Source organism: Bacillus sp. FAU20, from assembly GCF_056033865.1.
In genome coordinates this window covers 57,672-115,342 of record NZ_JBVYHY010000022.1, presented here as the reverse complement: position 1 = coordinate 115,342, position 57,671 = coordinate 57,672, and the positions used below count along the sequence as shown (strand labels likewise).

The 57,671-nt window shown below is 36.8% G+C and carries 52 protein-coding genes and 1 pseudogene (2 of these 53 cut by a window edge); 37 read left to right on the top strand and 16 right to left on the bottom strand.

Going from position 1 to position 57,671, the window contains the following annotated elements; genetic code table 11:
• A protein-coding gene (locus AC0OM3_RS18940) for a hypothetical protein (protein ID WP_001231670.1) crosses the window boundary here: on the top strand, window positions 1-361 show its final stretch. 725 nt of this gene lie to the left of the window's left edge; only the last 361 of its 1,086 coding nucleotides appear in the window; the start codon falls outside the window, past its left edge; it ends in the stop codon at window positions 359-361.
• Window positions 362-408: 47 nt separating this feature from the next.
• Here AC0OM3_RS18940 and AC0OM3_RS18935 read toward each other — a convergent pair whose 3' ends face one another.
• Window positions 409-1,293: a LysR family transcriptional regulator gene (locus tag AC0OM3_RS18935; protein ID WP_061884763.1), complete on the bottom strand. Its 885-nt coding sequence runs from the start codon at window positions 1,291-1,293 to the stop codon at window positions 409-411.
• Window positions 1,294-1,428: 135 nt separating this feature from the next.
• On the opposite strand from AC0OM3_RS18935, the gene AC0OM3_RS18930 reads away from it, so the two are divergent.
• The gene (locus AC0OM3_RS18930) at window positions 1,429-3,429 is read left to right on the top strand and encodes a YhgE/Pip family protein (RefSeq protein WP_474212661.1); all 2,001 of its coding nucleotides are present in this window, start codon (window positions 1,429-1,431) and stop codon (window positions 3,427-3,429) included.
• A 40-nt stretch (window positions 3,430-3,469) separates the two neighbouring features.
• On the opposite strand, the gene AC0OM3_RS18925 is transcribed toward AC0OM3_RS18930, so the two are convergent.
• From AC0OM3_RS18925 to AC0OM3_RS18915, 3 genes are all read right to left on the bottom strand, one after another.
• On the bottom strand, window positions 3,470-3,850 hold the full coding sequence (locus AC0OM3_RS18925) for a VOC family protein (protein WP_000610153.1): 381 nt from the start codon (window positions 3,848-3,850) through the stop codon (window positions 3,470-3,472).
• A 40-nt stretch (window positions 3,851-3,890) separates the two neighbouring features.
• Window positions 3,891-5,048 (bottom strand): acyltransferase, encoded by a 1,158-nt coding sequence (locus tag AC0OM3_RS18920; RefSeq protein WP_000194298.1) that lies wholly within the window; start codon window positions 5,046-5,048, stop codon window positions 3,891-3,893.
• Between the two features lie 248 nt (window positions 5,049-5,296).
• Window positions 5,297-6,514 (bottom strand): dicarboxylate/amino acid:cation symporter, encoded by a 1,218-nt coding sequence (locus AC0OM3_RS18915; RefSeq protein ID WP_000649376.1) that lies wholly within the window; start codon window positions 6,512-6,514, stop codon window positions 5,297-5,299.
• A gap of 224 nt (window positions 6,515-6,738) precedes the next feature.
• Here AC0OM3_RS18915 and AC0OM3_RS18910 point away from each other — a divergent pair, with 224 nt between their 5' ends.
• Genes AC0OM3_RS18910 through AC0OM3_RS18900 form a run of 3 tightly spaced genes read left to right on the top strand, consistent with a single transcriptional unit; the run spans window position 6,739 to window position 8,684 of the window.
• Entirely contained in the window at window positions 6,739-7,041 is a 303-nt protein-coding gene (locus tag AC0OM3_RS18910; protein WP_061884760.1) for a PTS sugar transporter subunit IIB, read from the top strand.
• A gap of 14 nt (window positions 7,042-7,055) precedes the next feature.
• Window positions 7,056-8,357 carry a PTS cellobiose transporter subunit IIC gene (gene celB / locus AC0OM3_RS18905; protein ID WP_000617768.1) on the top strand — a complete coding sequence of 434 codons (1,302 nt, stop codon included), beginning with the start codon at window positions 7,056-7,058 and terminating at the stop codon, window positions 8,355-8,357.
• A gap of 9 nt (window positions 8,358-8,366) precedes the next feature.
• Window positions 8,367-8,684 carry a PTS sugar transporter subunit IIA gene (locus AC0OM3_RS18900; RefSeq protein WP_000379647.1) on the top strand — a complete coding sequence of 106 codons (318 nt, stop codon included), beginning with the start codon at window positions 8,367-8,369 and terminating at the stop codon, window positions 8,682-8,684.
• 262 nt (window positions 8,685-8,946) lie between these two features.
• On the opposite strand, the gene speD is transcribed toward AC0OM3_RS18900, so the two are convergent.
• Window positions 8,947-9,318, bottom strand: a complete 372-nt coding sequence (gene speD, locus AC0OM3_RS18895) for an adenosylmethionine decarboxylase (RefSeq protein WP_089148627.1) — start codon at window positions 9,316-9,318, stop codon at window positions 8,947-8,949.
• A gap of 27 nt (window positions 9,319-9,345) precedes the next feature.
• A complete protein-coding gene (locus AC0OM3_RS18890) occupies window positions 9,346-10,428 on the bottom strand; it encodes a polyamine aminopropyltransferase (protein ID WP_074593727.1) in 1,083 nt (360 codons plus the stop codon).
• Between the two features lie 383 nt (window positions 10,429-10,811).
• Here AC0OM3_RS18890 and AC0OM3_RS18885 point away from each other — a divergent pair, with 383 nt between their 5' ends.
• From AC0OM3_RS18885 to chbG, 5 genes are all read left to right on the top strand, one after another.
• Window positions 10,812-11,114, top strand: a complete 303-nt coding sequence (locus AC0OM3_RS18885; RefSeq protein ID WP_001023563.1) for a PTS sugar transporter subunit IIB — start codon at window positions 10,812-10,814, stop codon at window positions 11,112-11,114.
• Window positions 11,115-11,130: 16 nt separating this feature from the next.
• Window positions 11,131-12,438, top strand: a complete 1,308-nt coding sequence (gene celB, locus AC0OM3_RS18880; protein ID WP_001168822.1) for a PTS cellobiose transporter subunit IIC — start codon at window positions 11,131-11,133, stop codon at window positions 12,436-12,438.
• 182 nt (window positions 12,439-12,620) lie between these two features.
• On the top strand, window positions 12,621-12,944 hold the full coding sequence (locus AC0OM3_RS18875) for a PTS lactose/cellobiose transporter subunit IIA (RefSeq protein WP_000989046.1): 324 nt from the start codon (window positions 12,621-12,623) through the stop codon (window positions 12,942-12,944).
• Between the two features lie 3 nt (window positions 12,945-12,947).
• The gene (celF, locus tag AC0OM3_RS18870) at window positions 12,948-14,273 is read left to right on the top strand and encodes a 6-phospho-beta-glucosidase (protein ID WP_000145747.1); all 1,326 of its coding nucleotides are present in this window, start codon (window positions 12,948-12,950) and stop codon (window positions 14,271-14,273) included.
• Between the two features lie 198 nt (window positions 14,274-14,471).
• On the top strand, window positions 14,472-15,176 hold the full coding sequence (gene chbG / locus AC0OM3_RS18865) for a chitin disaccharide deacetylase (RefSeq protein WP_046946620.1): 705 nt from the start codon (window positions 14,472-14,474) through the stop codon (window positions 15,174-15,176).
• Between the two features lie 41 nt (window positions 15,177-15,217).
• Here chbG and AC0OM3_RS18860 read toward each other — a convergent pair whose 3' ends face one another.
• Window positions 15,218-16,399 carry a chromate transporter gene (locus tag AC0OM3_RS18860; RefSeq protein WP_474212655.1) on the bottom strand — a complete coding sequence of 394 codons (1,182 nt, stop codon included), beginning with the start codon at window positions 16,397-16,399 and terminating at the stop codon, window positions 15,218-15,220.
• 187 nt (window positions 16,400-16,586) lie between these two features.
• Here AC0OM3_RS18860 and exsM point away from each other — a divergent pair, with 187 nt between their 5' ends.
• Window positions 16,587-17,000, top strand: a complete 414-nt coding sequence (gene exsM / locus AC0OM3_RS18855) for an exosporium regulatory protein ExsM (RefSeq protein ID WP_000207045.1) — start codon at window positions 16,587-16,589, stop codon at window positions 16,998-17,000.
• Between the two features lie 224 nt (window positions 17,001-17,224).
• Here the strand turns inward: exsM and AC0OM3_RS18850 are convergent, their stop codons facing one another.
• The 3 genes from AC0OM3_RS18850 to AC0OM3_RS18840 all read right to left on the bottom strand — a co-directional run bounded on the left by AC0OM3_RS18850 (window position 17,225) and on the right by AC0OM3_RS18840 (window position 22,015).
• A complete protein-coding gene (locus AC0OM3_RS18850) occupies window positions 17,225-19,900 on the bottom strand; it encodes a sigma-54-dependent transcriptional regulator (RefSeq protein ID WP_474212653.1) in 2,676 nt (891 codons plus the stop codon).
• Window positions 19,901-20,004: 104 nt separating this feature from the next.
• On the bottom strand, window positions 20,005-20,742 hold the full coding sequence (locus AC0OM3_RS18845; protein ID WP_000597185.1) for a polysaccharide deacetylase family protein: 738 nt from the start codon (window positions 20,740-20,742) through the stop codon (window positions 20,005-20,007).
• A gap of 199 nt (window positions 20,743-20,941) precedes the next feature.
• Window positions 20,942-22,015, bottom strand: a complete 1,074-nt coding sequence (locus tag AC0OM3_RS18840; RefSeq protein WP_000378319.1) for a glycosyltransferase family 4 protein — start codon at window positions 22,013-22,015, stop codon at window positions 20,942-20,944.
• Window positions 22,016-22,555: 540 nt separating this feature from the next.
• Between AC0OM3_RS18840 and AC0OM3_RS18835 the strand changes: the two genes are divergently transcribed.
• Entirely contained in the window at window positions 22,556-23,881 is a 1,326-nt protein-coding gene (locus tag AC0OM3_RS18835) for a UDP-glucose dehydrogenase family protein (RefSeq protein ID WP_000704924.1), read from the top strand.
• Window positions 23,882-23,955: 74 nt separating this feature from the next.
• The gene (gene wecB / locus AC0OM3_RS18830; protein WP_000140145.1) at window positions 23,956-25,071 is read left to right on the top strand and encodes a non-hydrolyzing UDP-N-acetylglucosamine 2-epimerase; all 1,116 of its coding nucleotides are present in this window, start codon (window positions 23,956-23,958) and stop codon (window positions 25,069-25,071) included.
• A 37-nt stretch (window positions 25,072-25,108) separates the two neighbouring features.
• Here the strand turns inward: wecB and AC0OM3_RS18825 are convergent, their stop codons facing one another.
• Window positions 25,109-26,239 (bottom strand): LCP family protein, encoded by a 1,131-nt coding sequence (locus AC0OM3_RS18825; RefSeq protein WP_000392790.1) that lies wholly within the window; start codon window positions 26,237-26,239, stop codon window positions 25,109-25,111.
• Between the two features lie 82 nt (window positions 26,240-26,321).
• The gene (locus AC0OM3_RS18820) at window positions 26,322-26,957 is read right to left on the bottom strand and encodes a YigZ family protein (RefSeq protein WP_000926663.1); all 636 of its coding nucleotides are present in this window, start codon (window positions 26,955-26,957) and stop codon (window positions 26,322-26,324) included.
• 236 nt (window positions 26,958-27,193) lie between these two features.
• Here AC0OM3_RS18820 and AC0OM3_RS18815 point away from each other — a divergent pair, with 236 nt between their 5' ends.
• The 16 genes from AC0OM3_RS18815 to AC0OM3_RS18740 all read left to right on the top strand — a co-directional run bounded on the left by AC0OM3_RS18815 (window position 27,194) and on the right by AC0OM3_RS18740 (window position 45,365).
• Complete coding sequence (locus tag AC0OM3_RS18815; RefSeq protein WP_000684725.1) at window positions 27,194-28,036, top strand: DegV family protein; 843 nt, start codon at window positions 27,194-27,196, stop codon at window positions 28,034-28,036.
• Window positions 28,037-28,208: 172 nt separating this feature from the next.
• A complete protein-coding gene (locus tag AC0OM3_RS18810; RefSeq protein ID WP_000400857.1) occupies window positions 28,209-28,523 on the top strand; it encodes a winged helix-turn-helix transcriptional regulator in 315 nt (104 codons plus the stop codon).
• A gap of 148 nt (window positions 28,524-28,671) precedes the next feature.
• On the top strand, window positions 28,672-30,102 hold the full coding sequence (locus tag AC0OM3_RS18805) for a C40 family peptidase (protein WP_139032805.1): 1,431 nt from the start codon (window positions 28,672-28,674) through the stop codon (window positions 30,100-30,102).
• 126 nt (window positions 30,103-30,228) lie between these two features.
• Window positions 30,229-31,578: an ATP-dependent helicase ComFA gene (comFA, locus tag AC0OM3_RS18800; protein WP_061884753.1), complete on the top strand. Its 1,350-nt coding sequence runs from the start codon at window positions 30,229-30,231 to the stop codon at window positions 31,576-31,578.
• The gene (locus tag AC0OM3_RS18795) at window positions 31,578-32,282 is read left to right on the top strand and encodes a phosphoribosyltransferase family protein (RefSeq protein WP_474212649.1); all 705 of its coding nucleotides are present in this window, start codon (window positions 31,578-31,580) and stop codon (window positions 32,280-32,282) included. The genes comFA and AC0OM3_RS18795 overlap by 1 nt, the downstream gene beginning before the upstream one ends.
• A 126-nt stretch (window positions 32,283-32,408) precedes the next feature.
• Window positions 32,409-32,606 (top strand): cold shock protein CspC, encoded by a 198-nt coding sequence (gene cspC, locus AC0OM3_RS18790; protein WP_003303412.1) that lies wholly within the window; start codon window positions 32,409-32,411, stop codon window positions 32,604-32,606.
• Window positions 32,607-32,928: 322 nt separating this feature from the next.
• Window positions 32,929-33,471 carry a ribosome hibernation-promoting factor, HPF/YfiA family gene (hpf, locus tag AC0OM3_RS18785; RefSeq protein WP_000671186.1) on the top strand — a complete coding sequence of 181 codons (543 nt, stop codon included), beginning with the start codon at window positions 32,929-32,931 and terminating at the stop codon, window positions 33,469-33,471.
• A gap of 272 nt (window positions 33,472-33,743) precedes the next feature.
• Complete coding sequence (gene secA / locus AC0OM3_RS18780) at window positions 33,744-36,251, top strand: preprotein translocase subunit SecA (RefSeq protein WP_000579370.1); 2,508 nt, start codon at window positions 33,744-33,746, stop codon at window positions 36,249-36,251.
• Between the two features lie 144 nt (window positions 36,252-36,395).
• A protein-coding gene (prfB, locus tag AC0OM3_RS18775; RefSeq protein ID WP_096001716.1) for a peptide chain release factor 2 occupies window positions 36,396-37,494 on the top strand; the annotation gives its coding sequence in 2 pieces (ribosomal slippage) (window positions 36,396-36,467 and window positions 36,469-37,494; 1,098 coding nt in all).
• Between the two features lie 440 nt (window positions 37,495-37,934).
• The gene (gene cccB, locus AC0OM3_RS18770) at window positions 37,935-38,258 is read left to right on the top strand and encodes a cytochrome c551 (RefSeq protein WP_000727971.1); all 324 of its coding nucleotides are present in this window, start codon (window positions 37,935-37,937) and stop codon (window positions 38,256-38,258) included.
• A gap of 284 nt (window positions 38,259-38,542) precedes the next feature.
• Complete coding sequence (gene ftsE / locus AC0OM3_RS18765) at window positions 38,543-39,229, top strand: cell division ATP-binding protein FtsE (protein WP_000594321.1); 687 nt, start codon at window positions 38,543-38,545, stop codon at window positions 39,227-39,229.
• Complete coding sequence (gene ftsX, locus AC0OM3_RS18760; protein ID WP_000645027.1) at window positions 39,219-40,112, top strand: permease-like cell division protein FtsX; 894 nt, start codon at window positions 39,219-39,221, stop codon at window positions 40,110-40,112. The genes ftsE and ftsX overlap by 11 nt, the downstream gene beginning before the upstream one ends.
• A gap of 118 nt (window positions 40,113-40,230) precedes the next feature.
• Window positions 40,231-41,667 carry a S41 family peptidase gene (locus AC0OM3_RS18755; protein WP_000830313.1) on the top strand — a complete coding sequence of 479 codons (1,437 nt, stop codon included), beginning with the start codon at window positions 40,231-40,233 and terminating at the stop codon, window positions 41,665-41,667.
• 109 nt (window positions 41,668-41,776) lie between these two features.
• Window positions 41,777-42,961, top strand: a complete 1,185-nt coding sequence (locus tag AC0OM3_RS18750; RefSeq protein WP_000388611.1) for a PDZ domain-containing protein — start codon at window positions 41,777-41,779, stop codon at window positions 42,959-42,961.
• A 311-nt stretch (window positions 42,962-43,272) separates the two neighbouring features.
• Complete coding sequence (locus AC0OM3_RS18745; protein WP_000944620.1) at window positions 43,273-44,988, top strand: ABC transporter ATP-binding protein; 1,716 nt, start codon at window positions 43,273-43,275, stop codon at window positions 44,986-44,988.
• 65 nt (window positions 44,989-45,053) lie between these two features.
• Window positions 45,054-45,365, top strand: coding sequence for a heavy metal-binding domain-containing protein (locus AC0OM3_RS18740; protein WP_000637523.1), 312 nt, complete (start codon window positions 45,054-45,056; stop codon window positions 45,363-45,365).
• Between the two features lie 101 nt (window positions 45,366-45,466).
• Here the strand turns inward: AC0OM3_RS18740 and abc-f are convergent, their stop codons facing one another.
• The 4 genes and pseudogenes from abc-f to AC0OM3_RS18720 form a co-directional block, all read right to left on the bottom strand.
• Entirely contained in the window at window positions 45,467-47,101 is a 1,635-nt protein-coding gene (abc-f, locus tag AC0OM3_RS18735) for a ribosomal protection-like ABC-F family protein (RefSeq protein ID WP_000153773.1), read from the bottom strand.
• Between the two features lie 265 nt (window positions 47,102-47,366).
• Window positions 47,367-47,912 (bottom strand): flavodoxin family protein, encoded by a 546-nt coding sequence (locus AC0OM3_RS18730; RefSeq protein ID WP_089148674.1) that lies wholly within the window; start codon window positions 47,910-47,912, stop codon window positions 47,367-47,369.
• Between the two features lie 4 nt (window positions 47,913-47,916).
• A pseudogene (locus AC0OM3_RS18725) lies at window positions 47,917-48,285 on the bottom strand (MerR family transcriptional regulator).
• Window positions 48,286-48,336: 51 nt separating this feature from the next.
• Window positions 48,337-49,230, bottom strand: coding sequence for a LysR family transcriptional regulator (locus AC0OM3_RS18720; protein ID WP_001099987.1), 894 nt, complete (start codon window positions 49,228-49,230; stop codon window positions 48,337-48,339).
• Window positions 49,231-49,381: 151 nt separating this feature from the next.
• Here AC0OM3_RS18720 and AC0OM3_RS18715 point away from each other — a divergent pair, with 151 nt between their 5' ends.
• The 8 genes from AC0OM3_RS18715 to uvrA form a co-directional block, all read left to right on the top strand.
• Window positions 49,382-50,404, top strand: coding sequence for a YeiH family protein (locus AC0OM3_RS18715; RefSeq protein WP_000438406.1), 1,023 nt, complete (start codon window positions 49,382-49,384; stop codon window positions 50,402-50,404).
• Window positions 50,405-50,699: 295 nt separating this feature from the next.
• Window positions 50,700-50,897: a helix-turn-helix transcriptional regulator gene (locus tag AC0OM3_RS18710; protein WP_000538364.1), complete on the top strand. Its 198-nt coding sequence runs from the start codon at window positions 50,700-50,702 to the stop codon at window positions 50,895-50,897.
• Between the two features lie 156 nt (window positions 50,898-51,053).
• Entirely contained in the window at window positions 51,054-51,281 is a 228-nt protein-coding gene (locus AC0OM3_RS18705) for a hypothetical protein (protein ID WP_474212643.1), read from the top strand.
• Window positions 51,282-51,380: 99 nt separating this feature from the next.
• A complete protein-coding gene (locus tag AC0OM3_RS18700; protein WP_046946627.1) occupies window positions 51,381-52,142 on the top strand; it encodes a MerR family transcriptional regulator in 762 nt (253 codons plus the stop codon).
• Window positions 52,139-52,759: a hypothetical protein gene (locus tag AC0OM3_RS18695; RefSeq protein ID WP_000025199.1), complete on the top strand. Its 621-nt coding sequence runs from the start codon at window positions 52,139-52,141 to the stop codon at window positions 52,757-52,759. The genes AC0OM3_RS18700 and AC0OM3_RS18695 overlap by 4 nt, the downstream gene beginning before the upstream one ends.
• A 44-nt stretch (window positions 52,760-52,803) precedes the next feature.
• Window positions 52,804-53,235 (top strand): DUF4362 domain-containing protein, encoded by a 432-nt coding sequence (locus tag AC0OM3_RS18690; RefSeq protein WP_033690032.1) that lies wholly within the window; start codon window positions 52,804-52,806, stop codon window positions 53,233-53,235.
• Between the two features lie 150 nt (window positions 53,236-53,385).
• Complete coding sequence (gene uvrB, locus AC0OM3_RS18685) at window positions 53,386-55,362, top strand: excinuclease ABC subunit B (protein WP_046946628.1); 1,977 nt, start codon at window positions 53,386-53,388, stop codon at window positions 55,360-55,362.
• A 5-nt stretch (window positions 55,363-55,367) separates the two neighbouring features.
• A protein-coding gene (gene uvrA, locus AC0OM3_RS18680; protein WP_000045585.1) for an excinuclease ABC subunit UvrA crosses the window boundary here: on the top strand, window positions 55,368-57,671 show its 5' portion. Its footprint extends 573 nt past the window's final position; only the first 2,304 of its 2,877 coding nucleotides appear in the window; its start codon is at window positions 55,368-55,370; the stop codon falls past the right edge of the window.

The following is a 57,671-nucleotide window of genomic DNA, read 5'->3' as shown; positions in this document are numbered from 1 at the left end:
ATCGTACGTTGCATATCATCGAAGTTTAGGTGGTCTTTCATCAGCTGCTTATTTAGAATTTATAAAGAAGAAATTCCAGGAGGATGGAAAGCTATACGGTCGTTACAATTTAGAAACGGGAAAACAAACTGTGAATTATGAATCGCCAGCCGCATACGGATTAACGATTTTGTACGTACTACAAACAGGTGATACAAAGTTTGCGAAAGAATTGTATGATCATATGGCCACATTCCGAAATGATAACGTATTTAGTAGATATTACGGTGGATATGTAACAGGTGAAAATAATAATACGCATATTTTTGATAATGTACTACCACTTTTAGCTGAAATGGAATTAAAAAAGAGTGAACAATAAAAGTTGCCACCATATGAGGGTGGCAACTTTTATTTGTTGATATAATCTTACGTCCTAATGTTGGAGAAGTAATCAATCACGAATTCACGAAATTGCTGAGCTGTTTTTGATAAGTAGCGTTTTTTCGACCAACTTAAACCGATAGTTCGCTGACAAGTGGGTTCAATAATACGCAATTTGCTTGATGCTAAAGCAGAGTTTTTTAATAAAGTTAAACTTGGAACAAAAGCGATGCCGAGACCTTGCTTAATGAGGTCGCTAATCACGGTCGGTTCATCTACTTCAAAAGCAATATGCGGAGTGAAACCAGCTTCTTTACAAAATGCATCCGTTAAGTGCCGAAATCCATAGCCAGTGTTCATACTAATAAATGGTTCGTCTTTTACTTCATGCAGGTGGATATTTTCTCGGCCTGATAAACGATGGTCTGAAGGGACGACTAAGAAAATTTCTTCTGTAATAAGTGGTTCCCAAACAATCTCCTCACCTTCAATTGGTACAGAGGAGATACAAAAGTCAATTTCTATATTATCTAGTTGTCGTTTCATAGAAGGAGTGGATGCAAGAAATTGTTGGAATCGAACGTTAGGATGTTCTAGTAAAAAAGAGCCAAGTAGTTCTGGTAATATTCTCGGAATAGAAACGGCCAGTGTAATAGAGCTTTGTTGTAATTCGGCTAAATCTTTAATTTCTCGTTCCCCTTCACTTAATTCATGAAAAATACGTTCTACCCGTTTTAAAAATACTTTTCCGAAAGAATTTAAAGTAATCTGTCGGCCTTGGCGATCAAATAAAGGGACGCCTAAATCCTTTTCGAGTCTAGCAATTGTTTTGCTGAGTGAAGGTTGCGCGATATGCAATTCTTCAGCTGCCTTTGTCATATGTTCTAGTCGTGCAACTGTCTGAAAGTATTTTAACTGGAGCAGTTCCATTTCGAATCTCCTTTCTATAGACCAAAAGGAATGAATTGATAATTAAAGATGTATTATACAGTATGGAAAGTGACGTGTATAGTAAATCTGTTAAACCATTCTAATGGTGTTAAATTAGGAGAAGGAGTATGTTTCATGAAAGGAATTCAACTTATATTTAAAGATTGGAAAGCGATGTGGCACCATAAACATGGACGTATCGCTTTAATTTTTTTATTAATCGTTCCGTTAATTTATTCAGGATTCTTCTTGGCTGGATATTGGGATCCGTATGGAAAATTAGATAAATTACCTGTTGCGGTTGTGAATTTAGATAAGGGTGCTGCGATGGATGAAAAAACAATTCATGCAGGAGACGATTTTGTTAAAAATTTAAAAGAGAATAAGGAATTGGCTTTTCATTTCGTATCAGAAAAAAATGCTGATGAAGGGTTAAAAGAAGATAAATATTATATGGTTGTTACGATTCCGGAAGATTTCTCTAAAAAGGTAAGTACACTTATGGATGAAAAACCAGAGCCGGCAACGTTGCAGTACAAAGTAAATCCAGGGAAAAACTTTGTAGCGGCTCAAATTGGAACGACAGCTGTTGAAAATATGAAAACAAAAATCTCAAACAGTATTACGAAATCTTATACAGAAGGCGTCTTTTCAAAGTTTCAAGATTTGGCACAAGGATTGAGTGATGCAAGTAATGGTGCTGAGAAGTTACATGAAGGAACGACCGATGCAAAAAATGGAGCGAATCAGCTTGCGGATGGTATTGATCGTTTAAGTAGTGGGACATCGAAATTGAAAGAAGGAAGTGAAAAACTTGCATCCAGTCAATCTGCCTTAACGGGGGGAGCAAATGAGCTGAGTCAAGGAGCGACATCACTTCATAGTGGTATGGAGTTATTAGCACAAGGTGAAAAAACGTTACAATCAGGAGTTAGTGAATTAAGTGCTGGTACAAATAAATGGGTGAGCGGAAGTGAGAAGCTTGCTGAAGGCCAAGTAAAAGCGGATGGTGCGGCTAATAGTATAAAACAACAATTAGAAGAGTACGTGAAAAATCATCCAGAAGTGCAGCAAGATCCCGCTTTTCAAAAAATTGTTGCTACGTCTAATGGACTAGCTAAAGCAACAAGTACTTTAAATAATAGCCAACAACAATTGACACAAGGTGCGAAGAAGCTTACTGACGGTCAACATAAGATTGAAGAAGGTATGAATACATTCGGAGTTAAGTTAAATGAAGCTACTGCTGGAACGAAAAAGATAGCAGATGGTGCATCGAATTTGGCTGATGGATTTACGAAGTGGGGAAATGGATTTACATCATTACAAGAAGGTGTCAATCAACTTGCGAGTGGCGGAACAGAGCTGAATCATGGTGCTAATCAGTTAACGAACGGACTTGTTAAACTTGACGATGGTGCGAAAGAACTTTCTACGAAATTAGGAGAGGGCGCAGAGAAGATAGCGGATGTTCGTAATGATGATGCACGCAATACGATGTTCTCAGAGCCAGTTCAGTTAGTGAAGTCAACAGTTTCTGACGTTCCTAACTACGGTTCAGGCATTGCACCATATTTCTTATCACTTGCATTTTATGTTGGCGGAATTATGGCATCGAATATTTTACCGCTTGGCCGCAGACAAAATATGAAGGTAAGTGGAACCGTACATTTTATTAATAAACTAGGATTGGTATATTTAATTGGACTTATTCAAGCGCTACTCGTAGATGTAGTTGTGCTAGGTGTTATGAAATTAGAAGTCGCAAGTGTGCCACTTTTTGTTTTATCAAGTATTGTGATTTCCTTTACGTTCATGACATTTATTCTTATGTTAGTCACAGTATTTGGTCTTGTTGGAAAGTTCTTAGCGGTAACGCTTCTTGTCCTGCAATTAGCGACGAGCGGAGGTACTTTCCCAGGAGAATTAAACATAGCTGTTCTTAGCAAAATTGGACAGTTTCTCCCAATGTCCCATTCTCTTAGAGGATTACAAGATGTTATCTCTTTAGGAGATTGGTCGCAATTACAAATGCAAATTTTAATATTGTTATGTTATCTCGTTGTTGCCGGTGGCATTGCTTGGGTCACGAGTCATATACAGCATAGAGAAACGAATGCAGAACAAGTTTCTTAAAATGAAAGAAGCTATCCGATTTTTTTGGATAGCTTCTTTTTTATTTACGTTCCATTACTGCAAAGTAATTATTTTCATTATCAGCAAAGTTAAATGCTCTGCCAGTAGGTAAATCTACAATCTGTCCAACTGTGACATTTTTCTCAGAAAGATCTTTATACAGTTGATCTAAGTTATTAGAGAAGAACATAAGTGAAGGAGTACCTAAGTTTAATTCAGGTTGCATCTTCGCAATTAACGCTTTATCGTGAAGGACGATGCTTGTTCCTGCTTCTTTCGCCGGCGCAATTTCAATCCAGCGGAATCCGTTTCCGTTATTTTCATCCGCAATGATTTGGAATCCTACTTTTTCTATCCAAAATTGTACTGTTTCGTCTTGGTCATTTACATATAGCATAATTTGTCCAACTTGATTAATCATAGGTGTCTCTCGCTTTCTTTTTTATATGCGTATTATTATATCAAATATATGGTTTGAATAGTTTTCTATGATTTTTTCGGAATACAACCTTCGTCCATTTCATCTTAGTTGTAGGAGAAGGACCTGTAATCCAAGTGTGAAATGGTATTGTACTACAAATGACCATTGTTGAAATAGAGGTAATGGCCGTTAATACAAATAGTAATAGGCTATATAATATAGTATTTTCTTGCAGCGTGAATAAGGAAAGAAGTTTTGTGCATAGTTGCAAGAAGAATAAATGAGCTAAATAAGCACCATACGTGTAATTTCCAATGAAACGTAACGTTTTATATAAGAAACCACGACGCTGTACTATCATAATAGATAACACATACAGTATGATAATTTCGCATACGATATATAAAAACATAGATGGTTTTAAATAGGTAGAAACAGTTAAATGAATAGAGTTTGCTCCGTAAAAACTAAACAACTCATAATTGATGAATAAAAATAAGATGAAAAATAATATTGTGATAAGCGGGATATGTTTCATGACGAATAGCCGCCACGTTTTTAGTGCTACAGCAGCGATTCCTCCCATGACGAAATAGAACGAGTAGAAGAAGAAGGAACGATCTGTATAATGTAAAATGGTTGAGCTAGTCAATTTCTCTCCATTAAAAATGTAGTGCGAAGAATACCACATTAAGAGGAAATATAGGCAAGCAAAGATGGTCATATATTTATATATGTCTTTTTTATTTTCTGTTCGTTTTTGAAACCAATAAAATAGTGTGCACAGCAAAGGGAACAATAAGTGAATTTGGAACATCATAATTACGTACCAAAGATGGGGTGCGGCTGTTCCGAGTAATACACTTTTTATTCCGCCTTGTAATGTGATCATATCGTTTGTTGTTAATAAGTAAAGAATAGACCAGAAGAAATAAGGAATGAGTAAATGTGCGGCTTTTTCAGAAATATATTCTTTGTATACTAATTGCTTTGTATAGTGACGAATTAAATGAAATCCAACGATAAATATGAATGCAGGTGCTGAGAATTTTGCAAGATTAAATAGCATGCCCATAATGAGAGATTGCTCAAGTAAGACATTTCCTTGATTCATTGTATATAATAACGAACTTTGCAAAACGACAGCAAGGAATGCAATGCTTTGCAAAACTTTAAATTCTGGTGCGCTTTGTGTCATTATGTCCAACTCCTTTTCCATACATGATTATAGTACGGAGAATGGATAATGAGTGTGGAATATTTGTGAAGGTTTTAACAAATTTGTGGCGGAATGGATTATATCGACGATTTTTTGGATATATCGTTCATAACTTCAAATATATCAACGATTTTTTCAATATATCGACGTTTCGACAAGGGATATCGACTTATCAACAAATAACGACAAAAAGAGGATACTCAAAATGAGCATCCTCTTTCTATCTATTAAGCAAATTTGTTTTTGATCCAATTCTTACCTTCTACAAGGCGAGCTGTCATTACGGCACAAGCGTTATCTGCTGTTACGTTTAACATCGTTGCAGGAGGATCAATAATTGTACTAATTGCTGCAATAATTGGCAATGCTTCTGGCGGGAAACCGTATAGAGATACGATTAACATTTCACCGATCATACCGCCGCCTGGAATAGCACCCATTACTGTTCCTACTAATAAAGAAACAACAAGTGCGATTGCTAATGTTTTCGGTCCTTCAAATTCCATGTTGAAAATACCGAATAAGAAAGCGATTTTTAATACGCCGCCTAAAACAGAGCCATCTTTATGAAGAGTAGAACCAAGAAGGACAACTGTTTCACGAACGTCTGAAGAAATACCCATTTTCTTTGTTGCTTCTAAGTTTGCTGGAATACTTGCGGCACTACTACAAGTTGCAAGTGATGTAACTGTAGGAGAGACCATGTTCTTCCAAAATACTTGTACACCTTGCTTGCGACCTGCAAGGTATGCATAGAATGTGAAGAATACAAAGAAATAAATTAGAGAAGCAGGATAGTATACCATTGCTGCTCGGAAGTAAGTTCCAAGAAGTTGTGGTCCGAATTCACCAACTAATGCTGCGAAGTAAGCAGCAAGTCCGATTGGAGCGTAATACATAATGAAAGATACAACTTTCATTGAAATTTCTGCACCAGCTTGTAGGAATGTAGCGAATGGCTTTCCTTTTTCGCCAACTGCTGAAGTTGCAATCCCCATTAAGATAGAGAAGAAAATAAGAGCTAACATATTTTCACGAGATAGTAACTTAGAGAAGTCAGATACTGTTAAAATACCGACGATTTGATCTGCAACACTAACAGCTTTGCCGGCTTTGTCAGGTTGTGTTAGTTCTAGTACAACACCTTGTGCTGGCGGGAATACTTTCACGACAATAATCATAAAAATAGCAGCTAAAATACTTGTAAATAAGAAAGTCCCAGCCATACTAGACATAATTTTACCGAAACGTTTTAATCCATCCATATTAGCAATAGACGATGCGATGCTAAAGAACACTAAAGGTACAACAATCGTAAACATTAAGTTTAAGAAAATATCACCAAGCGGCTTTAAAGCAACTGCATCGGCACCCATGAAATAACCAATGAAACCACCAATTAGGATAGAAGATAATAAAATAAGTGGAAAGCGATATGCCTTCATAAATATATCCTCCTATCAATTAAAAAAATTCATACTGAATCATTATAGCGAGTTAGAGTCCTCTTTACTAGGAGAATACGGATAAATGGAATAGCGTGAAAACCAAGAAATTTTTGTTTTTAAGCTCGGCATACAGCAGGAAATCTAGACATATATATTTGTAAACTAGTGGTGGCAAGGGATGCACCATAACTTAGGCTTAATAAAAGGGGGAGGGAAGCGGAATGAATATTTTGCTTTGCTGTGCAGCGGGAATGTCTTCCAGTTTGATTGTTACAAAGATGGAGAAAGCAGCAGAGGCAAGAGGAATAGAGGTAAAGATTTGGGCTGTATCAGGTTCTGAAGTAAATAGCCATATTGATAAAGCCGATGTACTTTTACTTGGACCACAAGTACGTTATTTATTACCGAAGATGCAAGAATTATGTAAGGATAAAGGGATACCTGTTGATGTCATTCAATCCGTTCATTACGGACTTTGTAATGGAGAAGCTATCTTGCAAGCAGCTTTGTCAATGAAACCATGAGGAGAGTGGGATAGATGATACGGTTTTTAGAGAAGTATGTGATGCCGATAGCGGGGAAGGTTGCAGAGCAGAGGCATTTACAAGCGATTCGAGATGGAATTATTTTAACGATGCCGTTCTTAATTATTGGATCATTTTTCCTTATTATTAGTGCGCTACCGATACCGGGATATAACGAGTTTATGGCAGGTTTGTTTGGGGAGAATTGGCAGAGAGCTTTAGGCTATCCAGTTAGTGCAACTTTTAATATAATGGCTTTAATAGCTGTTTTTGGAATCGCTTACAGGCTTGGAGAGTATTATAAAGTGGATGCTTTAGCATCCGGGGCATTGTCGCTTGTGACGTTTTTACTTGCGACTCCATTCCAAGTTGCATATATTATACCAAGTACAAAAGAGAGTGTACTTGTAGAAGGCGCTATCCCAGCTGTATTAATGGGAAGCCAAGGGTTATTTGTAGCAATGATTATTGCACTTATATCTACTGAACTTTATCGATTTATTGTACAAAAAAAGATAATTATAAAGATGCCAGAGACAGTTCCACCAGCTGTCACGCGTTCATTTGCGGCACTTGTTCCAGGATTTATTGTTGTAACAGTTATTTGGATTTTACGCTTAATTATAGAAAATACTTCTTTTGGCAGTATCCATAATATTGTAGGACAAATTTTACAGGAGCCACTTAGTGTACTTGGTGCTAGTCTTTGGGGCGCAATAATAGCAGTTATTCTCGTTCATGTTCTTTGGTCGTGTGGAATTCATGGTGCTACTATTGTTGGTGGTGTAATGAGCCCCGTTTGGTTATCGTTAATGGATCAAAACCGAGTGGCTTTTCAAGCTGGGCAAGATGTACCAAATACGATTACGGCACAGTTTTTTGATTTATGGATTTATATGGGCGGTTCTGGTGCAACGCTTGCTCTAGTTGTCGGAATGTTACTATTTGCACGAAGTCAACAATTAAAAAGTTTAGGGAGATTGTCAATTGCACCTGGTATATTTAATATTAATGAGATGGTAACTTTTGGTATGCCGATTGTAATGAACCCACTTTTACTAATTCCATTTATATTAGTTCCAGTTGTGTTAACAATTGTTTCTTACTTTGCAATGGAATGGGGATGGGTCGCACGTCCAAGTGGGGCCGCTGTACCTTGGACGACACCTATTCTTTTTAGTGGATATTTAGGATCGGGCGGGAAAATTTCAGGTGTTATTTTACAACTTGTTAACTTTGCGCTAGCATTCTTCATTTATTTACCGTTCTTAAAAATATGGGATAAACAAAAACTGGCGGAAGAAAAGGGGGAGTAAAGAACTACAATGGATACGATAGAGACGAAAGCTTTTCATTTAATCTTGCATGGGGGAAACGCGAGAAGTTGTTCAATGGAAGCAATTGATTGTGCGAAGCGTGGGGAGTTTACAGAAGCTGAAGCTAAATTACAAGAAGCACTAGAGGAATTAAAAGAGGCGCACCGTGTACAAACGGAGCTCATACAGAAAGAAGCTGGTGGTGAAAAGACGGAAGTTACCCTTCTGATGGTGCATGCGCAAGATCATTTAATGAATGCGATTACGGTGAAGGAATTAGCGAGTGAATTTGTAGAATTATATAGGAAGATGTCAGTGACTGAATGAACCTTGCGTATGCAAGGTTTTTTTATCCCGCATTAACGGGCAGTAAAACTCCCACCTCAAAATGTGGCTGGAGCAAGGAAGTTAGGAGGGAGCTTAACTGTCCGTAAAGGCCCGATTGGTTCAACTAATAATTAGTGGGAGATGAACAAAACCCCCACTAATTAAAGTTTCACTTTATGTATGTGTCTGTACCATCAGTGGAATGTTCGTTCCACTGATGGTATTTACACTCCTCCTTTTTACAAATGAATAAGAGCGGTATTTAATCAGTATTTACAATCTCTCCTATACCACGAATTAGTTTTTTTATATGCATCTCATTTGGTTTTAATATACTTACGATATAATCAATCGCTATTTGCGGTTCAACGGTCGTACCGCAAGTATAACAGTCGATGGCTGCAAAGTTTTTTTCTGGATAAGTGTGAATAGAAAGGTGGCTTTCTGATAGTAAAACTAAAATAGTAACACCATGCGGATCAAATTCTTTTGTACTTACGTTTAAAACGTGGGCACCAGATTGATCAGCAGCGTTAACTAAATGATGTTCTAAAAAGTACATATCATCTAATAGGGAAAAATCCACTCCCCACAAATCTACTATTATATGCTTACCGAAAGTAGAATATTTCATAAGGTAGCACTCCTTCCTGTGATATCGTCAAAACTCCATTTCCTTTTTGTAACATTGGTGTAAGATAAGATTTGATTCTGAATTTAAAAGAGCGAGGTTACGTTGTTCTAGATGTTCTTCTTTAAATTGAAATAAAGGAAAAAGAAGAGAAGGCAATGTTCGAGGAGTTGGTACTACGTATAATTGCTCAATTTGATCGAGTACATAGGCAGAATTAGTGGCAATATGAAATCCCCAGTCAGTTCCGAAAGAAGGAACGATTGTATGATAACTTTTCACAGTTAATCCCGCATGTTCAATTGTTTTACCAATACTCCAATATACTAGTGGTGCATCAGCGGGTGAATTAGATTGGCAGACGAACGCGCCGTCTTCTGTTAAGAATGTAGCTATACGAGCAAAAAGTTCGCTTGTATATAAAGTACTTAACAACTCTGTCGCTGGGTCTGGGAAATCAATAATGATTACATCGTATAAAGAGGAAGGAGAGCTTAAAAATTCTTTTGCATCACATACGTGTGTATTTACACGATTATCAAAAAATGCACTTTTGTTTAAAGAAACTAATTCAGGAACATTACGAGCCATATCAATCATCGATCCATCTAAGTCAACAAGGTCTACATGTAGTACAGTTTCATATTTTAAAACTTCTCGCAGGGCAAGACCATCGCCACCGCCTAATATGAGAACACGTTTTGGATCAATTACTTTTGACATAATTGGATGTACAAGTGCTTCATGATAAATTTGCTCATCGACGGAACTGAATTGTAGTTGCTTGTCCAAATATAAACGGATATCGCTAACTTGTAACAAATTAATATTTTGATAATTACTTTGTTCCACAAATAAATTTGTATGTTCACCAGCTTGTATTTCCTTTAGAGAAATTTCATCCCATATATCTAAGTTGTGTGAATCTGTGGGTACTATGACTACATTTTCCGATTGTACTTGATTATCTTGTTTGTCCTGCTTGTCCTGCTTATTTTCTACCTCCTGCTGTTCTAGTTTAAATTTGTTAGAGTCTAATTCAGAACGCTTGTCTTTTTTATAGCTTGTTATTCTATAAATCTTTATTTTGCTTTGTTTTCTATGTTTTGGCATAGGAATCCCCTTTCGAATTGTGTTATTTTATTCTATTCTATGTAATTTAGTAGAGTTTGCTTGGACAATAGATAGAGGAGTTTTTTTAATAGATTTTCACGCTGAAAAAATTTTTTTAGTGTTTTTTTGTTTTAAACACAACTAGACAACTAAACACTAATCTATTTTCATACAGTTATGTGTTAAAAGCGTGTTGTTTTATAACACACTGTGTGTTTTTTAGACGACACACTAATTGAAAGCGTTAACACACAAAGAAAATGCTCGAAAAAGCACTGATTTTAGTGCTTTTAAAAAGTTGGCACGCTAATTGCATTAATAAATAGCGTAAAGAAAAATAAATAAAACATAAATTTTTTATACTACACAAGGGGGATTTTCAAATGAATATTTTATTATGTTGCTCAGCAGGGATGTCTACAAGTTTACTAGTTACAAAAATGGAAGCGGCTGCAAAAGCTCGCGGTTTAGAAGGAAAGATTTGGGCTGTATCTGGGGATGCAGTAAAAAACAATATCGACCAAGCAGATGTGTTATTACTAGGACCACAAGTTCGTTACATGCTCTCTTCAATGAAAACGCTTGCCGACGAGAAAAATGTTGGAATCGACGTTATTAATCCAATGCACTACGGCATGATGAATGGAGAAGCAGTTTTAGATCACGCATTAACACTAAAAAAATAATTAGGGGGGAAGCGAAATGCAAAAGTTTATTGCATTCATGGAGAAATATATCGTTCCTGTCGCTGGTAAAATCGGATCGCAACGTCACTTAGCTGCGATCCGTGACGGATTTATTGCAGTTATGCCACTTATTTTAGTTGGTGCACTGGCATCACTAATTAATGGTTTTCCATCTGAAGCTTTCCAAGATTTCATGAAAGGTTTGTTTGGTGAAACGTGGAAACAAGTTGGCGGTGGAATGTGGACTGGTTCTTTCGCGATTCTAGCACTAATCATAGCATTTACAACAAGTTATAACTTAGCAAAATCTTACGGCGTTGATGGTTTGTCAGCAGGTATTATTTCATTTGGTGCGTTAATTATTCTTACGCCAACAACACCGAAAGAAGGCGGATTGAACTTAGCTTGGACAGGTGCACAAGGGCTATTCGTAGCAATTATTGTGGCACTCCTTGTTACTGAAGTATTCCGTTTCTTTGTACAAAGAAACATTACTTTTAAAATGCCTGATGGAGTACCACCAGCAGTTTTAAGATCTTTCGCAGCTATAGTTCCAGCATTTGTTATTTTAACAGTAGTTGCAGGTATTCAATTAGCAGTGAAATTAGCTGGTACAAGTGTTCATGAATTTATCTTTAATACGATTCAATCACCACTGCAAAGTTTAGCAGGGACATTACCAAGTGCAATTGTCATTGTACTCCTTGTTCATCTTCTTTGGTTCTTCGGTTTACACGGTCCAAATATCGTTGGTGGTATTATTGAGCCGTTATACTTACCGGCATTAGAGAAAAATATGAAGTTATTCCAAGGTGGCACATCTGCATTTGATGTTCCAAACATTGTTACAAAACCATTCTTTGATACTTTCGTATATCTTGGTGGTTCTGGTGCAACATTAGCGTTTTTAGTAGTTGTATTACTTGTAGCAAAAAGTGCACAATTACGCGGTGTATCTCGCTTATCAATTGGACCAGGTGCATTCAATATTAACGAACCGGTAATATTCGGTACACCAATTATTTTAAATCCAGTTTTATTCTTACCGTTTATCATAACACCAATTGTCTTGGTAATTACTTCTTATACAGCTATATCTATTGGCTGGGTACCAAAAACAGTTGCGATGATTCCATGGGCAACACCACCAATTATTAGTGGTTATCTTGTAACAGGTGGACATCTTTCAGGTGCAATTCTACAGTTATTCAACTTTGTAATTGCGATGGTAATCTATTATCCATTCGTTGTGTTATGTGACCGTTCAGTCGTTCGTACTGAAAAAGCAGCAGCACAAGGAAATAACAACTCTGTACCTATGTAACATAATAATTGTTCTCACAGACAACATGATCTGTGAGAACAATTACCTTTATATCATGTTCAAAAAGATGATACTCATCTACAAGAACACCAAACTATCATTCATAAAATAATAATTTAATAGAAATGTTCAAACTGAAGGGGTATTTCAATCGGTTGAACCTTATAGAGAGGACGGTAATTATGATGACTACAGCAGAACAAATTCCATTCCAATTGATTTTAAATAGTGGTAACGCACGCAGCTTTGCAATGGAGGCAATTCAATTTGCCAAACAGGGGAAAATGGCAGAGGCTGATGAAGCGATGGTAAAGGCGAAAGAAGCGATCAATGAAGCGCATCATTTCCAAACAGAGCTCATACAATCAGAAGCAAGAGGAGAAAAAACAGCGGTTAGTGTTCTCTTAATTCACGCACAAGATCATTTAATGAATGCGATTACAGTAAAAGAATTAGCGGCAGAGTTTATCGATCTTTATAAAAAGTTAGAAGCGAAAGGGGAATAAAGCATGACTGGAATTAAAATTGCTACAATCGGCGGTGGATCTAGTTATACACCAGAGTTAATTGAAGGATTTATTAAGCGTTATGATGAGCTTCCTGTTCGTGAAATTTGGTTAGTAGATATTGAGGCAGGAAAAGAAAAGTTAGAAATCGTTGGTAACTTAGCGAAACGTATGGTAAAAAAATCTGGTTTACCAATCGAGGTACATTTAACGCTTGATCGCCGCGAGGCATTAAAGGATGCTGATTTCGTAACGACGCAGCTTCGTGTTGGTTTATTAGAAGCACGTGCAAAAGATGAAGCAATCCCATTAAAATATGATGTAATCGGTCAGGAAACGAATGGTCCTGGTGGTTTATTCAAAGCGCTGAGAACGATTCCTGTTATTTTAGATATTTGTAAGGATATGGAGGAGCTTTGTCCGAATGCATGGTTAATTAACTTTGCAAACCCAGCTGGTATGGTAACAGAAGCTGTTCTTCGTTATACAAATATTCAAAGAGTAGTTGGTCTATGTAACGTTCCAATCGGAATCCGTATGGGTCTTGCAAAGTTACTTGAAGTAGATGCGAGTCGTGTTCACGTTGATTTCGCAGGTTTAAATCATATGGTATACGGACTAGATGTATACTTAGATGGCGTAAGTGTAATGGATCGTGTGTTAGAGCTTGTGACAGATCCAGAAAAGCAAATTACGATGGAAAATATCGCAGCGCTTAACTGGGAACCAGACTTTATTCGTGGCCTTCGTGCAATTCCATGTCCATACCATCGTTACTACTACAAAACACGTGAAATGTTAGAAGAAGAGAAAGAAGCTTCAATTGAAAAAGGTACACGTGCAGAAGTAGTAAAACAATTAGAAAATGATTTATTCGAGTTATATAAAGACCCGAACTTAGATATTAAACCACCACAATTAGAAAAACGTGGCGGAGCTTATTATAGTGATGCAGCATGTAGCTTAATTACGTCTATCTACAATAATAAAGGTGATATCCAGCCTGTTAATACACGAAACAACGGAACAATTGCAAGCTTACCACATGATTCAGCTGTTGAAGTGAACTGTATTATTACGAAAGAAGGCCCAAAACCAATTGCAGTTGGAGATCTTCCAGTACCAGTTCGCGGTTTAGTACAACAAATTAAATCATTCGAGCGCACAACAATTGAAGCTGCTGTTACAGGGGATTATCATAAGGCGCTGCTTGCTATGACAATTAATCCACTTGTACCATCAGATAAAGTTGCAAAACAAATTTTAGATGAAATGTTGGAAGCACATAAAGAATATCTTCCGCAATTCTTTAAAAAGGTAGAGAAATAAAGCGGCGCTATTTAGCCCGCTTTTTTTATTCTATCCCACTTTAATGGGCAGTAAGACCACTACCTCAAAATTCAGCGAAAACAAAGAAATTAGGTGGGGGATCAACTGCCCATAAAAGTCCGATTGGTTCAACTAATAATCAGTGGGGGGAGAAAACCCCCCACTGATTAAAGTTTCACTTTATTAGGAGGTATTATGATGATTAAGTTAATTGTAAATGCAGATGATTTCGGTCTTACAGAAGGTACAAATTATGGCATTATTGATGGACATATAAATGGACTTGTAAATTCAACGACGATGATGATGAATATGCCAGGAACAGAGCATGCGGTACGCTTAGCGAAAGAGTACAACCTACTCGGAGTAGGCGTACATCTCGTATTAACAGCAGGGGAACCACTGTTAAAGGATGTACCGTCACTCGTAGGGGCAAACGGGTCGTTTCATAAACAAAGTGTTGTAAGGGAAGGGAATATAAATCCAGAAGAAGTTGAGAGAGAATGGACTGCTCAAATTGAGAAGTTTTTATCTTACGGATTAACACCAACTCATTTAGATAGTCATCATCATGTACACGGATTACCGATCTTACACGATGTTCTTGAGAGATTAGCGGCTACATATAATGTTCCAATTCGTCGTTGTGAGGAAGATAGAGCGGTGCATCCATTTTCTGATGTGTTTTACAGTGACTTTTACGCAGATGGTGTGACGGAAGATTACTTTGTGAAGTTAAAAGAAAGAGTACAAGGTGAACAAACGGTAGAAATTATGGTTCATCCAGCTTATATTGATCCAGAGCTTGTGAAGCGTTCTTCTTACGTAATGGATCGTGTGAAGGAATTGCGTATTTTAACAGAGAGTGAGTTGCCAGAAGGAATAGAGCTTGTAAAGTTTTAATAGAAAAAACGACGGCATGGTATAGCCGTCGTTTTTTCTATTTATAAAATGGACAGAACATATCCGCCAAAGGCTCCAAGTATAACGATAACCCAAGGTGGTGTTTTCCAAAAAGCGAGCAAGCAAAATAGAAGAGACGCAAAAACAAAATCTACAGCGTTCATAATTGTGCTTGTCCAAATAGGGTTATAAAAAGCGGCAATTAAAATACCGACAACAGCGGCATTGACTCCAAGTAGTGCGCCTTGTATGAAAGATATTTTTCTTACACTGTTCCAAAATGGTAAAACACCAATAACGAGTAAGAAAGCAGGGAGGAAAATCGCAATTGTTGCGAGTATTGCCCCAAGCGTCCCGTTTAACACTGCTCCTATATAAGAGGCGAATGTAAATAGTGGTCCTGGTACTGCTTGTGTTAATCCGTATCCAGCTAGGAACTGTTCTTTCGTCATCATTCCGTTTTGTACGAACTCACCTTCAAGAAGGGGCAGCACGACGTGTCCTCCTCCAAATACAAGTGCGCCAGAGCGATAGAAACTGTCAAATAAAGCGATGTAATAAGAGAACGGTCTTAATATTGGTAGCAGTAGTAATAGTCCAAAGAATAAGACGAGACAAGAAACTGCTATTTTTTTTGAAATAGGTACTTTTATATTTTGAGATTGGCTAATTGGTTGGTTGCGATATAAAAACCAGCCGATAAAGCCACATATTATAATGAGGATGACTTGTGTCCAACTACTTGGCCATAATAAGGCGATTGCGGCAGTTACGATCGCAATTGTTGCACGGTTGCGATCTGGAGTTAACTTTTGCGCCATTCCCCATATGGCATGAGCGACAATAGCGACTGCTACAAGTTTTAGTCCATGAATCCAGCCAGCACTTCCAAGATCGAACTGATTAAGGAATGAGGCGAAGAAAACCAAAATAAGTACAGACGGTAAAGTGAATCCAATCCATGAAATAATAGCTCCTAAAAGCCCGCCCCTTAATAATCCAACGCCCATACCGACTTGACTGCTGGCAGGACCAGGAAGGAATTGACATAATGCTACTAAATCTCCATAGCTTCGTTCATTCATCCATTTTCTTTTTTGCACGTATTCGTGGTGGAAATAGCCGAGATGAGCGACAGGACCGCCGAATGAAGTAAGTCCTAATTTAAATGAGACGAGAAAAATCTCTAATAATGTGTGGAAGGTGTGTTTGTTTTTTTTCAAAATAACCTCCTATAATGTTTTTCTATGTGCATTATACAAGAGACGTTCAATCTATAGGAACGATTTTAATGTAAAGATTTTGTGAATCTTTTCTTTGTAATTAAAATTGAAAAAGTCATAAATGATTATGTCTAAACCATAAAGTAGTAGAAGTAGTGCTGGGAAATTTATATAAGGAGAATGCCTTATGACAACACATTTCTTTGCCAGGTTAACAGGTAAGAGGGAAGTGCCTCCTGTAAATACAGAAGCTTTTGGGGTAGCAGAGTTTATTTTTAGTGATGATTTAACGAAATTGCATTACAGAGTAATACTAAAAAATATAGAAAAGGTTACATCGTGTCAAATTCATTTAGGGAAGTCTACTCAAATTGGTCCTGTTGTTTTCTATTTGTATGGTCCACTGGAGCAAGGGATTAGCTTGAACGAGGGAAGTATTACTGGTGTAGTGAATGTAGAGGATTTTGAGGGACCTTTACAAGGGAAATCATTTGTACATTTACTTCAAGAAATTATTCAAGCAAATGTATATGTTAATGTCCATACGAAATCACAAAAAAGGGGAGAAATAAGAGGGCGAGTTAGAAAAGTAAAGAAGTAGAGGAAAAGGCTGTCCATATGTTGGAACAGCCTTTTCTCATTATATAAGGTGCTAGTTTTAGTGATTATTGTCGGTAAAACGATATATTGTGAAAACCGTTGATATAATCTGAGTTACGCCGATATATTGTGAGAATCGCTGATATAATCTGAGTTGCGCCGATATATTTTAATAATCGCTGATATAACTCATGTTACGGTCGATATTTTTAAAAACGGCCTCAATTAATTTTTAAAAGGTTGATTTTTAATAAAGAAGTCCATAACGTAAAACACTTCGTCATCAGGTATTTGTATTTCAAATGTATTTTCAATTGGTTGCAATGCTTTTTTTACTTTCATATACATCCAGTATTCATCTTGTCTTCTTTTCTCTTTATCAGGGTGAGGAAGAAGGTTTTCTCCTTTTTGAAGACGGTCAACCATACAGCTCATATGCAGAATAACACCCATTAAGCTATCAGGAGTTAGCTGTAAGGAAATTAATTCTTGAATTGTATTTAATGCGTAACGAATTGTTTTGATAAGTAATGCTCCATCGTTACGCTGCATTTGTTGTTCAAGAATATCCGCCATTTTTGCATATGTTTCTTCATACGTAATTAATTCTTGAATGGGCTGAATTGCTGTGTAGTTTACGATGTCTTGGAAATGATATGTTAAGCATGGCACTTGCACATCGAAATTCGTGACAATACAAATGATGTTACGCTCTTTTTTTATGTTCTCGATCATTTTCGTTAAATCTTTTTCATGGACGATACTAATCGGAATAATTTCAATTAAGTCTTTATCAAATCGTAAATAATTCTCTAACATTTTTTGAATAGCTAAAGCACTTCCTTCACCAGTTAAACAAGCTGTTAAAATAACAGATTTCATTGGAGAGAGAGGTTTTTTCTTTTCTTCTTGTACGTTTAAGTAAAACGGTGTTAAATTTTTTACTGTTTCATATAGCGCATCTAATGAATAACCGAGCTGAGCTTTTCGAGCTGCTTCCAGTGCATGTGGTGTGCTCGTCATCGAGAGAACACGTACAGGGATTTTAAACTCCGTTTCTAATATGTCACCGATATAAGCAAGTGACCCCATATCGACAAGTAAGAGAAGCCCATTTACATTTTGTAGTGTTTTCATATATACTTTCACACGTTCCAAGAAATCTTTCGGTGATTCATGTAACGGCATATCAATACCGGTTACTTCCTCAATGCCGAGAAGTTCGTTTGCAACGTTTGCCATTTCAGTTGCTATGCCATTACCGTGTGCTAATATTAATACTTTTACTTCTGTTTGTGAGGCAGGAATTGGATCAACAACGAAGAACATTGTTAAAAAGCCAGCTTCATCAATAGGCATTGTTATTTGTAACTCTTCTTCCAGTAGTTGAATGCCTTGCATAGCTACGGAAAAGGCTTTTTTATATTTCGTACGAATTTGATTTAATTGTGGGTGATATATTTGTTTGCCGCTTTGTAAACGTTGTAGAGTTGTCTGTACATGTAAACTTAAAGCGAGAAATACTTTTTCATCAAACGTCTTAGATAAATGCTTTTCCGCAAGTTCCGCTATTTTTTCACATACGGAAACGATATTACGATCCACAATTTTAAAAACATTTTCATGGCTTGTTTTTTTTGATATTTGGTTAAAATATTGTACGAAAAAGCTTTGAACATCATTTTCTATTAGTAATTCTAATTCTTCCTCTTCAATACCGCGTGCTTGAAGTTCTTCGTATTTATAATCAATATAATCGTAAATAGAAGAGCGTTTTTCATCTTCTGTTTTATGATTACTCCAACCTTCATCACCTGTAAATACAAATGTTTCATTTGGTATTTGGTATAAGTGACGGCTCTTTCTTTCGATGAACAGCCCCTCTTTCATATACCAAGGTAAGTCTGTACTTGAAACATAGACAGAATCACGTTTCTTTGTTACGAATTCAGAATAGGCTTTCGCACAGGCGATCTGTACATCCGTTTTTAATTGACCGATGTTATTGGGACAATTGTAAAAGACGAAAGCACGCATTGCATTCGGACTAACGTGAATTTCTTTTCGCAGACGAATTGCTTCATTTGTAAAAAATAGTTGTAGTAAAGCAAAGCGCTCTTTATGTGTACGCTCACGAAGTGGTGGCAGCGTGATAGTCATCGGTATACGTCTTGTAAATGTTTTTAATAAAAATGAATTTGGTTCTTCTGTTGTTGCAGTAATGATTAATACTTGTGCTTTACGCTCGTTTTCTGTTTCTCCAAGGCGGCGATATACTCCGCGGTCAATAAAGGTGAAAAGCATTTCTTGGCCTTCTGGAGGCAGGCGATGTACTTCATCTAAGAAGAGAATCCCTTCATGAGCTTTTTCAATTAACCCTTTTTGATCACTTGCACCTGTGTAAGCTCCTTTTTTAATTCCAAATAACTGTCCAAGTAGTAGCTGTGGATTATTTGCATAATCAGCGCAGTTAAAGACGATAAATGGTGCATTTTTAGGAAGTTGTTCAACTTCAATTGCATATTCGTGCATTAAAGAAGCAAACATAGACTTTCCGACTCCTGTTTCTCCGAGCAGTAAAGTATGCATACCGTTTGGAGGATAGAGCATTGAAGCTTTCGCTTTTTCAATTGCGATTTTAAGGCTTGTATTTTCAATTGCAAATGTATCTAATGAAGTCACTTCTTTTGAATGCGTTTCCAACAAAGCGTTCGTTTCTATATAAAAACGAACGGGACGCGTATTTGTTTTTAATAAACGTTTATCTTTTACAAGTTTGTTTAAGTCGCTACTTACATTGGCGCGATCTAGTTGCAGAAAGGTAGCGAGTTCTGATGCGGTTACACCTTCTGTATAATTGCCTTTTTGTATTGCGTTAAAAATGAGATCTATTCGTTTCATTTCTATTCACCTCGAAACTTCATCACTATTTAAAATTTTACACAAAAACGGGAAGGGTGGGAAGAGAAAAATAAAACAGCTTTAGCACATAGGCACTAAAGCTGTTACAATCTTGTGTCTTTCCAAAAATTTACCTTGAGATGAGAAGAAGGATTATAGGGAAGAAGTTTGTATCCTTGTGACTGTAAATAATCAATTACTTTTGGCAGTATTTGTACGGTTACACTCGAATCATGCATTAAAATGACTTCTACTTGTTCATCACTTTGATTACGTACTCTTTCGAGTATGGCAGAAGGATTGTCATAGCTTTTCCAGTCGTATGTATCGATTGTCCAATCCCACATTTTATACTGGGCCGATACAAGTGCGTCACGGTAATTCTTTTTTAAGTAAGGCATACTACCATATGGAACGCGAACGAGATGTGTATTTAATTTCGTAACTTGCTGGACAATGCTTTGTGTTTGCTCCATTTCTGCAATTAAAGTGGAAGGGTCACCAGTGTAAAGGCGTTTTACATCATGTGACATGCTGTGGAGACCGATATAATGTCCTTCTTTAATTAATCTTTGCATCGTTTTTGTGTAATGTGGCACTTTTCCGCCAATAACAAAGAAAGTTGCTTTTCCGTTCTTTTCTTTTAAGATGTTTAAAATTTGTGTAGTATATTTGTTTGGCCCGTCATCAAATGTTAAGTACGCAATTTTTTGTGTAGGAGAGGTCGTTTCAGTATTTGGATGATATTCAGCAGGAATAACAGTTGTTGCTTCAGTATTAGATGATGCGTACATAGTAATGGTCAAAAATAAAATAATACATTGCAATACTCGCTTGATCATAACATTCACCCTCAGTTTGACAATCAAGATGTAAAAAGAAAACTTGATACGTTTCTTATTATGTATATCTTTCTCCAATAGAGGAACTCTCAAACAATCTATATTTTGGAAATATAAAATAAGGAATAAAAAATAGCATCCTCTTATAAGAAAGAGGATGCTATTTGAATATTTCATAATGGTAAAGGCTATACTACAATTAGTCTTCGCGTTTTTTCACTTTTTTATAAAAGGAAATAATTGGTTTGTAGCGTTCATGTACAAGCCCGATTATTTCAGCAATGATTTCTGTGAAGAAAATCAAAGCGAAAAGAAGAATAATGGATAACCATAATGTTGCACTAGTGAAAATAATGGCATTTACACTAAAGAAAATACCGAATGCGTATATAATTAGTACCGTTTTGCGATGAGAGAATCCCATTGCAAGTAAGCGGTGATGTAAATGCGATTTATCTGGTGCTGAAATAGGTTTTTTATTTACGATACGACGGATGATTGCAAATATCGTATCAAATATAGGTACACCTAAAATGATAATTGGAACGATAAAACTGAATAACGTTACACTTTTGTATAATCCAAGTAACGATATAACAGAAATACAGTATCCTAAAAATAGTGCTCCTGTATCTCCCATGAAAATTTTTGCTGGATGGAAGTTGTAGAATAAAAATCCAATTGTACTTGCTAATATAATTAATGCAAGTGGCAATATAATAGCTGTTCCAGTACCCCATGGACTAGTGAAGGCCATATATGCTAGCGTTGCAAGTACGATAGATGAAATCCCCGCAGATAATCCATCTAAGCCGTCAATTAAGTTGATTGCATTCGTAATACCTACAAGCCAAAATACTGTAATTGGATAAGCAAGCCATCCAAGTTCAGTATCCCCAAGGAATGGGATATATAATACTTGCACTAATAATCCACTTTTTACAATCATAATGGCAACTAACAGTTGTCCACCGAATTTTACTCTCGCAGATAACTCGTACATATCATCTAAAATTCCGATGATTACAATGATAATCGCACCTAGCGTTATCGATAACATTCTTTGCTCATATAAGCCGCCAACAACAAATCCTACAGCTACACCGATAAAGATTGCTAACCCGCCAAGACGAGGCATAATCTTTTGGTGCACTTTACGTGCGTTTGGCTTATCTGTCGCTCCTATTTTAAAAGCTAATTTAATAACTAAAGGAGTAACGACGAGTACAGTGATGAAAGATGCCAAAATGGCATAAATCACTTGTGAGTCCATTAATACCCCACCCTTTATAGTCTAACGTAATTTTTTTTTTTTGAAAATATATTTATCTGAAAATTATGATGTTTATTTACAGGCTCATAACATATGGTATCACAAAAAGATTAGAATTCAATCTTTTTTTCTTTTTACGCTTAATGGAAGCGGATAGAATATATGACAATTGTATATAGAATGTTGAATCATATAAGAAGGTTAATCGTACTGGACTTTGGAATATGACATTTCCTCTTTTTCTTCAATAGTGAATACTTTTATTTCAGTATTATAAGTGTTACACGTAGAAATGAGTAAGTCTCGTGTTAAAATGTGGGAATTTATCTGGAGTGAGCTGGTAGCTGGCTTCCCAATGATTAAGTTGCACTTTATATTATAGTGCATTTAATTTTACAAAAACTTTAAAAAGAATGAGGGAAGTAATTCATATAATGAAAAAGGAAAAGAGTTTTCTCATTTTTAATGTGAGAGGGGGAAGCACAGGGAGAATTCTATATTTCATATCTTTTCTATTGTATATTCCTGTGCGAAAAGGAAATGAAAATTACGATAGTAGGTACTGGATATGTTGGATTGATTACAGGAGTAGGATTGGCAAAGTTGGGGCATTCAGTTACATGTTTTGATATAGATGATGAGAAAATTGAACGGATAAAACAAGGGGATTTACCTATTTATGAGGTTAGATTACATGAATTAATAAATCATGCATATGAGAATAATGCTTTAACTTTCACATCAAATAAAGAAGAGGCGTTTGAGGATGTAGAGTTTATATTTATTGCAGTTGGAACACCACCTTTATTAGATGGGACGGCGGATTTAACGTATATTCAGAGTGCTTGTAATGATATTGGAGTATATGCGACGAACGATATTATTGTTGTTACGAAAAGTACAGTTCCAGTAGGTACAAATGATGTAATGAAAGGATGGATTGAGGAGGAGTTAAAGGGGAGATATACATTACATATCGTATCGAATCCAGAGTTTTTGCGTGAAGGTTCAGGTATTTATGATTTCTTTCATGGAGATCGTATTGTAATTGGAGCAGATAGTGAGGAAGTAGCAAGAAGAGTAGAGAGTTTGTATAGCGAATTACGCTTAGAAACGTATGTTACAGATATTAAAAGTGCAGAGATGATTAAATACGCGTCGAATGCCTTTTTAGCTACAAAGATTAGTTTCATGAATGAAATTTCAAATATATGTGAGAAGGTAGGCGCAAATGTACTGGATGTTGCTAAAGGGATGGGAATGGATAAGAGAATTGGTGCATCTTTTTTAAATGCGGGCATTGGATACGGAGGATCGTGTTTTCCGAAAGATACGAAAGCGCTGGTGCAAATTGCGGGAAATGTTGCTCATGATTTTCGTTTGTTAAAAGCGGTTATTGAAGTAAATAATAAGCAACAACTGCTATTGATTGAAAAAGCGAAAAAAGTCATGAACATGAATAAAAAGCGGATTGCAGTTCTTGGCGCATCCTTTAAACCAAATACGGATGATATTAGAGAGGCACCATCTCTTATTATAATAGAAGCATTAATTAATATAGGTGCAGATATTGTTCTTTACGACCCAAAAGCAATTCAATATGTGAAAAATATATTTGGAGATGCTATACAATATAGCAATTGTATAGATGAATCGATTAGAGATGCGAGTGCGGTTTTTATCGTAACAGAATGGGAAGATATTCAAACTTATCCGTTAGAAAAGTACGTACAACTTATGAGGGAGCCTATTTTATTTGATGGGAGAAATTGTTATACTGATGAAGATGTTAAGAAACAAAAGATAGATTATTACTCGGTGGGAAGAAAAAGTATTTGTAATAGAAAAGTTTCTGTTATACGTTAAAAAGGGATATACTCATGCCTATTTTTATATGTCATAATAGAAGCTGTAATTAGTGAAAGAAAAGAGGCAATCACATGACTGAACGTTTAAAAGTAATGACAATTTTCGGGACACGTCCAGAAGCAATTAAAATGGCACCTCTTGTATTAGAGTTGCAAAAACACCCAGAAAAAATTGAATCGATTGTGACTGTAACAGCACAACATCGCCAAATGTTAGACCAAGTATTAAGTATCTTTGGAATTACGCCAGATTTCGATTTAAATATCATGAAAGATCGCCAAACTTTAATTGATGTTACAACGCGTGGCTTAGAAGGTTTGGATAAAGTAATGAAAGAAGCGAAGCCGGATATTGTACTTGTACATGGTGATACAACAACAACATTTATTGCAAGCTTAGCTGCTTTTTATAATCAAATTCCAGTAGGTCATGTTGAGGCGGGCCTTCGTACGTGGGATAAGTATTCTCCATACCCAGAAGAGATGAATCGTCAATTAACAGGTGTAATGGCGGATCTTCATTTCTCACCGACAGCAAAATCAGCAACGAACTTACAGAAGGAAAATAAAGATGAATCACGTATTTTCATCACAGGAAATACAGCGATTGATGCGCTGCAAACGACTGTAAAAGAAACATATAGTCATCCTGTACTAGAGAAACTTGGAAATGATCGTCTTGTACTTATGACAGCTCATCGTCGTGAAAACTTAGGTGAACCGATGCGTAACATGTTCCGTGCAATTAAGCGTCTTGTTGATAAGCATGAAGATGTACAAGTTGTATACCCTGTTCATATGAACCCTGTCGTTCGTGAAATAGCAAATGAAATTTTAGGTGAACATAACCGTATTCATTTAATTGAGCCGCTAGATGTAATTGATTTCCACAATGTTGCAGCTCGTTCATACTTAATGTTAACGGATTCTGGTGGTGTACAAGAAGAAGCTCCATCACTTGGTGTACCAGTTCTTGTTCTTCGTGATACAACAGAGCGCCCTGAAGGTATTGAAGCAGGTACGCTGAAATTAGCAGGAACAGACGAAGAGACAATCTTTGGTCTTGCTGATGAGTTGTTATCAGATAAAGAAGCTCATGATAAGATGGCGAAAGCATCTAACCCTTACGGTGATGGTCGTGCATCAGAGCGTATTGTAGAAGCAATTTTACAACACTTTAATAAGTAAATAAAAAAGGCCCAATCGGATAGATTGGGCCTTTTTGCTACGGCTGATTGCGCATAATCCACTCCGCATGAGCATTTGTAGAAGGTGGCGGATCAGTTGGTGTTTTATTTTGGTTTGTTTCTTTTTTTGTTTGTTCGTTAGAATTTGAACTTGAACTTGAATTTGAATCAGGATTTGAGTTGTTTTTTGTAGTTGGATTTTTTGCTTTTTCTCCTAATTCTTTTTCAATTTCGTTACGCACCGTTTCTATACTGATTGGATCTGGAAGGAAGTAATAAATACCGCCTATTTTTTTGTCTTCACCTTCAAGCTTTAACGTTTGCATTGTAGAAGGATCAAATCCAGAAAGTTTATTGTAAAGAGCAAGTCCGTCTGAAATAGGAATGTCGGTTTTTATATATTTTCCAACGACAGCTGTTAAATCTTTAATTTTAAATACAGTAGAAGTGGAGTTTAGTTTATGAGCAACAGCGGCTAGTAATTGTCTTTGTCTAGCAGCTCGACCATAATCGCCATTTGGATCTTGCTTTCGCATACGTACATAAGCAAGTGCTTCTTCACCGTTTAAGTTTTGCTGTCCTTGCTTAAATTGGATTTTTTTGTAGTAATCGACGTCAGATCGCTCCCAGAAATCGAAGGGTACGTCAACGGTAACGCCGCCAACAGCATCAACGATACCTTTAAAGCCTTGGAAATCAATTTTAAGATAATGGTCTACAGGAACTTTTAGAAAGCCTTCGACAGTTTTGATTGCCATTTCTTCTCCGCCGTAAGCATGGGCAGCGTTAATTTTGTCTTCTTTATTTTTGCCAACAATTTTAACTCGAGAATCACGAGGAATACTCATAAGTGAAATCTTTTGTGTTTTTGGATTGACTGTTGCAAACATTAATGAGTCTGTACGACCATTTTGACCGTCTGTCGCATAATCTTCTATACCCATAATGAGAATTGTAAAAGGTTCCTTTGTAATTTCTACATCTTTATTTCTTAAATCCGATTTTTCACGAGTAAAACCACTATACATCCCCATAAGAGAAGAGTAAGAATTTAACACATAAACTCCTATACTGCCAAATAAAAATGCGAAAATAAGGAAGAAGAAAAGTTTCCTTCTTCGCTTCTTTTTTATTCTGCTATTTTGGAGATGATAATAACGTTCTTCCATATATAATCTCCTTAGTTCGTTAGTTCATTTGTAGGGAAGTAATTCACTACATTAATCTTTGAATGTGATAAATAGGTTATGCTTAGATAACATCTTGTTCTAAGTACAGCATATCTCCTTCTATAATTGTACATTTCCCGTTTGTTAATTCAATCATCCAATCTGTAAATGCTTGTTTGCCGTCTTCTTCTACATACGTATCAAATGTGACATTTTCTAGATAATGTATATCTTTAATGGCATATTTTGAATTACGTAATTCATTTTCCACTTTGCCAAGTAATGTGTAATCAATCTCGGTTTGCATCACACGCATTAGTTTTCGCTGGACAACACCGACATGATTAATGCCCTCGCTTGTACACTTTCCATATGCACGAATTAATCCACCTGCGCCAAGTTTAATGCCACCAAAATAGCGTGTTACGACAACAACGGTATCTTTTAGTCCACGTTTTTTAAGTACCTCTAACATTGGTACGCCAGCTGTACCGCTAGGCTCGCCGTCATCATTTGCTTTTTGAATATGGTCTTGTTCGCCAATTAAATAAGCGGAACAATTATGTGTTGCATTCCAATGTTGTTTTTTTATTTTTTGTATAAATGCTTGAGCCTCTTCCTCAGTCGTTGCTCGGCTAATATAACAAATAAATCTTGATTTTTGAATGACGATTTCGTGTTCGCCGTAGTCTTTGATTGTAAAATATTGTAATAGCACTTGTGTACGCCCCTATCTATCAAAATGACTAGTACTTTCCATTTTAAAAGCGAGCCTTTTTATATTCAAACATTTTTTCTAAATATGCTGAAGTTTTTGGTGAGTATTTTATCTTTTTGTTGTAATTTGTCGAGATGGTAGGTATAATTTCAACCGGCATTTTCATGTATGGATGCACCATTTGTAGTTTTCGTGTAAAATTAGGAAATAAAACTTTTTATAAGGCAGGTACGAAAATGAAAATAGCTATTGTTACTGATAGTACGGCATATATACCGAAGCAAATTCGTGATGAACTCAATATATATATGATTCCATTAAACGTTGTGTTTGGAACAGAATCTTATCAAGAAGAAGCTGAAATTTCAGCAGATGATTTTTATGTGAAAGTACGTGAACAAGAGGAACTTCCAAAAACTTCTCAACCAGCAATCGGAAAGTTTGTTGAGCTATATGAAGAACTAGCTAAAGATTATGATGCAGTTATTAGTATTCACCTATCAAGTGGAATTAGTGGTACATATCAAACATCAACGACAGCTGGACAGATGGTAGAGGGTATTGATGTGTACACGTATGACTCTGAAATTAGTTGTGAAGTACAAGGATTTTATGTGCGTGAAGGTGCAAAGTTAGCAAGTGAAGGAAAGAATCCAAAAGAGATTATCGCTCGTTTTGATGAAATGAAGAAAACAATGGACGCCTATTTTGTAGTTGATGATTTACATCATTTACAGCGTGGTGGTCGATTGAATAGCGCACAAGCTTTCATCGGCAGTCTGTTACAAGTGAAGCCAGTTTTATATTTTAGAGATAAAATCATTATTCCGTTTGAAAAGATTCGTACACGTAAAAAAGCATTAAAACGTATCATTGAAATTTTTGATGAGCAAGCAAGTAAAGGTGTACCTATGGAAGCAGTTATCATTCATGCACAACGTGAAGAAGAAGCGAATGAATGGAAGAAAGAATTAGAAGCAAAATATCCTCACGTCACAATTCGTACAGGTTATTTTGGAGCTGTAATTGGTACGCACTTAGGTGAAGGTGCATTAGGTCTTGGATGGTATACGAAGTAATAAAGATATAAAAAGCTCTCTTTTTAAGAGGGTTTTTTTACGGGTATGTTACGTTTAGTTGACAAGTTAATATTTGGAAATGGTAAAATGTACGTAAAATAAAATAATGAGGAAAGTTTTATAACTTACTTTTTACAAGAAACTATATTATAATGGAAGAGAGGTGAAACATATGGAGCATAATTCTTGTTTATGTCCAAAGTTTGAGTCAGCTTTTACTCTGCTTAGTAAGAAGTGGACTGGCTTAATTATTAAATCTTTGCTTGAAGAGTCGAAACGTTTTAGAGAAATCGCAGATATTATCCCAAATATGAGCGATCGTATGTTGTCAGAGCGTTTGAAGGAATTGGAAAGCGAGGGCATTGTAGTTCGTAATGTCTATCCAGAAGTACCAGTTCGAATCGAGTATGGCTTAACTGACAAGGGAAAAGCGTTAGAAAGTGTTATGGATGAGGTCCAAAATTGGGCTGAGAAATGGATGAAGTAGCATTTCATTTCTATTCGTATATTTAATAAAACGTAAGGGATTCCTTACGTTTTTTCTTTGTTTATAGAAGTAAGAAAAGTATATAAATTTCTACACACACATACAAAAATATACGAATTTTGCACTATAGTCACATATAATATTACATTTGTTTTACAAAAACGTAACATTAGCAAAAAAAATCCCGAATTATGGTATAAATTTTATAGGTTATATACGGAAAAAGAAAAAAGAAAGCGGTGTAAAAAATAAAATGAAAAAGCTAAAAATGACATCTTGCGCATTAGTTGCAGGGTTAATGTTTTCAGGGCTAACACCAAATGTATTTGCAGAAGATAAAATTTCTGACGTGAAATCACAAATTAATACACAAAATGACACTTTACATAAACAACAACAAGAACGTGATGAATTACAAAAACAAATGAATGACTTAAACAAAACAATTCAAGGTTTAGATAAATCTGTTCAAGAGAATGCTGCAAAGCTTGATGAAACAACGAAAAAAGTTTCTGATACTGAGCAATTAATTGAAAAGAAAAATAAAGATATTGCAGAATTACAAACAAAGATTGCAAAACGTGAAGAGCTATTAAGAAAGCGTTTAGTTGCACTTCAAGAACAACCAAATACGAACGTTGTAACAGAAGTTCTTGTAAACTCTAAAAACGTTGCAGATTTAGTTGATCGTTTAACTTCTGTTTCTAAAATTCTTGAGTCTGATGAAGATATCATGAAAACACAACAAGAAGATCAAGCTAGTGTGAAAAAAGATGTTGCAACGGTAAAAGAGAAACAAAAAGAATTAAAAGAAGCACAAGCTCAAATTGAAACTGCTAAGAAAGAACTTGACGCTGAAAAAGAGAAAAAAGCAACAGCGGTAAACGATTTAAGCAGTAAAATGGATACAGTTGTAACTTCAATGACAAGTACGGAAGGTCAATTGAAAGAGCTTGAGAAACAAGCGTTACAATTACAACGCATTGCAGAAGAAGAAGCACAAGCAAAAGCTGCACAAGAAGCTGCTGCTCAAAAACAAGCAGAGCAAGCTGCTAAAGCTGCGCAAGCTCAGCCAGCACAAGCACCTGCAGAGCAAGCTGCACCAGCAAACAATGGTGGACAAGCTCAAAAAGAAGAGCCTAAAAAAGAAGAACCTAAAAAGGAAGAGCCTAAAAAAGAGGCACCTAAAGCAGAAAAGAAAACACCAGAGCAAAACCCAGCACCAACTCCACCGGATACTGGCGTAATTGGTAAAGCTAAGCAATATTTGGGTAAGCCATATGTTTGGGGAAGTGCATCTCCATCAAACGGTGGTTTTGACTGTAGTGGATTCATTTCTTACATTTTTGGTGTAGGTCGTCAAGACGTTAATGGTTACTGGAACTCAGTTTCTAAAGTAAGTAGCCCACAACCAGGAGACTTAGTATTCTTCCAAGGTACTTACAAAGCAGGCCCATCTCACATCGGTATTTACGTTGGTAATGGCCAAATGATCCATGCTAGCGATAAAGGAATTGCGTACGGTGATATTAACAGTTCGTATAACAAAAAACATTTCTTAGGATACGGTCGATTCTAGGATTTATAAAAGAATAAAACATGTGTATAAAGTCGATAGCTTACTATTTTCTAAGTAGGTTATCGGCTTTTTTGAGTTTTTACGAGATGATGAGAAAGGTTTATAGTAGTGCTGGAGGTGGTATGAATGCTTGCTGGAAAACAGTTGCTATTAGAAGAACTCTCTTCAGATTTACGGAAAGAATTAAGTGATTTGAAAAAGAAGGGAGAAGTCGCATGTGTACAAGGCATAACAAAGAAGGCTTCTAAATATATATGTCAGCGCTGCGGAAATATAGAGCAGCGATTATTTGCATCATTTTTATGTAAAAGGTGCAGTAAAAGATGCACGTATTGCCGGAAGTGCATCACGATGGGGAGAGTTAGTGAATGTACTGTACTCGTTCGTGGGATTCAGGAAAGAAAGGAAGAAAGAGAGTTAAATCAGTTGCAGTGGAAAGGGGTTTTGTCTACCGGTCAGGAGTTGGTGGCGCAAGGTGTTATAGAAGCTATTAAGCAGAAAGAATCTTTCTTTATTTGGGCTGTATGCGGTGCTGGAAAAACAGAGATGTTGTTTTACGGAATTAACGAAGCGCTTCAAAAAGGGGAAAGAGTTTGTATCGCAACGCCGAGAACGGATGTTGTTCTAGAATTAGCACCGAGATTGCAAGAAGTATTTCCATATATAAAGGTAGCGGCTTTATATGGAGGGAGTGTGGATAAAGAAAAAGATGCAGTACTAGTGGTTGCGACTACGCATCAGTTATTACGTTATTATAGGGCATTTCATGTCATGGTTGTAGATGAAATAGATGCTTTTCCATATTGTGTAGATCAAATGTTACAGTACGCGGTAAAACAAGCGATGAAAGAAAGAGCGGCGCGTATTTATTTAACTGCGACTCCAGATGAAACGTGGAAGCGAAAACTTAGAAAAGGTAAACAAAAAGGTGTTATTGTTTCTGGACGATATCACCGTCATCCCTTGCCAGTTCCTTTATTTTGTTGGTGCGGGAATTGGAAAAAAAACCTCATTCATAAAAGAATTCCTCGAGTTTTACTACAGTGGTTACAAACATACTTAAATAAAAAATTCCCCATTTTTTTATTTGTCCCCCATGTGCGATATATAGAAGAAATAAGCTTGTTGTTAAAACCATTAAACAATCGAATTGAAGGTGTACATGCAGAAGATCCGGGGAGAAAAGAAAAAATAGCGGCTTTCAGAAAGGGAGAAATCCCATTATTAGTTACAACGACAATTTTAGAGCGAGGCGTAACGGTGAAAAATTTGCAAGTCGCAGTTTTAGGGGCGGAAGAAGAAATATTCTCAGAAAGTGCACTCGTACAAATTGCGGGTCGAGCAGGGCGGAGCTCTGAAGCGCCGTATGGAGAGGTTATTTATTTTCACTATGGTAAGACAGAAGCGATGGTACGCGCGAAAAAACATATTCAAGGTATGAATAAAAATGCGGAAGAACAAGGATTGATTGATTAATGCATTGTTTACTTTGTGATGAGTGTTTTGTAGAAAAGGTTAGTTGGTACAATTTTTTTGTAAAGTGTCATAGAAAATATATATGTGATAGATGTGAACAGAAACTTTCTTATATTATAGGAGAAATTTGCATGGAATGTGGGCGACCTTTAGAATTTGTTTCTACCTCATTTCAAGAAGACGGTATTTGTATAGATTGTATAAGGTGGATGAAAGAGGAGAAGTATCGTTCTTTTAAAAACCGTTCGTTATACATGTATGATGATGGGATGAAAGAAATAGTAGCGCAGTTTAAGTTTCGGGGGGATGCAGAGTTAGTTCGCATTTTTTATCGCCCGTTTCGAAATTTATTTCAAAATTATTTTGCCAATGTTTCAACCGTTATAGCTGTTCCGCTTAGTAAGGAAAGGGAAGTTGAACGTGGTTTTAATCAAGCTGAGTTATTAGCAACTTGTTTGCCTGTCAAAATTTCTTATCCATCATTAAGAAGAAGGGAAACAGAAAAGCAAAGTAAGAAGACACATAAAGAAAGGGTGTCAGGAAGCAATCCTTTTTATTTTCAGGGAGAAGAGATGTTTTCTGGACAACATATTTTACTCGTTGATGACGTGTATACGACAGGAATTACAGTTAGGCAAATCGGAAGTTTGTTATATGAGAGAGGGGCAACGGAAGTATCTAGTTTGACACTTTGTAGAAGTTAATATGGCAGTGTCGAAAGGGATAATAAAAAGGCGATAAGTCTTCTTTGACTTCATATGTTGTCATTCGTTATAGTCAAAATATGGGGCGAATGCCCTGATTTTTAGAGTGAAGGGAATGGAATGAACATGCAAGGAAGAGTGAAATGGTTCAATGCAGAAAAGGGATTTGGGTTTATTGAGCGTGAAGATGGTGACGATGTATTTGTCCATTTTTCTGCTATTCAACAAGATGGGTTTAAGTCATTAGAAGAAGGGCAACAAGTAGAGTTTGACATTGTAGATGGAGCACGTGGACCACAAGCAGCTAATGTTGTGAAACTGTAGGGGATATTGTTTTTGGAAGAGAAAGCTGCGTTTGTGGCAACGTTATATATATGTAGTAGAACCTCTTGTTTTTCGCAAGGGGTTTTTGTTATAGGGTAAGTTGTCAAAAAGTTGTTTCTTTTCTGTAACGAATTGTCCACAGTTATATTCGTTATTCACGATGTTAATAGGATAAAATAAAGATAGAAACGATGCATCTTTTCATTTCAACAAAAAACGATAAAAAAATCGCAATTCCACTAATTTTTTTAAAAAAGTTAGAAGGAGTTTTTAAGCCAATGTCGAAATTATAGTACATAGGCTTGAAAGGAGGAATTCATCTATGAAATTCAACATTCGTGGTGAAAATATTGAAGTAACTCCAGCATTAAAGGAATATGTAGAGAAAAAACTAAGTAAGTTAGAGCGTTATTTTGATACATTCCCAGAGATTAAAGTTAATTTAAAAGTATACTCTGACAAGCAACGTGTCGAGGTAACAATACCATTTACTGATTTATTACTTCGTGCAGAAGAAACTAATAGCGATATGTACGCTGCTATCGATTTAGTAGTTGATAAAATTGAGAGACAAATTCGTAAACATAAAACAAAAGTAAATCGTAAGTTACGTGAGAAAGGTTCTATGAAAACGAACTTTATCCTTCCAGAAGCAGTAGCTGTTTTGGATGAGGTAGAAGAAGATGAATTAGAACTTGTACGTACAAAACGATTCGACTTAAAACCGATGGACGTTGAAGAGGCAATCCTACAAATGGATATGCTAGGACATAATTTCTTCGTCTTCACAAATGCTGATACAAATGAAACTAATGTTGTATATGGCCGTAAAGATGGGAAATACGGTTTAATCGAAACTAAATAATAATTCGAAAGCGCAGCCGAAATGGCTGCGCTTTTTTTGCTGAAAATAGATTTTTAAAAAACTTTTCTTAATTTAGAACGAGACATTCGGCCGATTGTTGTCATAGTTATAAGACAAGTGTTACAATTATCATTAGGTATATACATTTTAGTTTTTTTAATTAGGAGAAAAATTGGCATAACATACATTTGATTGTTATAACGACTGATTGTAATAGAGAAAAAGAAAACAATCGGAAGTTTTATTTTAATAAAAAGAGGAGCGTATTTCCTATGATCGGTATTTTAAAAAAGGTGTTTGATGTAAACCAACGCCAAATTAAACGTATGCAGAAAACAGTTGAGCAAATTGATGCATTAGAGTCATCTATTAAGCCACTAACTGATGAACAATTAAAAGGAAAGACGCTTGAATTTAAAGAACGTCTAACAAAAGGTGAAACAGTAGATGATCTACTACCTGAAGCTTTCGCGGTTGTTCGCGAAGCGGCAACTCGTGTTCTTGGAATGCGTCCATATGGCGTACAGTTAATGGGTGGTATTGCCTTACATGAAGGGAATATTTCTGAGATGAAAACGGGTGAAGGTAAAACGTTAACGTCTACATTACCTGTATATTTAAATGCTTTAACAGGAAAAGGTGTTCACGTTGTTACAGTCAATGAATACTTAGCACAACGTGATGCGAATGAAATGGGACAACTTCATGAGTTCCTAGGCTTAACAGTAGGAATTAACTTAAATAGTATGTCACGCGAAGAGAAACAAGAGGCTTATGCTGCTGATATTACGTATAGCACAAATAATGAGCTTGGATTCGATTACTTACGTGATAACATGGTTTTATATAAAGAGCAGTGCGTTCAACGTCCACTTCACTTTGCTATTATCGATGAAGTCGATTCTATTTTAGTCGATGAAGCACGTACGCCGCTTATTATTTCAGGACAAGCTCAAAAATCAACAGAGCTATACATGTTTGCAAATGCATTTGTTCGTACGTTAGAAAATGAAAAAGATTATTCATTTGATGTGAAAACGAAAAATGTAATGCTAACAGAAGATGGTATTACGAAAGCAGAGAAAGCTTTCCATATTGAAAACTTATTCGATTTAAAACATGTAGCACTTCTTCACCATATTAATCAGGGGCTTCGTGCACACGTTGTTATGCATCGTGATACAGATTATGTTGTACAAGAAGGCGAAATCGTAATTGTAGACCAATTCACTGGTCGTCTTATGAAAGGTCGTCGTTATAGCGAAGGATTACACCAAGCGATTGAAGCAAAAGAAGGTGTAGAAATTCAAAATGAAAGCATGACGCTTGCAACAATTACATTCCAGAACTACTTCCGTATGTATGAAAAATTATCTGGTATGACTGGTACAGCGAAAACAGAGGAAGAGGAATTCCGTAACATTTACAATATGAACGTTATTGTAATTCCGACAAACAAACCGATTATTCGTGATGATCGTGCCGATTTAATCTTTAAATCAATGGAAGGTAAATTCAATGCTGTTGTTGAGGATATTGTAAATCGTCATAAACAAGGGCAACCTGTTCTTGTAGGTACAGTTGCAATTGAAACTTCAGAGCTTATTTCAAAAATGTTAACGCGTAAAGGTGTACGTCATAACATCTTAAATGCGAAAAACCATGCACGTGAAGCTGATATTATTGCGGAAGCAGGTATGAAAGGTGCTGTAACGATTGCAACGAATATGGCTGGTCGTGGTACAGATATTAAGCTTGGAGATGATGTAAAAATCTTCGGTCTAGCAGTTATCGGTACAGAACGACATGAAAGCCGTCGTATTGATAATCAGTTACGTGGTCGTGCCGGTCGTCAAGGGGACCCTGGTGTGACGCAGTTCTACTTATCAATGGAAGATGAATTAATGCGCAGATTTGGTTCAGATAATATGAAAGCAATGATGGACCGCCTTGGTATGGATGATTCACAGCCGATTGAAAGTAAAATGGTTTCTCGTGCGGTAGAATCTGCACAAAAACGTGTTGAAGGAAATAACTATGATGCACGTAAGCAGTTATTACAATACGATGATGTACTTCGTCAGCAACGTGAAGTTATTTATAAGCAACGTCAAGAGGTTATGGAATCGGAAAACTTACGTGGCATTATTGAAGGTATGATGAAATCTACAGTAGAACGTGCTGTTGCGCTTCATACACAAGAGGAAATTGAAGAAGATTGGAACATTAAAGGTCTTGTTGACTACTTAAATACAAACCTTCTTCAAGACGGAGATGTAAAAGAAGAAGAATTACGTCGCCTTGCTCCTGAGGAAATGAGCGAACCGATTATGGCGAAATTAATAGAGCGTTACAATGACAAAGAAAAGCTTATGCCAGAAGAGCAAATGCGTGAGTTTGAGAAAGTTGTTGTATTCCGCGTTGTAGATACGAAATGGACAGAGCATATTGATGCGATGGATCACCTTCGTGAAGGTATTCATTTACGTGCTTACGGTCAAATCGATCCACTTCGTGAGTACCAAATGGAAGGGTTCGCGATGTTCGAGTCAATGGTTGCTTCTATTGAAGAGGAAATTTCTCGTTACATTATGAAAGCTGAAATTGAACAAAACTTAGAACGTCAAGAAGTTGTTCAAGGTGAAGCTGTTCATCCTTCTAGCGATGGCGAAGAAGCAAAGAAAAAGCCAGTTGTAAAAGGTGACCAAGTGGGCCGCAACGATTTATGTAAATGTGGTAGCGGTAAAAAATATAAAAACTGCTGTGGTATCGTTCAGTAATATAGGACGGTAGCTTTGGCTGTTTTGCAAACTTTTATATCAAAAATGTATAATTAAGAAGGATTAAACTCTCTCCGTAATAAGTGGAGAGAGTTTCCCTTGTTTTCATACGAAAGTAACAGCAATTACATAGAGGTGAAGGAAATGGAATTAGTAGAAATTAGACAGGAATTAGAGAAAATGGCTAAGCGATTAGCGGCTTTTAGGGGGTCTCTTTGACCTCCCTACTAAGGAGAAACAAATTGCAGAATTAGAAGAGAAAATGATGGGCGCAGGATTTTGGGATGACCAACAAGGCGCACAAGCTGTAATTAATGAAGCGAATGCGTTAAAAGATATGGTTGGAAAGTTCCGTCAGTTAGATGAGACGTTCGAAAATTTAGAAATCACGCATGAGCTTTTAAAAGAAGAGTATGATGAAGATTTACATGAGGAATTAGAATCAGAAGTAAAAGGCTTAATTCAAGAAATGAATGAGTATGAGCTTCAGTTACTATTAAGTGATCCTTATGATAAAAATAATGCGATTTTAGAATTACATCCAGGTGCAGGTGGAACTGAGTCACAAGACTGGGGTTCTATGTTATTACGTATGTACACACGCTGGGCTGAAAAACGCGGATTCAAAGTAGAAACGGTTGATTATTTACCAGGTGATGAAGCTGGTATTAAGAGTGTAACTTTATTAATTAAAGGTCATAACGCTTACGGTTACTTAAAAGCAGAGAAAGGTGTACATCGTCTTGTACGTATTTCACCATTCGATTCTTCAGGGCGCCGTCATACATCGTTCGTATCTTGTGAAGTTGTACCAGAGTTCAATGATGAAGTTGAAATCGAAGTACGTACAGAAGACTTAAAAATTGATACGTACCGAGCAAGTGGAGCTGGTGGGCAGCACGTAAATACGACAGATTCAGCAGTTCGTATTACACATACACCGACAAATACGGTTGTAACATGTCAGTCGGAGCGTTCTCAAATTAAAAACCGTGAGCATGCGATGAAAATGTTAAAAGCGAAATTATATCAAAAGAAACTAGAAGAGCAACAAGCAGAATTAGATGAAATTCGCGGAGAGCAAAAAGAAATCGGATGGGGTAGCCAAATCCGTTCTTACGTATTCCACCCGTATTCTCTTGTAAAAGACCATCGTACAAATACGGAGGTTGGTAACGTACAAGCTGTTATGGATGGAGAGATTGATCCATTTATTGATGCTTACTTACGTTCTCGCATCTAATAAGCGAAAAAAAGCCAACGAAATTGTTGGCGCATGCTGAGGACAATAGAGGATATAAAGAATTTGATTCTATTTTTATAGATGAAGTAAAGAGGAAGAGAAGTTGGAAACGACAACTTCTCTTTTTGATGGGATTATATGTAGATTACAATGCTGTATATTGTTTTGTAAAAAGTAGAGAATAGTAAAATAGGCGGTAATAGGGTAAAGATTTATATAGAACTTTTCTAATTTTCCTTTTAAAAAGGATACTTTATAGAAGTTTTTTAAGTTGTTCACAGAATTGAAACAACTTATGAAAGCTTTATTTTATCAAGGTTCTCACTGTATTTTTGAGGAATATGAAATACACCTTAGTTTTTCTATATAAAGATAATGCTTATAATGAAAATGAGTGTGTTAGGAATAAAAAAGAATATCAACAATGGGGAGCGATAGAAGTGAAAAAGAAATTGTTGGCTATTGCGCTAGGGACATCGGTTGTTTTTGCTTTAGGAGCATGCGGAAATAAAGAAGAGAGTAAGTCTTCGAAACAGTCTGCAAGCACAGACAGCGCAGAACAAATTTTCCAAAGAAGTTGTGCGGGATGTCACGCAACAGATTTATCAGGGGCAACTGGACCTGATTTAAGAAAAGTAGGCGGTAAGTACGACGCTGCAGATATCGAAGAGATTATTAAAAAAGGCCGTGGTTCAATGTCACCAGGACTTATTCAAGGTGAAGATGCGAAAAAAGTATCTGAATGGTTAGCTGAACATAAATAAAAAGGTGAAATGGGCGAGTTGATAATATAGTCAGCTCGTTTTCCTTTTTTCTGGTATGTAACATAACTGTAACAAAAATGTATCCAAATTGGAAACCGTTTGATGTTACAATGGGGTTTGTAGAATTTTGCTGAAATATATTACATAGAGTGGTATTGCTTATGAGAAAGCATAAGTAAACTACCTTCAACAAGGATGACTAAATGAAAATGAAGGATGTCTTTTATTTTCAGATGTACAGAAAAGTATTTCGAAAAAAATCATTAAGTATTGGGTGATAAATAATGATAAAAATGACGAATGTTTATAAGGAGTACCCGAATGGTATGAAAGCCATTGCTGGTCTTACAGTTAACATTAAACAAGGTGAATTCGTATACGTAGTTGGACCGAGTGGAGCCGGGAAATCTACATTTATTAAAATGATGTATCGTGAAGAGAAACCATCTACAGGATCTATTAATGTAAATGGACTTACTATCGAAACATTGGCAGAAAGAGACGTTCCGTATTTCCGTCGCCAATTAGGCGTAATTTTCCAAGATTTCAAATTGCTACCTAAATTAACGGTATATGAGAATGTTTCGTTTGCTTTAGAAGTAATTGAAGAAGAACCAGATGCAATTCGTGAGCGTGTAACAGAAGTGTTAGGTCTTGTAGGCCTTGAAGATCGTGCAGACGCACTTCCAAGTGAGCTTTCGGGCGGGGAGCAACAACGTGTGGCTATTGCAAGAGCAATTGTAAATAGACCAAAGGTTGTAATTGCCGATGAGCCAACAGGTAACTTAGATATTGAAACAGCTCTTGATATTATGAATATTTTTACTCGCATTAATGAGCGCGGCACAACGATCGTTATGGCGACGCATAATGCAGATATCGTAAATACAATCCGTCATCGTGTAATCGCGATTGAAGGCGGAAAAATTGTTCGAGATGAGATTGAGGGAGGATACGGATATGAAGGCTAAGACCCTTAGTCGACATTTGCGAGAAGGTGTAAAGAATCTATCACGTAACGGATGGATGACATTTGCTTCTGTTAGTGCAGTAACAGTTACATTATTACTTGTAGGTGTCTTTTTAACAGCGATTATGAATATGAACCATTTTGCGACTAAAGTAGAGCAAGATGTAGAGATTCGTGTACACATTGATCCAGCTGCAAAAGAAGCGGATCAAAAGAAATTAGAAGAAGATATGAGTAAGATTGCAAAAGTAGATTCTATTAAATATTCTTCTAAAGAAGAAGAGTTAAAACGTTTAATTAAAAGCTTAGGTGATAGTGGAAAAACGTTTGAGTTATTTGAACAAGATAACCCACTTAAAAACGTATTCGTTGTAAAAGCAAAAGAACCAACCGATACAGCGACAATCGCGAAGAAGGTTGAAAAAATGCAGTTTGTTAGTAATGTTCAGTACGGAAAAGGGCAAGTTGAACGATTATTTGATACTGTAAAAACTGGTCGTAACATTGGGATTGCGTTAATTGCTGGTCTTTTATTCACAGCGATGTTCTTAATCTCTAATACAATTAAAATTACAATTTATGCTCGTAGTACAGAAATTGAAATTATGAAACTTGTTGGTGCAACAAACTGGTTTATTCGTTGGCCATTCTTGCTAGAGGGGTTATTCTTAGGAGTATTAGGATCAATTATTCCAATTGGCCTAATTCTAATTACGTATAATTCGTTGCAAGGTGTGTTTAATGAAAAACTTGGCGGAACAATTTTCGAGCTTCTACCATACAGTCCGTTCGTATTCCAATTAGCTGGTTTACTAGTGTTAATCGGTGCTTTAATCGGTATGTGGGGAAGTGTAATGTCAATTCGTCGCTTCTTAAAAGTATAAAAAGTTGCAAACATAATTCGTACAAGCTTATCATATAGTAGAAATAGGTAAAGGCATCACACACTGTGTGATGCCTTTTGCTACACCACCTGTGTGTTTTGGAAAGGGGAATTCCGCATTGAAACGTAGAGTTGCAATTATTGGAATGGTTGTTGCATTTTTAATTGGTGCTGGCGGAATGTTTGCAGGCATGTCTGTATTTGGGGTTAACCCATCAGAAGTAACGCAAACAATTTCGAGTGGGAATGCTAGCACTGCGCAAGGGAATTTGGCAAAAATTAATGAGGCGTATGCACTAATTGATTCACGTTATGTGGAAGACGTGAAAGATGAAAAGTTAGTTGAAGGTGCAATACAAGGTATGTTGTCTACGCTGAAGGACCCTTATTCCACGTATATGGATAAAGAAACAGCCAAACAGTTTAGTGAATCGCTTGATCCCGAATTAGAGGGGATTGGGGCTGAGGTGAACAAGACGGACGGTAAGCTTATTATCGTATCGCCAATTAAAGGTTCACCAGCAGAAAAGATAGGAATTAAACCGAATGACCAAATTTTATCTGTAGATGGAAACAGTGTGAAAGACTTATCACGTGAAGAAGCAGTATTAAAAATTCGTGGTAAAAAGGGAACGACTGTCGCAATTGAAATTAAACGTGCGGGAGTAACTGATCCGATCGTATTTAAAATTAAGCGTGAAAAGATTCCAATCTTTACAGTATTTAGTTCTGTGAAGCAAGAGAGTGGAAAAGATATCGGTTATATGCAAATCACTTCTTTTGCTGAAAATACAGCGAAAGAATTTAAGGATCAGTTAAAAGAGTTAGAGAAGAAAAATATAAAAGGCTTAGTTATTGACGTGCGTGGTAATCCTGGTGGTTATTTAAATAGTGTAGAAGATATACTAGGAGAAATTATGACGAATAAAAAGCCGATGCTACAAGTAGAGCAGCGAAATGGTGAGAAGAAGAAATTCTCTACAGAACTGAAAGAGAGAAAACCATATCCAATTTCAGTATTAATTGATAATGGAAGTGCTTCTGCTTCAGAGATTTTAGCGGGTGCGCTAAAAGAAGGAGAAGGATACGATTTAATTGGTGAAAAGACATTTGGTAAAGGTACTGTCCAGCAAGCTGTTCCATTTAAAGACGGCAGCAACATTAAATTAACGATGTTTAAATGGTTAACACCGGATGGGAACTGGATTCATAAAAAAGGAATCGCGCCAACAGTAGAAGTGAAGCAACCAAATTATTATCATGCGACACCAATTCAAATTGAAAAAACACTTTCATACAATTCAAATGATGTACAAGTAAAACATGCTCAAGAAATGCTTAAGAGCTTAGGGTATGTACCAGGTCGTGAAGATGGATACTTTAGTAAAGAGACAGAATCGGCTCTGAAAGCATTCCAAAATGCAAATGAGATGGAAGCGACAGGACAGCTTGATAAAAAGACAGCTGAAGCGATTCAAACTAAAATTATCGAAAAAATCCGTTCTGGAGAAAATGATCTACAATTACAGTCAGCATTAAAATTAATGGCAAAATAAGAAGAAATACAGGCAGTTTGCTGCCTGTATTTTTTTGTGTTAAACAAACGTTTGTTTAGTTATGATAATATAAAAAGAAAGAATGATATAAATGGTGGTGAATGAGTTCATGGAGGCGTGGATTTTTGAAATAATGCGGGCAGTTGGACGTTTTTTCTTACACCCTGCTGTCTATATATTTGTAATAAGTAGTATCTTCGTTGGATACTTACGTATGTTAAGAGAACGAAAAGATTTTTCTTTTAAAGTTTATGATATTTGGTTTGAACTGCGAACCTCTCTATTTGCAGGGATTGGATATGGATTAGTAGTGTCTATTGTTACGATTGGGCTTGGACTTGTTGTTTCTAAAGCAAGCTTATGGGCCATTTTAATTTGGACGTTACTATTTGGATTAACGGCTATGTATCGATATTTATCGGCAGCTTATACATTTAGCATTGCGATTGTATGTGTTCTATTATCTTCTAAGCTACCAGTTTCCTTTTTACAGCTTCGAGAAGGTGAAGAGAGTACCATTGTATCCCTTGTTATTTTACTAGGCGTGATGCTTATTGTAGAAGGCTTATTGATTTCTAAAAACGCAGTAGGATATTCGACGCCGAAGATTAGGAAGGGGAAGCGTGGATTAAAGATTGGTTTACACGAATCAAAGCGTTTATGGATCGTTCCTATTTTTATTCTTGTACCGGGTGATGCAGTAACGCAGTTTATTTCATGGTGGCCTATCGTTTCAATAGGGTCAAATACATATTCTCTATTCCTCGTTCCATTTTTAATTGGATTTATGAGAAAGATTAAAAGTTATGAGCCGACGGAAGCTTTATTATTTACAGGAAGACGTGTTTATGGGTTAGCGGGACTTGTGCTCGTTTTAGGAATCGCAAGCTACTGGTGGCACGTACTTGCAATTATCGCGATGGGAGTCGCTATGCTTGGGCGTTTCACAATTTCGATGCAAGAAAAAATTGCCGATGAAACAAGACCAGCATATTTTGCTGCACGCAATGATGGGCTCGTTGTATTAGATACAATTCCAAATACAATTGGAGCAGAGCTGAAATTACTTCCTGGAGAAATTATTACGAAAGTAAATGGAGTCATTCCAAAAAGCGCTGAGGAATTTTATGATGCGCTTCAAACGAAGACGACAGGGGCGTTTTGTAAATTAGAAGTATTAGATACAAATGGTGAGCTTCGTCTTGCACAAACTGCATTATATGCTGGTGGACATCATGAATTAGGTATTGTATTCGTTGAGCAGGAGCACGAGTGGGATTCAGAAGCGATGTAATAGAAGGAATGGTATCACCTTGTGGTGGTACCTTTTTTTTGTTTTTTGGGGGGAGGATAGTTAGTAAATGAAATTTATATCGGCGATTATCCGAATATATCAGTGCAACTTGAAATATATCGGCGATTTTGCAAATATATCAGCGCAACTCGAAATATATCGGCGATTATTCGAATATATTGACTTTCCGGCAAAAAAAGACAACTGTCGGAAAGCTTATTTTCAGTTTCATAGACGGATAACTTGAATAATTATTTGATAATGGTTATCATTTAGTGAGTCTTTTTAATTTTGGAAAATGGAGGTAAGATATGCTGCGTAAATTTTTCTCGTACTATAAACCATATAAAGGTTTATTTATACTCGACTTTTCTTGTGCGGTTGTCGCAGGATTATTAGAACTTGGCTTCCCGCTTATCGTAAATCAATTTATTGATAAGTTATTGCCAGGGCAAAACTGGACGCTTATTTTATGGGCCTGTTTCGGTTTACTCGCAGTTTATATGTTAAATGCAGGCTTACAATATGTCGTTACATATTGGGGACATATGCTTGGTGTTAACATTGAAACAGATATGAGGCAGAAATTATTTGATCATATTCAAAAGCTATCATTTAGATTTTTTGACAATAATAAAACAGGTCATTTAATTTCACGCCTTACAAACGATTTAATGGAAATTGGGGAAATTGCTCACCATGGACCAGAAGATTTATTTATCGCCGTAATGACTTTAGTTGGGGCATTCTCATTTATGATGATGATCAACTGGAAGTTAGCGTTATTAACGTTCTTCGTCATTCCATTCCTATTATGGTTAGCACTTTACTTCAATAAAAAAATGACAGGTACATTTAGACGTTTATTCTCAGACGTTGCTGATTTTAATGCATGCATTGAGAACAATGTTGGGGGAATTCGTGTTGTACAAGCATTCGGAAATGAAAAGTTTGAGAAAGAGCAATTTGCTGTGAACAACGCTCGTTTCCGTACAACGAAATTAATGGCGTATAAAATTATGGCGTTAAATTCATCGATTAGTTATATGCTTATGCGTCTTGTAACGCTTTTCGTCTTAATATGCGGTACATGGTTTGTTTTGCAAGGAGAATTAACGTACGGCGGATTTATCGGATTCGTTCTATTAACGAATATTTTCTTCCGTCCAATTGAAAAAATTAACGCGGTAATCGAAAGCTATCCGAAAGGGATTGCTGGTTTTAAAAGATATGTAGAGCTTCTTGAAACAGAGCCTGACATTGTAGACTCTAAAGATGCAATGGAAGTTAAACATGTACATGGTGATATTCAATATAACAACATTACGTTCGGATATGAAAACAAAGAACCGATTTTAAATGACATTAGTTTGAAAATACATGCAGGTGAAACAGTGGCGTTCGTTGGACCATCAGGAGCTGGGAAAACGACGTTATGTAGCCTATTACCACGTTTTTATGAGCAATCATCTGGATCGATTCAAATTGATGGTATTGATACGAAAGATATGACGTTATCTTCACTTCGTAAGCAAATTGGAATTGTGCAGCAAGACGTGTTCTTATTCTCAGGAACAATTCGTGAAAATATTGCTTACGGAAATTTAAAAGCATCAGAAGCTGAAATTTGGCAGGCAGTAAAACGTGCGCAGTTAGAAGATTTAATTTACTCACAGCCGGACGGTTTAGATACTGTTATCGGTGAGCGCGGCGTGAAACTTTCAGGTGGACAGAAGCAGCGTCTAGCTATTGCTCGTATGTTCTTGAAAAACCCTCCAATTTTAATATTGGATGAAGCAACTTCTGCATTAGATACTGAGACAGAACTTGCAATTCAAAAATCGCTTGCGGAGCTATCTGTTGGTCGTACAACATTAGTTATCGCTCACAGACTTGCAACGATTAAAAATGCAGATCGCATCGTCGTTGTAAATAAAGATGGTATTGCAGAACAAGGTTCACATAATGAATTAATTGAGCAAGGCGGAGGATATAGTAGGTTATACGAAGCTCAGTTTAGTTCGTAAATATAATTTGTACTGAATTAGTGCACCATAAGTAGGTAAAAATCTCATATGGGAGGCTATAAAGTATGATTGTAACAACAACGTCTACAATTCAAGGAAAAGAAATTATTGAGTATATCGATATCGTCAATGGAGAAGCGATTATGGGCGCGAATATTGTTCGTGACCTTTTCGCCTCTGTTCGTGACGTTGTCGGCGGTCGTGCGGGCGCTTATGAAAGTAAATTAAAAGAAGCACGCGACATCGCAATGGAAGAAATGAAAACTTTCGCAAGACAAAAAAATGCGAATGCAATTGTTGGTATAGACGTGGATTACGAAGTAGTTCGCGAAGGAATGCTAATGGTTGCTGTGAGCGGGACTGCTGTCCGTATATAAAAGTAAAAAGCTGTGCTGATGCACGGCTTTTTACTTTATATGTCGAAGTTTCAATATTTCTTGGGAAATGCGGAAGGTCCCGTCGATATATAGGGAAGACATTAGAGTGCTTCTTTACATTTTTGAATTTGAGTTAATAATTTTGCATATTCTTGTTCGAGAGATGTGATGTCATCGTGATGATTTGGAATGGAAATCCGGCCGATGACTTCTGTTAATTTTGTTTGTAATCGTAACAATTCTTGTTCAGTAACATTTACAGAATCTCCGCTGGTTCTTTTTGTGTATTGCTCGTAATTACCGTGGAAGATTCTTGGTTCACTCTCATCTACTTGGAGAATATGGTCTGCAACAGAGCGAATAAAGGCACGGTCATGGCTAATAAAAAGTATAGTGCCAGGATACTCCTGTAACATGGTTTCTAATTCTTCTTGCGTTGCTAAGTCTAAATGGTTTGTCGGTTCATCGAGCAGAAGCATATTATAGTTTCCTAAAAATACTTTTGCGAGTGCAACCTTCATTCGTTCACCCCCGCTTAGAATGTGCACAGGTTTATGAACATCCTCACGGCGGAATAGAAGCCGCGCAAGTATTGTGCGAACGAATGCTTCCGTATAGTTTGTTTCTTCTAGAACATTTTCTAAAATTGTTTTATCTGTTTTTAAAATAGATAATGTTTGTTCAAAGTATCCAATTTTACAACTTTTCGATAACTGCATGCCACGCTCGTTTGTGAGAAGCATGTTGAACAAAGTGGTTTTGCCGCTTCCATTTGCCCCTAAAACGGCAAGCTTTGCACCAGGGGCAATAGTTCCATTCATATTTTTAAATAGTGTGCGGTCGCCTATTTTCTTTGTTGCTTTATTGAATTGTACTGCCACCTTACTATGAATGGGTGTATGGTATTGTACGTCAAATTGAGCTTGAGAAAGATCCTTTGGTTTTTCCTTCTTTTCTAGTTTTTCGAGACGTGTCTCTAATGCTTTCGCTGCTTTGCTAACTTGTTCTTGGCCATGAGCCCCACTTAACCTATAAAGTCTAGATTCAGATGAACTGAACCGTGTTGGGATTTTTGTCATGTTAGAAGCACGTTGTTTTCTTTGTAGAATGGATTGTTCTAAACGATTTTTTTCTTGTATATATTGCTCATATTCTGCTTGTTTTTGTATTCGTTCACGTTCTTTTTGTTTTCGATAGTTTGAATAATTCCCTTTGTACTCTTGAATAATACCGTCTTCAATTTCAATAATTTTGGTACATATATTATCTAGAAATTCACGATCATGCGATATTAAAACAAGTGCCCCTTTATAAGATGAAAGTGCCTTTTCTAATTGCTCTGTACCGACCATATCTAAGTGGCTTGTTGGTTCATCAGCGAATAAAATGCCTGCATTTTGTTCGAGAGCATGAGCAATCTTTAGCCGCATTCGTTCACCGCCGCTCATTGCGTCGGTAACGTTTGAAATACTCCATTTTCCTTTTGCGAGAGAAGAAGCGGTTTCCGGTAGTTCTTCGCTAAGCTGAGGAATGATGGCGATAGAACTATGATGAGTTACTATGCCTCTGTCAGCTTCTATTTCTTTACTTAATATTTGTAATAACGTAGATTTACCAGCTCCGTTGACTCCGACAATTCCTATGCGATCCTGTGCTTGAATTTCCAGTGATGGTAATGTAAAGAGTGTGCGATCACCAAAGCTCTTTTCAATATTACTTGCGAATAAAATAGTCATAAAAAAACCTCCCTAGTTTCACTAGAGAGGATAAACGTCGCCCTTGTATGTAAAAAATCGTACATAAATAAACGATTTTTTACATGATCGTTTCGAAAGAAAGTATCGACAAATGGACAGACTAATCCCCTGCTAGTTTTCATCATTTTTGTTCACTATTTGTGATGGATGAAATAAATAAGAGAATTAGAACTTCATTGGTCAAAGTACCTTCCTTTCATAATATTACTTTTATTGTATGCGCATACAAAAGGGTTTGTCAAACTTATTTCTGTTCGCTATTTTTGAATTTATTATTATACAATTGTGCTTTTGCCAGCGCCTCAGCATCGTTTTTAATTTTATTTAGTCCATTCGCATCCCCAATAACATAACCTTCAAATGAAGAACCAACAAAATCAAAGATATATTGGAATTGAGCAATAAGCGGTAATGCTTTTAGCTTTGGATTGTCCCCGCCAACGATGACAACATACATTTTTTTGCCTTTCATTTTTTCTTTGAAATGAAGAGATGTATCGCGCAAGCTTTGTGACCAGCGATCAACGAAGTTTTTCATATGTCCACTCATTCCGTACCAATATAATGGTGTAGCAAAGATAATTGTGTCGTGCTCTAGCATGCGTTTCGTTAACTGCTCATAGTCATCATTTACAGGTTGGAATCCTTCTGCATCATGACGTTGGTCTGTAATAGGATAGACGGTATGATCACGCAAGTAAATTTGTTCTGTTTCAATGCCCTCTATCATCATATGTGTTAAAGCTTCTGTATTTCCGTTTTGTCTTGAACTGCCATGTATAACAAACATGTAATCATCCCTTTTCTTTTGCTTGTTTTAGGAGTGAAACGTGTTTTTGCAAATTCGTTTGGATGTTGGAAAGCAATGTGATTTGCTTTGTTACTTCATTGAGTTTATCTTCATAAAGCGTAAGGATACTGCTACACGGATTGTCGTACAGGTGCGGTTCAATTGCAAGGCAACGCAGCATCCTTGCCGTCTCTTCTAAATTTAAGCCGATTTGTAAGTACATTTGAATCAGCTCCACTTTTTCGATGGCACTTTCATTAAAATCACGTTAGCCATTTGCGAGGCGCTTAGAAGGGAGTAGTCCCTTTTCTTCGTAATGTCTTATTGATCTTTCGCTAACGCCAGTTTCTTTTGATAATTCTCCAATTCGCAATGTGTTTCACTCCTTTTACATGTATTGTAAACCTTCACACTAATGTGAAGGTCAACTCTGTTTTTTCGCAAAAGAATCTACATGATTTAAGAACACTTGAATGGCTTTAGATGGAATGAAATATTTGCCGCGTACGATGGAGAATGGACGGATGAGTTGTTCATTTGGAACTTCGACGTGGAATAGTTCTTTTGCTAGTAGCTCTTTCCGTACAGTCCAATCAGAAAGTATAGCGATGCCAAGCCCGGCACTAACAGCTTCCTTTACGCTTTGGATACTACTGAATGTAAAGAATCGTTTCATTTTTAAATGGTGTTGATGAATAAAGCGATCACTATAAGCGCGTGTACCAGAACCACTTTCTCTTAATACCCATACTTGATCTTGGAGTGTGCTTTCATTTATTTCATTTGTGCGGAGCAATGGATGATTTGGCGGGACGACGAGCTTCATTTCATCTTGCATAAATGTTTCAACGTCAACGTCAGCGTATACGACTTGCCCTTCCACTAAGCCGATATCAATTTGATTAGAACGAAGGCTCTGCAAAACGTCTTCTGTATTTGAGATGAAAGTATGAACTTCGACGTGTGGGTTTTCATTCGCATAGTTAGCCAATATTTTTGGAAGTAAGTATTCACCAATTGTAAAACTAGCACCAATGCGAAGTGTTCCTGTTACAACGTTATGTAGTTCGTTAATTTCTTGTTTAGCATCTTCGTAAAGAGAGAGCATTTGCTTTGCATGTATATATAATATATTTCCTGCTTCCGTAACTTGGACGTGTTTCGGGGAGCGTTGAATAAGCGTAGTGCCAAATTCGTTTTCTAAGTTGCGTATATGCATACTTACGCCAGGCTGTGAAAGGTTTAATAATTCTGCTGCACGGGAGAAGTGTTTCTGTTCAACGACAGTAACAAAAATTTTTAAAATGTCTACGTTCATATAATCTGCTCCTTTCTTTTTCTATCATCTTATCATAAGTATTTCTGATGATAGAGATTTGGTATTGATATTAAACTTATTATAGAAACTCTCTTATAATGTAAGTAGAAAGAACATGCATGTTCCAATACGATTATTGGGGTGGTACAAGGTGGAACAAACACTTGTTATACAAAAGAAGAAGGGCTTTGGATTTTCGCAAGGAATTGGGATTACATTATTAATCGCAATTGCCGCGAAATATTTAGCAGAGCTTCCATTTTTAAATATTATGGGACAATTAGTAATTGCTATTCTAATTGGGATGATTTGGCGCGCTGCAATTGGAGTTCCTCACGATGCGATTGCAGGAACGAACTTTGCGAGTAAGAAGTTGCTGCGCTTTGGAATCATCTTACTTGGAATGCGATTAAATCTTGTTGATATTGCGAAGGCGGGACCGAAAGTATTGGTCATCGCGGCGGTTGTTATTACATTTACTATTTTTGTTGTATACGGATTAACGAAAGTATTTAAAGTAGAAAAGAAACTTGGAATTTTAACTGCATGCGGTACGGCAATTTGCGGCGCAGCCGCGGTCGTGGCAATTGCACCGCAAGTGAAAGCAAAAGATGACGAAACGGCAGTTGGAGCAGCAATCATCGCAATTTTAGGTACTATATTTACGCTTATTTATACGTTATTATATCCAGTGCTTGGTTTATCTCCGTACGGTTACGGTGTATTCTCAGGTGCGACGCTTCACGAAATCGCTCATGTCATCGCAGCTGCGGCGCCAGGAGGAAGCCCGGCTGTAGACATCGCAGTTATCGTGAAACTAACGCGCGTTGCAATGCTTGTACCAGTAGCGATTTTAATCGGATTATGGTTTGGTAAGAGCGAGGGAAGCAAGGAAAAAAGATCGTGGCGCGACCTTCCAATTCCGTGGTTCATCTTCGGGTTTTTAGCAATGAGTGCAGTGCATTCGCTCGGGATTATTCCAGAAGTAGTTGCGGGATATATTGTTGTCATTGCTTATATGCTAATCGCAATGGCGATGGCAGGGCTCGGTTTAAATGTAGAGTTTAAAACATTCCGTAAATTAGGAAGTAAAGCATTCGTGGCAGGGCTGATTGGCTCGATTTGCTTATCGGTTCTTGGATACGTTCTTGTATATGCGTTAGGATTTATGTAGTAGAGGAGAAAGCTGTTCCTGAAGGTATTTGGGGACAGCTTTTTCTTATGATTATAGTAGCGCTACGGATGTCGATATTTGTCGGTAAGTCGATATATTTGAAAAATCGCCGATATAAATGGAGTTGCGCTGATATATTTGGGAAATCGCTGATATAAATTGAATTACTCTTGTACTTCGTTAGAGTAGATGTTCAGTGAAATATTTTTCTAAAATTTGTAAAGATATCTTTACTTAAAACTGGAAAATATTTATAATTCAAGTAAAGATATCTTTACTTTTGAAGGTGGATTCTATGGGTGTGAAAAATAAAATAAAAGAATTAAGAAAGCAAAATCATATAACACAAGTTGAAATGGCAAAGGCGATGCAGGTGACGCGGCAGACGATCGTGGCGATTGAAAATCATCATTACAACCCGAGTCTAGAGCTATCCTTAAAAATCGCCAAATATTTTGGAGTGAAGGTGGAGGAAATCTTTACGCTGGAGTAAGGAGAAAGAAAATAACTGACAAGCTTGAGAGATTTCAATTAAATTAAACGTTTAAATATATAAGGATTGGTTTTGGTTTATTAATTAGTTTAATTAGTACGGCATCAACGAGCGTGTTGGCAACAAGGAATAATAGATAGAAAAAGGGGAACTGGGATGGGATTACCGGTGTTATGTGTCGCTACAGCTATATTTGCGCTTCTTTGGGGAATGCAAAACTTTTCTCGTAATCCAGTGCCGAGTATGTGTATTATGATTGGTACTGTAGGTTTATCGTATTATTTATTATTATTAGCCCATTATCATAAAACGGCAACGAGTGTTGTTGTTGGAGCACTTATTTTATTTTGTGGGCGCGCTGTACAAAAAGGATTTTTTCCGTAAAAGCTGTTTATACGAAGAGTATAAACAGCTTTTTGTATTTTTTTACAAAAGGCTTGAAAGTGACGTAACGTCATCTTTTATAATGAAGGGGAAGAGGTGATGGTAGTGATTTCAATACAACAATTGACGAAAGAAACAGGGGTAACAGTACGTACATTACGTTATTATGATCAAATAGATTTATTAAAGCCGAGCGGGAAAACAGAAGGCGGGCATCGGTTATATAGTGAAAATGACGTTATTCGTTTGCAACAAATTTTATTTTTAAAGGAAATGGGATTTTCATTAAAAGAGTCTGCGAATATGTTAGTAAAAGGTGAGCTTAATTTAAAGGATTTGCTTGAAAAACAACTTCGATTTGTACAGGAAGAACAAAAGAAGTTTAATCGAATGGAGCGTGTTTTACAAGCTGTTGTTTATTCGGTAGATGTAGAGGGAGAACTTGATTGGAAAGTTATGTTTGAACTGATTCAGCTTTCAAAACAGTCTTCTCGTATACGTGAAATATTTCAAAATGAAGTGTTTTCAAAGGAAGAACAAAAATTGCTTCATAATTTGCCAAATATGAGTGAACAAGATCCGAATGTTTTAGAGTGGGTAGATGTATTAAAGCAATTACGCACTTTTATGAAATACGGCAAAGAAGTCGCGAGTGATGAGGTACAAAGGGCAACGAAGAGATTAATGCAGAAGTGTTTAGAAATGGCCAATGGTGATGAAGCATTTTTAGATAAGTTATGGGAAGTTAGAAAATCGAAGGAAGATTCACAGAAAATGAGCATGTATCCAATTGAAGAAGAATTTTTATTATATATGGATGAAGCTTTTCGTATATATGATGAAAAGGAGAAGGATAAATGAGTATACTCGCAGAATATCGTTGGTATTTTTTAATTGGGGCAGAGATTGTATTTTGGTTATCGGCTATCGGTTTCTTTTTACTCCGTTACGGATTCCGTTTGAAGAAGGCAAGCTTTATTATGGGGATTGTACTACTCGTAAATGAAGTGTTCATTTTATCCTTAGGAGTAGTGGACTATTATCAAACAGGAAAGTTCTCTAACTTTCAGATCATTACTGTAATTATTTTATTGTATGCAGTTTTCTACGGGAAAAAGGATTTGAAGAAGCTTGATATATTTGCGCAAAAGCTAGTTGCGAAATGGCGGAATGAACCAGCGCCAATTATGGAAGAGCACGTAGAATTAACAGGTATGGCTTATGCGAAGCAGGAAATAAAAAATTGGGTATTACATCTTGTTTTATTCGTTGGTGTGCACATATTCTTTTACTTCGCGTATGGATTTATTCCATTTGAAAAATGGGGTAATTGGTTAGAATCGGGAATCGTTTTAAATAAAGCTGCAAGTCGCGTCAGCCAAGTGTGGGCGATTGTATTTTTAATTGATACAGCAATTTCATTTTCATATGTTATTTTTCCGAAGAAGGAGAAAGGAAAAGAAAAGCTACTTTCATAGTTGAAAGTAGCTTTTGGGTATACAAATAATTTTTATAGGAGAGGATAAAAATAGGAAAAAGAACCATTTATATATATCTATTTCTCTTTAGTTTAGTAGCATGTTCACCATCTAACACTACAATTAACAAGAAGAATGATGTCATTGTAAAGGGAACCAGGATTTCCAATCTAGATAAATTCGAGCAGTTCGTTTGGAATGTGGAACAAGGGAAAGTTGATGAAATAAGAATTGTACAGTATACCGAAGAAGATGACCCGGTTTTTCAAACATTAGAGCATAGTGGGAAAGATATACATTATGTGTTAGATAGTAGACAAGACAAATTTGCTGGTGAGGATAAGAGGTTATATAAAGATAGCTGTAAAAGGATTGTTAAAGAGCAGTGTGAATCGCAAACGGCTTATAGGTTAATAGACTGTGTGAATGAAAATGGGCGCAATGGATATGACTTAGTATATGTACCTAAAAAATAGAATTAGTAGAGGAAGGAAGTATTTACTCCTTCCTTTTTCTACGTGTATATTGTCGAAAATTTTACCGAATATCTGTTCGTTTTTTTAGGTTTTTTATAGGTATTCGTGGTAAAATAATAATACAGATTTTTATGAGGAGGTCGGATTTTCTTGGAACGTCAATTTGAAATTGTCTCAGCGTATTCCCCGCAAGGTGATCAGCCGGTAGCTATAGAGAAGCTTGTAGAGGGAATTAATAGTGGAAAGAAAAAGCAAGTGTTGCTTGGAGCGACAGGAACGGGTAAGACATTTACGATTTCAAATGTCATTAAAGAAGTGCAAAAGCCAACACTTGTTATGGCTCATAATAAAACGTTAGCAGGGCAGTTATATAGTGAGTTGAAAGACTTTTTCCCGAATAATGCAGTTGAATATTTTGTTAGTTACTACGATTATTACCAGCCAGAAGCGTATGTACCACAAACAGATACGTTTATTGAAAAGGATGCGCAGATTAATGATGAAATTGATAAATTGCGTCACTCGGCAACGTCTGCATTATTTGAACGGGACGATGTAATTATCGTTGCGAGTGTTTCGTGTATATATGGCTTAGGTTCTCCAGAAGAATACCGCGAGTTAGTTGTTTCGCTTCGAGTTGGTATGGAAAAAGACCGCAATCAATTGCTTCGTGAACTTGTTGATGTACAGTATGGACGTAATGATATTGATTTCAAGCGTGGTACATTCCGTGTGCGCGGAGATGTAGTTGAAATCTTCCCAGCATCACTTGATGAGCATTGTATTCGAATTGAGTTTTTCGGTGATGAAATCGATCGTATTCGTGAAGTAAATGCGTTAACAGGTGAAGTATTAGCAGAACGTGATCATGTAGCAATCTTCCCAGCATCTCACTTCGTTACACGTGAAGAGAAAATGAAGGTCGCTATTGAAAATATCGAAAAAGAATTAGAAGATCGTTTAAAGGAATTAAATGATAATGGTAAGTTGTTAGAAGCGCAGCGTATAGAACAGCGTACACGTTATGATTTAGAAATGATGCGTGAGATGGGCTTTTGTTCAGGCATTGAAAACTATTCCCGCCATTTAACGCTTCGACCAGCAGGGGCAACACCGTATACGTTATTAGATTATTTCCCTGAAGATTTCTTAATCGTCATGGATGAGTCGCACGTATCAGTACCGCAAGTAAGAGCGATGTATAACGGTGACCAAGCACGTAAGCAAGTGCTTGTGGATCATGGATTCCGTCTGCCATCGGCTTTAGATAATAGACCGCTTATGTTTGATGAGTTTGAAGAGAAAACAAATCAAGTTATTTATGTTTCAGCAACGCCAGGACCGTACGAGTTAGAGCAGTCGCCAGAAGTAATAGAGCAAATTATTCGTCCAACAGGGCTTTTAGATCCACCAATTGATATACGACCAATTGAAGGTCAAATTGATGATTTATTAGGAGAAATTCAAGATCGTATTGCAAAAAATGAGCGTGTATTAATTACGACTTTAACGAAGAAGATGTCAGAGGATTTAACGGATTACTTAAAAGATGTAGGAATTAAAGTGAACTATCTTCACTCTGAAATTAAAACGTTAGAACGTATTGAAATTATTCGTGATCTTCGCCTTGGTAAGTTTGATGTACTTGTCGGTATTAACTTATTACGAGAAGGATTAGATATTCCAGAAGTATCACTTGTCGCTATTTTAGATGCTGATAAGGAAGGGTTCTTACGTTCAGAGCGTTCATTAATTCAAACAATCGGTCGTGCCGCACGTAATGAAAACGGCCGCGTTATTATGTATGCAGATCGTATAACGAAATCTATGGGAATTGCGATTGAAGAAACGAAGCGTCGTCGTAGTATACAAGAAGCTTACAATGAAGAGCATGGTATTACGCCGAAAACGATTCAAAAAGGCGTTCGTGATGTTATCCGTGCAACGACAGCTGCTGAAGAAACGGAAACGTATGAAGCAACGCCAGCTAAGAAGATGACGAAAAAAGAGCGCGAAAAGACAATTGCGAAGATGGAAGCAGAGATGAAAGAAGCAGCAAAAGCGTTAGACTTCGAGCGTGCAGCTGAACTAAGAGATTTACTATTAGAATTAAAAGCGGAAGGGTGAAAAAAGTGAGTAAGAGCAAGGATTTTATCGTTGTAAAAGGTGCTAGAGCACATAACTTAAAAAATATTGATGTAACCATTCCGAGAAATCAGCTTGTCGTTGTAACGGGATTGTCTGGTTCGGGGAAATCATCATTAGCATTTGATACGATTTATGCAGAAGGGCAGCGCAGATACGTAGAGTCATTATCTGCGTATGCGCGCCAGTTTTTAGGACAAATGGATAAGCCGGATGTGGACACGATTGAAGGATTGTCACCAGCGATTTCAATCGATCAAAAAACAACGAGTCGTAATCCACGTTCAACTGTCGGAACGGTAACGGAGATTTATGATTATTTACGTTTATTATTTGCGCGAATTGGTACGCCAATTTGTCCAAATCATGGGATTGAAATTACATCACAAACAGTAGAGCAGATGGTAGACCGTGTTCTTGAATATCCTGAACGTACGAAATTACAAGTGTTAGCTCCTATCGTGTCTGGGCGTAAAGGTGCACATGTGAAAGTACTTGAAGATATTAAGAAGCAAGGATATGTTCGTGTACGTGTTGATGGTGAAATGCTTGATGTATCTGAAGAGATTATGTTAGATAAAAATAAAAAGCATTCCATTGAAGTTGTAATTGACCGTATTGTTGTAAAAGAAGGAATCGCAAGCCGTCTTGCTGATTCACTTGAAAGTGCATTAAAGCTTGGCGGAGGCCGAGTGTTAATTGATGTAATGGGAGAAGAGGAACTTCTATTTAGTGAACATCATGCTTGTCCGCATTGTGGTTTTTCAATCGGAGAATTAGAGCCGCGTATGTTCTCATTCAACAGTCCGTTCGGAGCATGTCCTTCTTGTGATGGACTTGGTTCAAAGCTAGAGGTCGATTTAGAGCTTGTTATCCCGAACTGGGATTTATCATTAAATGAACATGCGATTGCGCCTTGGGAACCGACAAGTTCACAATACTATCCACAACTTTTACAATCTGTATGTAATCACTACGGCGTTGATATGGATGTGCCTGTGAAAGATATACCGAAAGATTTATTTGATAAAGTGTTGTACGGAAGCGGTGAAGAGAAAGTTTATTTCCGCTATGTAAATGAATTTGGTCAAGTAAAGGAAAATGAGATTTTATTTGAAGGTGTTATTCCAAATATTGAACGTCGTTATCGCGAAACGAGTTCTGATTACATTCGTGAGCAAATGGAAAAGTATATGGCAGAACAAGCTTGTCCGAAGTGTAAAGGTGGACGTTTAAAACCTGAGAGTTTAGCTGTTTTCGTTGGTGGGAAAACGATTGCTGATGTAACGAAATATTCTGTTCAAGAAGTACAGGAATTCTTCTCAAATGTGGAGTTAACGGAGAAACAACAAAAAATTGCTCATTTAATTTTAAGAGAAATTCAGGAGCGCGTTGGGTTCTTAGTAAACGTCGGTTTAGATTATTTAACGTTAAGTCGTGCCGCCGGAACATTATCAGGTGGTGAGGCGCAGCGTATTCGTTTAGCGACGCAAATTGGTTCTCGTCTTACTGGCGTGCTTTACATTCTTGATGAGCCTTCTATCGGTTTACACCAGCGTGATAACGATCGTCTTATTCGTACATTGCAAGAAATGCGTGATTTAGGTAATACGTTAATTGTTGTTGAGCATGATGAAGATACGATGATGGCAGCTGACTATTTACTTGATATCGGGCCTGGCGCAGGTATTCACGGTGGACAAGTCGTATCAGCAGGTACACCAGCTGAAGTGATGCAAGATGAGAATTCATTAACAGGGAAGTATTTAAGCGGTAAAGAGTTTATTCCGGTTCCACTTGAAAGACGTAAAGGTGACGGACGTAAAGTGGAGATTGTCGGCGCAAAAGAGAATAACTTAAAGAATGCGAAGATGTCATTTCCACTCGGTACGTTTGTAGCGGTAACAGGGGTATCTGGTTCTGGTAAAAGTACGATGATTAATGAAGTACTATATAAATCGTTAGCGCAAAAGCTATATAAAGCGAAAGCGAAGCCAGGTACTCATAAAGAGATTAGAGGTCTTGAACATTTAGATAAAGTAATTGATATTGATCAATCGCCAATTGGTCGTACACCACGTTCTAATCCAGCGACGTACACAGGTGTATTCGATGATATTCGTGATGTGTTTGCACAAACGAATGAAGCGAAAGTGCGCGGATATCAAAAAGGACGTTTCAGTTTTAACGTAAAAGGTGGCCGTTGTGAAGCGTGCCGTGGTGATGGAATTATTAAAATTGAAATGCACTTCTTACCAGACGTATACGTTCCGTGTGAAGTTTGTCACGGT

Coding starts and splice junctions, on each gene's coding strand:
- AC0OM3_RS18935 (WP_061884763.1), bottom strand. CDS start 1,293: ATGGAACTGCTCCAGTTAAAATACTTTCAGACAGTTGCACGACTAGAA.
- AC0OM3_RS18930 (WP_474212661.1), top strand. CDS start 1,429: ATGAAAGGAATTCAACTTATATTTAAAGATTGGAAAGCGATGTGGCAC.
- AC0OM3_RS18925 (WP_000610153.1), bottom strand. CDS start 3,850: ATGATTAATCAAGTTGGACAAATTATGCTATATGTAAATGACCAAGAC.
- AC0OM3_RS18920 (WP_000194298.1), bottom strand. CDS start 5,048: ATGACACAAAGCGCACCAGAATTTAAAGTTTTGCAAAGCATTGCATTC.
- AC0OM3_RS18915 (WP_000649376.1), bottom strand. CDS start 6,514: ATGAAGGCATATCGCTTTCCACTTATTTTATTATCTTCTATCCTAATT.
- AC0OM3_RS18910 (WP_061884760.1), top strand. CDS start 6,739: ATGAATATTTTGCTTTGCTGTGCAGCGGGAATGTCTTCCAGTTTGATT.
- celB (WP_000617768.1), top strand. CDS start 7,056: ATGATACGGTTTTTAGAGAAGTATGTGATGCCGATAGCGGGGAAGGTT.
- AC0OM3_RS18900 (WP_000379647.1), top strand. CDS start 8,367: ATGGATACGATAGAGACGAAAGCTTTTCATTTAATCTTGCATGGGGGA.
- speD (WP_089148627.1), bottom strand. CDS start 9,318: ATGAAATATTCTACTTTCGGTAAGCATATAATAGTAGATTTGTGGGGA.
- AC0OM3_RS18890 (WP_074593727.1), bottom strand. CDS start 10,428: ATGCCAAAACATAGAAAACAAAGCAAAATAAAGATTTATAGAATAACA.
- AC0OM3_RS18885 (WP_001023563.1), top strand. CDS start 10,812: ATGAATATTTTATTATGTTGCTCAGCAGGGATGTCTACAAGTTTACTA.
- celB (WP_001168822.1), top strand. CDS start 11,131: ATGCAAAAGTTTATTGCATTCATGGAGAAATATATCGTTCCTGTCGCT.
- AC0OM3_RS18875 (WP_000989046.1), top strand. CDS start 12,621: ATGATGACTACAGCAGAACAAATTCCATTCCAATTGATTTTAAATAGT.
- celF (WP_000145747.1), top strand. CDS start 12,948: ATGACTGGAATTAAAATTGCTACAATCGGCGGTGGATCTAGTTATACA.
- chbG (WP_046946620.1), top strand. CDS start 14,472: ATGATTAAGTTAATTGTAAATGCAGATGATTTCGGTCTTACAGAAGGT.
- exsM (WP_000207045.1), top strand. CDS start 16,587: ATGACAACACATTTCTTTGCCAGGTTAACAGGTAAGAGGGAAGTGCCT.
- AC0OM3_RS18850 (WP_474212653.1), bottom strand. CDS start 19,900: ATGAAACGAATAGATCTCATTTTTAACGCAATACAAAAAGGCAATTAT.
- AC0OM3_RS18845 (WP_000597185.1), bottom strand. CDS start 20,742: ATGATCAAGCGAGTATTGCAATGTATTATTTTATTTTTGACCATTACT.
- AC0OM3_RS18840 (WP_000378319.1), bottom strand. CDS start 22,015: ATGGACTCACAAGTGATTTATGCCATTTTGGCATCTTTCATCACTGTA.
- AC0OM3_RS18835 (WP_000704924.1), top strand. CDS start 22,556: ATGAAAATTACGATAGTAGGTACTGGATATGTTGGATTGATTACAGGA.
- wecB (WP_000140145.1), top strand. CDS start 23,956: ATGACTGAACGTTTAAAAGTAATGACAATTTTCGGGACACGTCCAGAA.
- AC0OM3_RS18825 (WP_000392790.1), bottom strand. CDS start 26,239: ATGGAAGAACGTTATTATCATCTCCAAAATAGCAGAATAAAAAAGAAG.
- AC0OM3_RS18815 (WP_000684725.1), top strand. CDS start 27,194: ATGAAAATAGCTATTGTTACTGATAGTACGGCATATATACCGAAGCAA.
- AC0OM3_RS18810 (WP_000400857.1), top strand. CDS start 28,209: ATGGAGCATAATTCTTGTTTATGTCCAAAGTTTGAGTCAGCTTTTACT.
- comFA (WP_061884753.1), top strand. CDS start 30,229: ATGCTTGCTGGAAAACAGTTGCTATTAGAAGAACTCTCTTCAGATTTA.
- AC0OM3_RS18795 (WP_474212649.1), top strand. CDS start 31,578: ATGCATTGTTTACTTTGTGATGAGTGTTTTGTAGAAAAGGTTAGTTGG.
- cspC (WP_003303412.1), top strand. CDS start 32,409: ATGCAAGGAAGAGTGAAATGGTTCAATGCAGAAAAGGGATTTGGGTTT.
- hpf (WP_000671186.1), top strand. CDS start 32,929: ATGAAATTCAACATTCGTGGTGAAAATATTGAAGTAACTCCAGCATTA.
- secA (WP_000579370.1), top strand. CDS start 33,744: ATGATCGGTATTTTAAAAAAGGTGTTTGATGTAAACCAACGCCAAATT.
- ftsE (WP_000594321.1), top strand. CDS start 38,543: ATGATAAAAATGACGAATGTTTATAAGGAGTACCCGAATGGTATGAAA.
- ftsX (WP_000645027.1), top strand. CDS start 39,219: ATGAAGGCTAAGACCCTTAGTCGACATTTGCGAGAAGGTGTAAAGAAT.
- AC0OM3_RS18750 (WP_000388611.1), top strand. CDS start 41,777: ATGGAGGCGTGGATTTTTGAAATAATGCGGGCAGTTGGACGTTTTTTC.
- AC0OM3_RS18745 (WP_000944620.1), top strand. CDS start 43,273: ATGCTGCGTAAATTTTTCTCGTACTATAAACCATATAAAGGTTTATTT.
- AC0OM3_RS18740 (WP_000637523.1), top strand. CDS start 45,054: ATGATTGTAACAACAACGTCTACAATTCAAGGAAAAGAAATTATTGAG.
- abc-f (WP_000153773.1), bottom strand. CDS start 47,101: ATGACTATTTTATTCGCAAGTAATATTGAAAAGAGCTTTGGTGATCGC.
- AC0OM3_RS18730 (WP_089148674.1), bottom strand. CDS start 47,912: ATGTTTGTTATACATGGCAGTTCAAGACAAAACGGAAATACAGAAGCT.
- AC0OM3_RS18720 (WP_001099987.1), bottom strand. CDS start 49,230: ATGAACGTAGACATTTTAAAAATTTTTGTTACTGTCGTTGAACAGAAA.
- AC0OM3_RS18710 (WP_000538364.1), top strand. CDS start 50,700: ATGGGTGTGAAAAATAAAATAAAAGAATTAAGAAAGCAAAATCATATA.
- AC0OM3_RS18705 (WP_474212643.1), top strand. CDS start 51,054: ATGGGATTACCGGTGTTATGTGTCGCTACAGCTATATTTGCGCTTCTT.
- AC0OM3_RS18700 (WP_046946627.1), top strand. CDS start 51,381: ATGGTAGTGATTTCAATACAACAATTGACGAAAGAAACAGGGGTAACA.
- AC0OM3_RS18695 (WP_000025199.1), top strand. CDS start 52,139: ATGAGTATACTCGCAGAATATCGTTGGTATTTTTTAATTGGGGCAGAG.